Consider the following 57,671-nt stretch of genomic DNA (forward strand, 5'->3'; position numbering starts at 1 on the left):
CCGGTCGTTGGTATAAGTTCCTCCGGATGCATTTTGAACACCTACCGAAACAGCGGCAACGGTTTCGCCTGTAACCGCATTTCTGACAACACCCCGGATCGTTTGTTGCGCCCGGGATGCGCCGGCCAGACAAAGCTGGAACACCATACTCATCAATAAGACTTTTCTCATAGCCATTATAATTATTGATCAATTAAAATACAGCACTTATTTTTTCAATCCCCTGAAAATGAGGGATACCAGTAATTTCATATCCTGCAAACTCCGCGCATAGTCGACATCAGCATCTCTTTTCAATATAGCCATTTGCTCAGCGGCATGTTTCAGCGCATCACTGATATTGATTAAGACCGAAGCAATCTGTACGGGGCTGGCCTGTGCCAGCTCTCCCTTACCAATGGCATGCCGGATCAGCTCCGAAAGGAACCGTTTTTCACGGTTCATAAGCGCATCATACAGCTCAAAAAAGCGGGGAAGGATTTTATGCAGCGTATCCGTAGATACCCGGTTCATGTTCAACACCTTCATATAATACTTAAAACGGGCCTGCATATAATAAGCAACCTGGTTTTCAATGCCTTTTTTTTGCTGTGCCCTTCCCTGCAATGCCAGAATATAATCCTCGCCCTCCCGCAGAGCGGTCTCCACAAAAATATCTTCCTTATTCTTATAATAATAATACAGGGATGCTTTGTTCAATCCAACCGTTTGTGCGATATCCTCAAGCGTAGTTTTGTCAAGACCAAACTTCTCAAAGCACTGCATCGCTCCTTTGCCGATTTGCTTTTTAACAAGATCCCGTTTACTCATTGAGCACATCTTTGCTACTAAGATAATTTAATTTTTCAAACAATTTATTAAAATAGTTGAAAAAATTTCCAGCAAACAAAACCCCTCCCGCAGCAATGATTCCGGCAAATATCCTTCAAGGATACAGGGGCCCACCGTGAAGGCGCGCAACCGTTGGAAAAAAAGGCTGTATTCTTGCTGATAAATTATGATAATCGTATTAGATTGCAGTATCAGTAGTATCCCCAAAAAAACTTAAAACTGGTAACAATATGAACCGCTTGCTCATAATCAGTATGTTCCTTTTTATTTTCCTTCCGGTATACGCACAGGAGCATCCATCCACCAAAAACATCAGCACTTACTTCACGGCGAAGAAAAAATACCTGGTACTGCCGGTAAAGAACGGCGCCCCCAGGCGCAACCTGGAGCTATGGGTAGACGGTATTAATACCCGGTTCTGGGATATGGAACTGGCGGAGGACCGGCCAGACTGGTATGCGTATCTGCGTATTGATGAATGGAAGGGTAAGTCCATTGAGCTTCGCGTTGATAAGGTAGCCGCCTCATCAAAAGTATTTGAACCGGTGCTCCAAAGCGACCAGGACACCAATACAAACCAGTACCACGAAACATTACGGCCTCAGCTCCACTTTTCTCCCAAACGTGGCTGGACGAATGATCCCAACGGAATGGTATACTTCAATGGGGAATACCACCTGTTTTTCCAGCACAATCCTTATGGCCGCAACTGGGGAAATATGACCTGGGGCCATGCTGTAAGCAAAGACCTCCTCCACTGGACGGAGCTGGATGACGCGATACACCCAAACCAGGGAGGTCCGGTATTTAGCGGAGGAGGCGTAGTGGATAAGAACAACACCAGCGGCCTGGGAAAAAACGGCAAACCAGCCATGGTCCTGTTTCATACAGGGGCACGGGGCTGGGGCCAGTATATGAGCTGGAGTACGGATGGCCGCAACTTCCACAACTATGAAAAAGCAGTTGTGCCCCGCATTCATAAAGACAACCGCGACCCCAAAGTGATTTGGCATGCGCCTTCAAAAAAATGGGTAATGGTACTGTGGGTGGAGCGTGGCAATAATGAGCAGCATAGCATGCAGTTCCTCACCTCCCCAGATCTGAAGAACTGGACACCGGCCAGCATTACGTATGGCGGCACCGGCAACGACCGGTATCTTTTTGAATGCCCGGAGTTTTATGAACTGCCGGTACAAGGTATGAAGGGGGTAACAAAATGGGTACTCACCGGCGCCAACACACAGTACGCCATCGGTAGTTTTGATGGCATCCATTTTACCGAAGAAGAAAAAAAATTGCAAAACCAGTACGGACGCGACTTTTACGCACCACAAACCTTTAGCGATGAACCCAACGGACGCAGGATTGAAATGGGCTGGTGGCGCACCAATACAGCAAAAGGAAATATGCCCTTTAACCAGTCGATGAGCCTGCCCATGGAGCACAGGCTGGTGCGTACCCCTGAGGGCATCCGCCTCACACGCATGCCTGTAAAAGAACTGGAACAACTGCGGGTAAAAATGTACACCCCCGGAACCAACGTCATCAGGGAACAGGATATCAACCCATTAAAGAATATCCGGGTAGAACTGGCAGAAATACAGATGGAGCTTATACCAGGCAAAGCGCAGGAGATCCGGCTTGATGTGCGGGGTGTGCCGGTAACGTATCATGTAAGTAACCAGCAATTAGTAGTGGATGGTGTAACAGCGCCAGTGTCGTTACAGAACGGCAGGCTCTCGCTTCGGGTTTACGCCGACAGAACCGGTCTGGAGATCTTTGCCAATAACGGGCTTGTGTTTATGCCCGTTAATATCAATATTGATAGCAATGAGCAATCCCTGTCTTTGAGTGTTAAAGGCGGCCCGGTGAAAGTTGCTGCACTTACGGTCTACGAGTTAAAAAGCATTTGGGAATAAACGGAAACTATGCTTGCAATAAAAACGGCTATTCATTTTATTGTCGTAACTTTAAGGACGCCTGATCATACAAAACCTATGCGCTTTTTGATCTTAAGACAGCCCTCGTGTGCAGGTTATTGGAACAAAAATTTTCCAGGGCCGTCATCAAGAAATAAAATATTTATAGCTGTTGGTCTTGATTCAGCAGCAACAGGCCTTTATTGAACACGATCGCCTCCGATGCTCCTGAAATTTTTAATACGATGAAAGGTTAAAAAATTAGCATCATGGTTATTATGCGCGTTTTCCTTTCCATCAAAATAAGCGGTGCGGCACAACACAAGCATATCATTGCCTTCAAATAGCCAGTCTACATATTGGAATCCATGGTGCAATACATCGCTGTTCTCCAGTACTGTTTTCACATCTTCCCAATGAACCAGGTCGGCCGATCTCCGCAGCATCAGCACATTTCGGAAAGAAGCGGGATTCCTTGTGGGATATTGATCCCGGTACTTTTGAGGGATTGAATTAACCAGTGTATAATAATAACGGGAGGCGCTGTCATACCTGATTACAAATTTTTTGCTTCCTCCGTCAAAAGGAACAAATCCCTTTCCCGGATCAAAACGCAGCTTCTTACCATCGGGCGACAGCGCCACCATGGCGGCTTTTTCATCAAGGCTTGTTTTATCATCTACCCGCAGCATATCCCATAACTGTCCATTCTTATCTACAACGAAATTCCCTTCCAGCCAGCCGCCAAAGTTGCCTTCCAGGTAAGTGCTGTCGTAATACAAAACATTGCTGGTACTCCAGGATTTTGCATTCAGCAGGTCTGCATCCACCGGCGCCGACATCACCATAGCACCGTAGCGTTTTCCCCATTGAAGTACCGGGCCATGCGCCGTCTCCATAGGGCGCCACAACCGGCCATTATATGTTACCACAGGCATCGGCGCACAGTGGTACATTCCCTGAAGTAACAGTCCATTGTTTGTGCCAGCGGGCTTTGTCCATGTTGCACCACCATCTTCCGATCGGCGGATGAGCACTGTGCCATGATGACGATCGGGTCCCAGCAGGTACAGAACACCTTTATGTACAAATAAACTGGACCAGAAAGCACCAGACACTTCACTCACCTGTTTCCATGTATTGCCTTTATCAGCCGAACGAAAAATCCGGGTAACCGCCTGTACAAACTCCGAACTGCCGGGGCCAAAAAAATCATGCGCCGCCACATAATCCCCACCGGGAAGGATGGCCAGACTGGGTGATCCGATATACTGCCTGCTGCCGGCAGGACTATAGGTAACGATGGCGCCCGGAACATGTTCAAACGCATCCTGCTGCGCACAAACAGCTCCGCACAACAACAGGAACAACGGAAGCAAATAAAAACATTTCATGTTACAGATATTTCCTTCTTTTGAAATTTTGTAAATAATAATCCCGCCAGGAAGATCACCAACGTACCCACTACAATGATCATATTGGCATGCAGGGAGCTTTTTACATAGTGATATTTTCCCGGTATCCAGGCGGAGAAAGTCATCCAGAGGATCACAATGATCCCTGTAATAGTAGCCAGCAGGGCCGCCGTATTGCCCGTTTTTTTGCTGATGATTCCCAACAGAAACAGCCCCAGCATTCCCCCGGCAAAAATGCCGGAAAGCTGCCACCAGATGTCCAAAACACTCTTTACTCCTATCATCAGCACCCCCGCAATCATACCCAAAAGGCCAAATACAACGGTTGCTGTATGCAATAGGCGCAACTCCTGCCGATCGTTTACATCGCGCTTAAAATATCTTTTATAAATATCTTCCGCAAACACGGTGGCTGAAGCATTCATGCCCGAGCTGATGGTGCTCATACCCGCTGACAATATCGCGGAAATGATCAGTCCCACCAGCCCCGCCGGAATCATAGTCACCATAAAATGCGGCATTACCTTATCGCCATAATCGCCGGGCGCCAGGGTGGCAGCCAACGACGAAACCTGTCCGGATGTAGCACCCTGCCCCAGCTGCTCTGCAGCTACCTGCAGCTTTACCGCATCCAGCAGCGCGGGGTTCAACTGATAATATGTATAAAGGCAGGTACCTATAATAAAGAAAAGCAGGGATGCCGGGATATAGATCCACACACAAATCCAGATCGATTTTGCCGCCTCTTTTTTTGAAACGGCAGTATGGTAACGCTGCACATAATTCTGATCCATTCCAAAATTATTGAGATTGATAAAGAAGCCATATAACAGCACCACCCAAAAACCGGAGCTGGTAAAATCAAGGGCCATGCCCCCCAGGCTAAACTTATGATCTGCCTTGCCGGTTTCGAGGATGGCAGTAACGCCTCCGTTCACATTTGAAATGACCAGGTATACGATAAGTATCGCTCCCAGTGTTTTTAAAATGCCCTGTACTACTTCCGTCCAGATAACGGCTTCGATACCACCCATTACCGTATATAATATAATACAGACCCCGGTGATGAGCATAATGATCTGCATGTTAAATCCAGTAAGCGCCTGGAGTGTGAGCGATAGGCCAAAGAATATGGATCCCATACGGGCAATTTGCGTCAGCAAAAAACAAACCACCGCATAAGTGCGCGCCCAGGGGCCAAAGCGCTTTTCCAGGTTCGTATAGGCCGATACCTCCCCCGTATTGCGGTAAAAGGGTACAAAATATTTTGCCGCAATCCAGGCCGCCAGGGGCATAGACAGGCTGAAGGCGAAGGCATTCCAGTTGCTCCCAAACGCTTTTCCCGGAACCCCAAGAAATGTATTGCTGCTTAAAAAAGTGGCATAAACAGAAAGCCCGACTGCCCAGCCGGGGATACGACCGGAGGCCGTAGTAAACTGATTTGTATTTTTATTCTTCTTTGAAAAAAGGTACCCCACCAGCACCATGGCCGCCAGGTAAAGCAGGATCACACTCAGGTCTATAAAAGGCAATTTTTTCATCCGTAAAATTTCGCAGCCTTAACGCCATACCGTTTTTATATTCACAAATTCCCGGATGCCAAAGCTGCCCAGCTCCCGTCCGTAACCGGATTGCTTAATACCTCCAAAAGGCACCCGGGGATCCGACTTTACCAGCGTATTTACAAAGCAGGCGCCTGCCTGTAATTGTTCGCGCGCAATGAGTTCGCCTTTCTTAAGATCCCTGGTAAATACAGCGGCCCCCAACCCAAAGCTGGTATCGTTGGCTATTTCTATCGCATGCATCTCATTACGTGCAGTGATAACACAGGCTACCGGGCCAAAAAGCTCTTCCCCGTAGCCCGTCATACCCTTTTTCACCCCGGTTAAAATTGTTGGCGTGTAAAAGGCATGTTTCCCTTTGAATACCGGGATGGTTCCTCCCAGGATACAGGTCGCTCCTTCTTCCATCGTTTTTAAAACCTGCTGGTGCAGCTCATCACGCAGATCGGCCCGCGACATGGGCCCCAGGTCTGTTGTGGCATCTAACGGGTTGCCCAGTTGCTTATGGCTCATCTTTTCCTTAAACAACCGCAGAAATGCTTTTTCTACCTGTTTTACAACAATAAACCGTTTTGCCGCAATACAGCTTTGTCCGTTGTTGATCAACCGGCTTTGCGCGCAAACCGTAGCGGCCAGCTCCAGGTCTGCATCTTCCAGGATCACATAGGGATCGCTGCCGCCCAGCTCCAACACAGTTTTCTTTATCTGGCTACCGGCCAGCGCTGCCACCTGGCGGCCGGCTTCCGTACTGCCGGTTAAGGTTACTGCCTTTACCAATGGATGCTCAATGATCCCTTTTACCGCCTTGCTGCCTGCCAGGAGGGTTTGGAACACGCCCTTTGGAAAGCCGGCTCTTAAAAGTACCTGTTCAATCGAAAGAGCACAGCCCGGCACATTTGAAGCATGTTTCAACAAACCTGCATTGCCGGCCATTAATGCCGGCGCTATAAACCGGAAACATTGCCAGTAAGGGAAATTCCAGGGCATTACGGCCAGTACTACCCCTATGGGCTGGTAAGTAACAAAGCTATTGCGGGCACCGGTCTTAATTTTTTGATCTTTTAAAAAGGCGGCGCCGTTTTCAGCATAATATTCGCATACGCCAGCGCATTTTTCGATCTCAGCCACCCCGTCTTTCAGGGGCTTCCCCATTTCCTGCGCCATCAAAGTTGCCAGTTCATTCTTTTGCCGCCGCAATACCCCGGCGGCATTTCGCAGCAAATTGGCGCGTTTTTCAAAGGAAGTGCCGCGCCATTTCAGCCATGCCCTGTGCCCGGCTTCAATTTTTTCACTTATTGCTCCCGCGGTTTCTTCTTTGTATTTTTTAATGAGTTTTCCATTTACCGGGTTTATTGCCTGTATTGCCATGGGATTTGTATTATCCTTAAAGGTACTCTTTTTCTCCTCCAGCGTAGAGCTTGTTTAAAAGATGCTTCAGCGGAATACGGGTAAAGTAAATATTGGCTTTCCCTTTGTGCGATGCATAATAGCTGGCCCAAAGCTCCTTCCCCTTTATCAGCATCCCAGGGTAGCTGCAATCCCAGCCCCGGCCGCTTTCCAGCAGCACCGTTTTTAATAGTTTGCCATTCAGATCGCAAACCAAAACTCCTGTAGAGGCGCCACCGGGCAAATACAGCCGGGTTCCAATGATCAGTTTTTTTTGATCGGGGCTGAAGATAAAATCCGGACCGCCTAAACGATAGTCCAGCTTTTGATAGTTAAAGGAGGTAAAAGGCGCCCGCCCGGTAGCCAAAACGCCGAGCTTATCGCCCTGCTCCCTGCGGACCAGGATATACATTTTTCCTTTTTTATCAAACCGGATGGTCGATTCATTGGGCATCCCATCTATCTCCAGTTCGGCTATCCGGGTATAGGTTTTTCCATCCGTGGTTTTTACCAGGCTCAAAGCGCTTCCCTGGCCATAATCGATACCATAGCCCGTGCCTTTATACCAGGTGAGCCTCCAGATCCAGTTATTATGGCTGCTGTTTTCGAGTATGGCTTTTTCGGGCTCACTAAATTTCATATCCTTCCCCATAAAAGCCACATGCGGGTACATTCCCAACAGGCGCGATGGCTTCTGTGAGGTATCGTATACCGACCCGCCCATAAGACAAAGCATCCGGCCGTCCGGCATTACCGAAATCTTCTGATCCCGGAGGTCGATGCCTTCTTTGCGGATAAGAGCAAAGGGCTCCCAGCTATGCCCGTCCTTTGTGCGAATGATACGGCCTACGCCATTGGTGCCGGGTACATGGCCGGCCCCTTCCCGAAAGCTGCAATAGATGTACCCCTTGTATTCAATAAGGTCCGTAAAAGCATTGTGGGGTGCCCTGTTCCAGATTTCTGTGCCCGGCCATGCAGTATCAGGAACAGAGCCCGGAAACTGCGCAAGACATGCTTTGCCCAACAGCAATAAAAAAGCAAATACAACCGTTTTTTTCATTCGTTTTGTTTTAATGCCCGACCCTAATCCTTTACGGGTGCCCCATCTATAAGCACTTCAAAATCATCAAACCAGGCCTTGCCGGTTCCGTTCATCTTGCATCCAAACGAAACCGACTGCACACTTCCCGAAATAGGAAGTTCAATGGAATATTTTTTCCAGTCGGAGTTTCCCTGTGCACTTTGATCATCACTATTCTTATCGGCGATGATAGCACCGATACCATTGAGCTGCATCCAGATGCTGGCCGTTCCGTTTGCCAGCCCTTCGGTTTTGATAAAAGCTGTTATCTGAATCGTCTTTTTACCACTCAGCATATTTTGGGTAATCAGGGTATTACAGAGGCCGCTTCCCCGCTCGGCCGGTGCCTCCGGTTTTGGAGTAATCAGGATCGACCCAAGTCCCGAATGGCCCGTCAGACTGGGAAGAATCAAATATCCGCCCTTTGTACTTTGTGGAGACCAGCTGATGAGCCTGCCGGCTACATCAAATAATTCAAAGCCGTAATTGCGGACAATTTTTTGCGCATGGCCATATAAGGCAAGAAAAGCGCAAAAAACAAGGGTCAATAGCTTTTTCTTAATCATAAGAAGTTTTATTATTTAACAAGCAGAAACGTTTCTGTAAGCCAAATGCAGCCATTACCAATGATTTTTTTATGGCAGGCCCTCCGCTAAAATAACGCTTATCTATACAATTATTCATAAATAAACACATTTTTACAACCACACCCGTTTGCAGGCAGGATCATAAGCGCCTCATTCCGAAGCTTATAATTTAGTTTATCTAAAGGTGTATTTTTTTGATGCTGCTTTTGTATCTTCGCCGCTACGCCTTTCCGGATAATATAAAATTTCCGCAGGGCATTGGCTTTTAATGAATTATAGAATCTTTTTCTGAAAAGAAAAATAAAAAATGAAATTGAATGGATCCTTTAATAATTGTGTACATCCTGGGCGGCCTTGTATTGGGCATTATCGCCGGTAAATTAATCTTTGCAAAAAACACACAGCAGAAAATCGAAGAAGCGGAGCTACATTCCAAAAACATCCTGAAAGAAGCCGAACTGAAAGCAGAAACCATCCGGAAAGAGAAGGAGCTGGAAGCCAAAGAGCGTTTTGTTTCATTGAAAGCAACGCATGACAAAGAGGTAAACGAGCGCAACCGGAAGCTGACGGAATCAGAAAACCGCATCAAACAAAAAGAGCAGTCACTCACACAGAAAGAGACCAATGCCGATAAACAGATCAAGGAAAATGATGCCATTAAAGAAAACCTGAACCGCCAGATTGAGGTGGTAAATAAAAAACGCACCGAACTCGAAAAGCACCAGGAGGAACATATCCGCCGGCTCGAAAAAATTGCCGGCCTGTCTGCAGAGGAAGCCAAAAACCAGCTGGTAGAAAGCCTGAAGAACGAAGCTCAAACGCAGGCGATCGGCATTCAGCAGGAAATCATTGACGATGCCCGCCAAAAGGCCAACAAGGAAGCCCGGAAAATCATTATACAAACCATCCAGCGTACCGCAGCCGAACAGGCTATTGAAAACTCGATTACCGTGTTTAACCTGGAAAGCGATGAGGTAAAAGGGCAGATCATCGGCCGCGAAGGAAGGAACATACGGGCATTGGAAGCCGCTACCGGCGTGGATCTTATTGTAGACGACACCCCCGAAGCGATCCTGCTCTCCTGCTTTGACCCCCTCCGCCGTGAAATTGCACGCCTGAGTTTACAGCGCCTGGTTACGGACGGACGCATTCACCCGGCCCGTATTGAGGAGGTTGTGGAAAAAACCCGCAAGCAGATCGAAGAACAGGTAATGGAGATTGGGGAGCGTACCGTTATCGACCTGGGTATCCACGGGCTGCATAAAGAGCTGGTACGGATGGTAGGCCGAATGCGCTACCGCTCTTCTTACGGACAAAACCTTTTAATGCACAGCCGCGAAACCGCCAACCTTTGTGCCATTATGGCCTCAGAGCTGGGATTGAACCCTAAACTGGCCAAACGTGCTGGACTGTTGCATGATATTGGCAAGGTACCCGATGAAGAATCAGAACTGAGCCATGCCCTGTTAGGTGCCAAGCTGGCCGAAAAATATGGTGAGAACCCCGCCGTGGTGAACGCTATTGCAGCACACCATGATGAAACAGAAATGCAATACGTGATCGCCCCTATTGTACAGGCCTGTGATGCCATCAGCGGTGCCCGCCCCGGCGCCCGCAGGGAAATCATGCAGCAATACCTGCAACGGATCAAGGATCTGGAGAACCTGGCAACCAGCTATTCCGGCGTGGAAAAAGCTTATGCCATCCAGGCCGGCCGTGAGCTGCGCGTGATCGTTGAATCTGATAAAGTAAGCGACCAGGACAGTGATAAACTATCTTTTGAAATAGCCCAGAAGATCCAGACCGAAATGACCTTCCCCGGCCAGATTAAGGTTACGGTGATCCGGGAAAAAAGAGCCGTGAACGTAGCAAGATAGACCGCACTGATACAGATAAGATACAAATGGTCCCTGGCAACGGGGACTTTTTTTTATATGTGCTGGTATCAAAGGATAGCGTATTTAGGGCTTGCTGTTTAATTCGTTTTCAATTTTAAACTGCCGACATTTCTTATAAATAGAATCTGCTGTTTAAGTAAGACCGGCACCCTGATTTTTTTTCCACTTTTGCCCCGATCAATCGCATGTGCGTCAGGTTAAGAACAGATCATGTTGCCTTGAAATGTAGTACGGGTAAGCCTTTCGCGCCAAAAAGATCGCATCTTTTAATGGCAAACAGGCGCAGCGCGCCGTTGACCCTTATAACGATGAACCTCCAAAACCTCCCGTAGCCGCAGCGCGGCGGTAATTTCCTGTGCACGGCTTGTACAAACCGCAATGATTACCGGTGCGCTGCACCTTTATTACCCGTATGGTCGTTTACTAACAGGATCAGCGCTGCGCTGCAGCTCCCGGGGCAAAAATTAACTTGACGCACATGCGATCAATCGGGGTACAAAAGTGGAGCAAAAGACATAGTCCGCCGTAAGGCAAATTCCTCCCTATTGTGATTGGATATGACTGAATATTTGCGGAGGGGCGGAACCGATAAAATCTGCGTTGCAGGCCTGGTTATGACAGCCTTCCTGCAGCTGCTTTTTGGGCAAACAAAAAGGCTACAAAAAAATTTAGTGTAAGGATTTTGCGGGATTGGCTGCATTTTCCTTGCACCATTCTCGCTCCTCAACAACCAGAACCTATTGTCTTACAGTCTAATTTGCTTGAGTACCGGTTAAACTACAGACTCTATTTACATTTCATTCTGATAATCATACGTTAAACCCATTTTTTATTAATGCACACCCTTTACTTTTGAACAGCTATTTTAAAATTGACATTCACCTTAAAAAACTGAATTACGAAGACAAAACTGCTCTCCGTAGCATTGCTAACATCTGTTTATTTGAGCTATACAACAACCAAATGGAGACATCCTGACTGGGTTGAGAATAAATCAAGCAGCTTTTCCGCCTCATCAGGCATTGGTGGCAAGCCCCTCGAATCCCTTAACATCGGGTTTAGTCTGCTGTTTTAATAGAAATCATACCTTTGCCCCTCATTTATGAAGGAGCAACGATTTATCCGTTTATTAATATTAGGACTGTTATCGGCAATCGGCCCTTTTTCTATCGACATGTATCTTCCGGGCTTCCCGGATATTGCAAAAGACCTGCATACAGACGTAAGTAAAGTATCGCTTACCCTTTCTGGTTTTTTTGTGGGCATTTCTGCGGGGCAATTATTATATGGTCCGCTATTGGATAAGTACGGTCGGAAAAAGCCCCTGTATATCGGGATGGCGCTTTATATCCTGGCCTCTTTTGGTTGCGTATTGGCCCGTTCCATTGAAATACTGATTGGCCTGCGCTTCCTTCAGGCCATCGGCGGCTGCGTAGGCATGGTAGCTTCCCGGGCCATTGTACGCGACCTGTTTGATGTAAAAGAAAACGCGAAGATCTTTTCCCTGCTGATGCTGGTAGTAGGCGTATCCCCCATCATTGCTCCAACTGCCGGGGGCTACCTGGCTGCAGCCTTTGGCTGGCAATCCATCTTTATCGTATTGGGCGCCATCGGCACCATTATTCTTGCGATGGTATTCTTTTTGCTTCCCGAATCTAAAAAACCCGACCCGGAATATTCCCTGTATCCCCGGGCCATCCTTGGCAAGTTTGGAGCTGTTTTTAGCGAGCGGCAATTCGTTACTTATGCTTTTGCAGGCTCCTTTACTGCAGCAGGCCTCTATGCCTATATTGCCGGATCGCCCCATGTGTTTATGGAGATTTTTGGCGTTAGCGAAAAAGTATACGGCTGGATCTTTACCATTATAGCGGCCGGCCTGGTAACAGCCACACAAATCAATGCCCGTATTTTAAAAAAATGCAGCAGTGAGTATATTATACCCAGGGCCGTTAGTTTCCAAACCCTTGCGGGGTTCCTGCTTTTTGTGGGGTTTGCGCTAAATTGGTGGGGATTGTACAGCAGCATCCTGCTTTGCTGTATTTTTCTTGCCTGCCAGGGATTTACCTTTCCCAACGCTTCGGCCCTGGCCATTGCCCCTTTCCGGGAAAATGCCGGCAGCGCTTCAGCCCTGCTGGGAGGCATCCAAATGGCCGTGGGCGCGCTGAGCACGGTAATGGTAAGCCTTTTCCATAATAAAACGGCAGTTCCGATGGGCGGCATGATGGCATTTTGCGCGGCAACCGCTCTCTGCATCCTGATTTCCGGTAAAAGAGGGATAAAGAAAAGAAACGAATCTATTGAAAGTCAGACTGTTGATATGTTGAAACGGTTATAAAAACTCCGATTAACAATATCCATTGTTTTTTTTGGAAAATATCGATTACCTTGCTACCTTTGCATCCCGATAATAAAAAATCGGGACTAAAAATTTAGAGTTATGAGCAGCGCTATAGACTTTGTACACGAACAACTGACTCCCAAAAAGACATTCCCCGCTTTTAAAGCCGGCGATAATATCACCGTTAACTACAAGATCATCGAAGGTAATAAAGAAAGGATCCAGTCTTTTAAAGGAGATGTAATTAAAAAACAAGGAAATGGCAGCACTGCTACTTTTACTGTCCGTAAAATTTCCGATGGTATTGGTGTAGAAAGGCTTTTCCCCTTCACTTCTCCCAATATCGATTCCATTGTGTTAAACAAAGTAGGCCAGGTACGCCGCGCCAAACTGTTCTACCAAAGAGAGCGTTTTGGTAAAAGCGCCCGTATCCGCGAAAAACGCATGGCCGTGGCTACAGAAAAAACAAAAAAAGCAGAAGCATAATCCTGCTGAAATAATAGTTTCAAAAAAGGTCCCGCTATGCGGGATTTTTTTTGTCTGTTCATCGGGGGAACCCCGGATTCTTTATCTATGGTCTGACGTTTAACTCACGATTCAACAAATTTCATCGTAAAACGGGCTCATTAACGCCTTGATCTTAGTTAAACAGCAGACCCTATCTACTGAAGTCTAAACAACTTCGCGGTTTTGCTCCTGTAAAACCAAATTTCGACCGCTGATAAAAAACATCTAAAATCAGCCGTTTTTTTAAAACAATTGTAATTCTCATACGTAATATCTTTAGGAAATCTTCAAACTTTTTTTTAATAGTTCAGATTACGATACAAACCGTATATTTGAACACTAATTTTTACAGATCATGGCAAATTTTCAATTATTGGGTGCGTTGGGTACAAATGAGATCATTATTATAATGGTTATTGTGCTGTTGTTATTCGGAGGTCGCAAAATTCCCGAATTAATGAGAGGCTTGGGTAAAGGGGTGCGCGAATTTAATGACGCAAAAGACAACGTGAAACGAGAAATCGAAGAAAGCGCTAATACGATTTCATCTGAGCCGAAAAGACCCGCCTCTACCCAGGAATAAGTCCCGGTTTTTTTAACATTTACTATCTGACTACAAAAGCAATTTTCTTTTGCAGGATTTTATTTCTATTGCCCGGTACCAAATGCAGCTGCTACATGGTGAAACTACCTGTAAAGCTACCGTTGAAGGTTACCTGAAAAGGATTGATGCCAGCAAACACCTCAATGCCTTTATTGAAGTATATGCTGCGGAGGCCTTGCAGCGCGCCATAACGCTGGATCAGCTGCCGGCGCCGCAGGGAAAATTGCACGGAGTTGTAGTAGCCCTTAAAGATGTTATTTGCCATAAAGATCACGGGCTCACCGCGGCTTCCAGGATACTGGAGGAATTTACTTCGGTATTCTCCGCCACAGCAGTGGACCGGCTTCTGGCAGAAGGGGCTATCATCATCGGGCGGGTCAACTGCGATGAATTTGCAATGGGCTCCACCAACGAAAACTCTGCTTATGGAAAGGTATTGAATGCCGCCGATGAGAGCCGTATTCCCGGCGGATCTTCCGGAGGATCAGCGGTTGCCGTTCAGGCTGGGCTTTGCATGGTATCCCTGGGCAGCGACACCGGGGGATCTGTACGGCAGCCCGCCGATTTCTGCGGCATTATCGGCCTCAAACCAACTTATGGCCGGGTATCCCGCTACGGGCTCATCGCTTATGCCTCCTCCTTTGACCAGATTGGCATTTTTGCCAATACGATACCGGATACCGCACTCGTATTGGAAGTGATCGCCGGCGCTGATGATTACGACAGCACGGTTTCACAAAAACCGGTTCCGGCCTACTCCCGGCAACTCGAAAAAGACCGGAAATATAAAATTGCTTACTTTCCTGAGGCACTCGAACACGAAAGCCTGGACCCGGAAATCGGCAATGCCATAAAAGCCCGGCTAAAAGACTGGGAAGCTGCGGGACATACGGTGGCTCCCGTTTCTTTTGACCTCCTGGATTATGTAGTACCCACTTATTATGTATTAACCACCGCGGAAGCTTCTTCTAATCTCTCCCGCTACGATGGGGTCCGGTACGGCCACCGTGCGAAAGAAACCAACCTTTCCGAGCTGGATGATTTCTACAAAAAGAACCGGTCCGAAGGATTTGGAAAGGAAGTAAAACGAAGAATCCTGCTAGGGAACTTTGTTTTAAGTTCCGGCTACTATGACGCTTACTTTACGCAGGCGCAAAAAGTAAGACGCATTTTAACAAATAATTTACAGTTGATTTTCAAGGAGTTCGATTTTATTTGTTTACCCACTTCCCCTTCTGTCGCCTTTAAAATTGGCGAAAAATCAAAGGATCCAATAGCGATGTACATCGCTGATATTTATACCGTTATGGCTAACCTGACCGGCATCCCGGCCATTTCACTTCCGCTGTTTACCCATACAACCCACCAGATGCCTTTCGGCGTCCAGTTAATGGCAGCTCCATTTAATGAGCTATCTTTGCTCTCTTTTAGCAACAATAATACAACTACAGAATCGTTATTCTAAGGTTTATACTCCAAACTGCGTTGTTTATAAAGTATTAATTATTAAAACACGACAGCAAATAATGACCCGGAATCAATTGACTGTTTTTATCGGCAGCGCAATACTATCACTTTGTGCCATCAACCCGTCCCAGGCGCAGCTAAGCCCTGTAAAAGAAGCCTCAGCAGCACCTGCTGCGCCCACTGAACAATTGGTAAAAGCGGATCTCAAAGCCGGTTTTAAAGACTTGTTTGAAAACGCAGACCTTAAAACCACCAGCTTTAAAGGCATCAAAACCGAGCATCTGAATCCAAAAGCGATCAGTTTTGTAAAAGATTATGTTGATCGTCATGCAGATGATCTTAAGGAATTAAGAACCTGGGCAAGGCCTTATTTTGATATGATGGATGACGTACTTTCCCAGAACAATATTCCCCGGGAGCTGAAGTACCTCGCTGTCATTGAATCCAACCTCAGGTCATCTGCCGTTTCCTGGGCCGGTGCCGTTGGTCCCTGGCAGTTTATGCCTGAAACAGCGCGCGGGTTAGGGCTTTCCGTTTCCAGGGGGAGAGATGAACGAAGAGACTACCTCAAAAGCACAAAAGCTGCCAGCAAATACCTGAATTATCTTTTCAATATTTATAAAGATTGGCTGTTGGTAGTAGCTGCCTATAATTGTGGCCCCGGCCGTGTAAACTCCGCCATTAACAAGGCCGGCAGTAACGATTTCTGGGATCTTCAGTACTACCTCCCTGCAGAAAGCCGCAACCATGTAAAAAAGTTTATTGCCACCCATTATATCATGGAAGGACAGGGTGGTGTAACCACGGTTTCGAGAGACCAGGCCCTGGCAATGATGAAAACCGTAAAAGATGAGGCCACGCAGCAAAATGTAAAAATGCAAACCATCAGCGGGCGCTATAACGCAGCCGCCATTGCCAAATATCTGGAGATGTCCCTTGCTGATTTCAACAAACTGAACCCCAGCCTCGATAAGGTACTTGCATCCAACAGTACTTACCAGCTAAAACTTCCCGAAGATAAAATAGACCTCTTCCTGGAAAAAAAGAACGAAATGCTGAATGAATCCATCCAGATGCTCATCAACCCGGAGTACAGGAACTGATGGCTGGGGAATGCAGTAAATAGCGAATAGGCCACAGGAGATAGCAAGCAAGCATTAAAAAATATTAAATCTAAAGGGAGGACTTGCCCGCTTTATCGCTCCGTTAACAATACCCAAAACTACAATTTGCTATCTTGGCCTCTATTAAACAACCACTGCATGCTGGAGATCACATCCCTTGTAAAACGGTACAACAGCCGGTTGATCCTTGACATCCCGTTTATACAACTGCCCAAAGGCATCTACTGGCTAAAAGGAGAAAACGGTAGCGGCAAAACCACGTTTCTCAAAATGATGGCGGCGCTTATCCCCTTTCGCGGCGATATTGTAGTAAACCATACTTCTCAAAGTGAGGCGCCGCTGGCCTACCGGAAACAAATCAGTTGGGCGGAAGCGGAACCGCTTTACCCCGCTTTTTTGACGGGACAGGAATTGATTGCGCTTTATCAGCAGATCCGCAAGGTGTCCGACAAAGAAGTGGCTTCGCTGATCCGTCTTTTTGGCGCAGGACCCTTTGTTTCCCAAAAAGCAGGCACCTATTCTGCCGGTATGCTTAAAAAGATTTCACTTATACTGGCTTTTATGGGTACCGCATCCCTGATCCTGTTGGATGAGCCTTTTATTACGCTGGATGCGGCAGCCTGTGCCCTGCTGACCCAAACCATAACTGAGCGCCACAAAACACAGCACACTTCTTTTATCCTGAGCTCACACCAGGACCCTGGACCCAACCAGCTTGCCTGCAAAGAGCTCTTTGTAAACAACCAAACAGTGACCCGCTGATGTCGTTAACCCGGACCTTTTATAAGGCCTTCGTCAAACCCTTTTACAAGGAGAACGCCGGAACATTCGTATTTGTATTTACCATATTTTTCTTCATCATCGGAACAGTGGATGGAGCCGGGCTTTTCAAATATCACTACGGGCTGATAAAAGCATTGCTGAACATTCCCGCCTTCCTGGCAGCAGCATTACTGGTGTGGGCTTTGTATGCACGTAAATGTGCCGTATTCATCACGCAGCTGCTGCAACAGCCGCACTATCGGTTTATGTCGCAATTTAGAAATCTGCATCCACGGCGGCAATACTTGCTTTTTGCTGTTGCCGACTTCGTACTGCTGCTTCCGCTAACCTTCTACCTTGTATTGGTAATTACGGAAGGGGTTTACTTGCACTATTTTGCGGTAACATCAGTCGTGGCCATCTTCCTGGTCCTTTGCGGTACCCTGCCTCCCGCCTGGCATGTTTTTGTATTGAATCATCCGGAAAGAAAAAGCCTTTTGAAAATAAGACTCAGAAAACCGCTTGGCGATGCTTTTCTTTATACGGGCATATTAATCCGTGCTGCCCAACATACACAAAAGCTTGCCTGGCTGGGCGTCAAATTGTATACCTGTACCGTTTTATACTTTACCACCGCAAACAACCATCTGGCACCGGATGATCTGCAGCTTGCGTTCTTACTTTTCAGTTTTGGTATCCTGGCCAATGGCGTTTTTATTAACCGCGTTCGCAGATATGAGGATCAATACCTCTCATTTTACAGGGGGCTGCCGGTTACTATCACAAAGCGGTTAATAATCTATGCCGCCTGTTGCGGCGTACTGATATTGCCGGAAATCCTGTTGCTGATCTTCCTTTCTACCCGGCATATCAGCAGCAGCATCGCTGTTTTTTTTGGTGGCTACGCATTTTCAACAGTCCTGCTGATCCTGAGCATCAGTTTTATAAAAAACATAACCTTTAAAAACCAGACAGCTATCTTGCTGCTGCTATTTTTTACAGGATATTTGATCATGATGTGTTCCGGCATTGGCTGGATTAGCCCGGTATATTTTGTTCTTGCCTTAGTGCTTTTTTTGGGCTGCTATTATCGATCAACGCAGTTTGCTTCCTGAGCATACCGCCTCCCGGCTTCCGCTAAAACTTTGCTGCTTAAATACCCTTCCTGCTCAATGAATTAATGTCATTTCGCTTACATAAGTGGTTCCATCATCTACATAGGTTTGCCGCATTTTAAGCCGGTTAGCCGTGAGCTCCGTTATCATATAAGTGGTTGCCTCTTCTCCTGTTCCTATTACAATGCCCGAATGATCGCTGGTCCATTCCCATTTATCGGTTGCGCGCCCCGCAGCAGTGTTTTCCCCGTAAAAGGTTTTGGGATTCATGACTACATCCATAACTACCTCCCCACTGGCTTTAAAAAGGGCCACCTCATCGTTTTCATAACTTTGTCCGGAAACTGCATCACTTTCACTTTCCTCATCAAACGCAGCCATTTCTGCAGGGTTAATGGTCCAGGTCCAGGCATTCAACTTCCATTCACCTGTTGTAAGCAATTCCGTCCGGTTTATCGCCGTTCCGTTATCTTCCACCTGCACATCGCGCTTACTGCAGCCAATAAAAAACAGCATCAAAAATAAAGGAGCAGTCAACAGATTGCCACATATACGCTTGCCCGCGCTAAAAAGCACAGTTAGTCTTAGTTGCCTCATAATAAACCCTTTGGGTACAGTCAATTCAAAAACCAGGTCGCTGATGTAAAAGTAGTATGGCGAAATGCGTAGGTCAATACCCACAAGTAGTATTTTTTAAAATCGCAGTTTAGTGTTAGCTTTGATCTGCACAACTAAATTGCATGCTTACGCGCGTATTTGATCAGAAGCCCAGGCCCCACCTCCGGTCCGCGATTTCAAAACAACACAGGATTCTTCATTTTGAGGAAGACATTTCTGTGGATAGCGGCCATCCATTGCAAAGCCTCAAAAAGTTATTTAAATGCTGCTATTGCGGATTTATACCGCCAGGGGCCGGGCCGGCATTCCCGTGTATTGTCATGCCTGATTATTTAGAACCCCACTTTGACAAAAAATGATTACCGCGCGCGTTTATAGTTATGTGATCATCGAAGATAATCCCGTAATGCAAAAAGGATTAGCTTACATATTGAGACGGTTCGACAACCTGGTCTTAAAAGGGCAATACTACAATATTGAAAGCGCCCGGGAACCCTTAACCAAGATTCAGCCCGACCTTATTTTACTGGATATTATCCTGACCGGTTTGAGCGGGGATAAGGGATGCGCCCAGCTAAAAAAGGATCTGTTCAAACCACCCAAAGTGATTGCCTATACAAACTCCTCCTTCCATAGCAAGGACCTGATCAAATGGGGTTTTGACGGTTACGTGCATAAGAACGAACCGGTGGAAACCCTTATATCGGTAATACAGGACGTTCTTGAAGGCAGTTCCGGCTTTGGAGCCTCCAGGGATATTTCCCCCACAAAGGACAACTATTCTTATAATACCTCAAAGGCTCCGAGGGAGTTCCAGATCATGGCAATGGCCGTTATGGGGAAAACCAATAAAGAAATCGGAGACCTGCTGCATATCAGTATTGAAACCGTTAAAAAAAGCCGCCAGAATTTTAAAACAAAAGCGAACCTTCGTGACAAAAGCATCTATGGCATCCGGGAATATCTTGAAAAGGAGCATGGGTATACCTTCCGGCCTACCGGCTCTATCAAAGCAGATGAAGAGGGCTCATAAACATAAACCTGTTATCAATGCCCTTTCAGCACCGCTTCTATTGCTGTTGCCTTTAAAAGGCATTCTTCCCATTCCTGTTCGGGATCACTGTAAATGGTGATACCCGACCCTACTTTATAAGAAAGATAACCCGTTTGCGCATTGTACATCAAACTGCGGATTATGACATTAAAATCAAAATCTCCATCGGGCTGTATATAACCCAGCGCGCCAGAGAAAATGCCCCGGGCTGTTTTTTCATAATGGTCGATCAGTTGCATTACCCGAACTTTGGGGGCGCCGGTCATGGACCCCATCGGGAAGGTAGCTCTTAAAATTGCTGCCATATCCACATCCTCCCCAACGGTCCCCGAAACCGTGGAGATCATCTGGTGTACCTGCGCAAAGCTGTAAACGCCAAACAACTCATCCACCTGTACCGAACCTGCCTTGCAGATACGTGAAAGATCATTTCTTACCAGGTCCACCACCATCACATTTTCGGCCCTGTCTTTCTTACTGCCGGCCAACTGCTGTTGCTCTGTATACAAACTGGCGGCGTCGGTTCCGCTTCGCGAAAGCGTTCCTTTAATGGGCTGGCTGATCAGCTTACTACCCACTCTTTTTAAGAACCGCTCGGGACTGGCGCAAATCAGCCATTGATCATCAACGCGGTAAAGCCCCGAAAATGGATTGGGAGAACGGGTGGTCAGCTGCTGGTATACCTCAACGGGATCCATTGCTGCCGCGGCCGAAAAAAATTCCACACAATAGTTAATCTCATAACAATCGCCCCGGTGAATGTGCCCCTGCAGCTGCCGGATAGCCTGCAGGTACGCCTCTTTGGTAACCCGGCACCGGACAGCCTGTTGCAATTGCAGGCTCACAGGTGCAGCCACAGCTTCCTCCTGCAGCGCTTTATAAACGGAATCCGGGTCTTCGCCTTCAATATACAGCCGGTTGCCTTTTACATACAGCAACCAATCCGGCTCAAAGAAAAAGCCTTCGGGAAATTCCACCGCAGCGGTCCGCCCCGGACTATAACAGCCCATGCCCGTTTCCAGTTCATAGTTCCAATGCCCAAGCAGCCATGTTTTTTTTTCAGCTAAAAAATCATCAAAAGCGGTAAGTGCGTCCGCACCCGAAAGTAACACCTTACGCTTTACGCCGGCGCCTGCAAGAAATTCAAAATCCTGCTCCGGGAAACCACAGGAGTCTAAAAAACAAAAGGTGTTAAACCGTCTTAACCAGTTTAACACCTTTGCTTTTATAAAAACAGCGTCTTTTAACAGAAAACTCTGGCCTGTTATTGGTTCACTATCCAATGCCATTTATTAAAAATCTGTCCCGATGATCCTTATCTAAAATCATCATCGTCATCAAAATCATCGTTGTTGTTACCAAACAGGTCATCAAATTCCTCATCCGGTTTAAAATCGTCCTCATCTTCATCATACGATTTTTTCCCTTTCCCAACTCCGCCGGATTTTGACTTCGACTTCGGAATATCGAATTCCTCAAAATCCTTATCCCAATCCTCATCTTCTTCTACCTTATCCCAGTCATCATCCTCTTCGTCCAAATCCTCATCCTCATCATCATCGTCCTTTGAGACCTTTCCCTTTTTCGCCCGTACCGGGGATTCATCCTCCTCTTCCTGAAGATCATCATCCTCCAATTCATCCTCTTCTTTCTTTGATTTTGAAGACGCCTTTTCTGCAGGCACATTTCCTGCCCTTGTCTTCTTGTCTGTTCCTGCTGACTTATTTGATTTTGCCATAACCTAATAAAATCTGATAAATGAAAATGTAAATTTTAATCGAAGTTTTTAATTCTCCAAATTTTTTAAACTGATTTTTTATTCGAATTTGTTTAAACGCTTTTCCTGCGGGGATATCCCATTTAGTATTTCTCCTGATTGAAGCAGATCAATCCCAACCACAAATGCCAGCAGATCGATTTTCTGCAAAACTCCGCATCAAAATCGTTGCTCGCCAGCGGGCGGTACTTCTCCTTTAAACAAATTCTTCGTTAAATTTTGATCAATTGTTCTCTTTCCGGGCCATTGGAAATATACTTTACAGGAACACCAAGATAATCATTGATAAAGGTAATATAGTTTTTCATTTTCTCCGGCAGTCCCTCGTAAGATTTAGCCTGGGAAATATCGGTGTGCCAGCCCTCAAATGCCTCAAACCTGGGCTGGTAGGGTGCAAGATCCAGGCGCAGTGGTATTTCGGTAATTGCCGCTCCATCCAGGGAATAGGCGGAGCAAACCTCCAGCTTTTCAAAATGATCCAACACATCAGCCTTGGTCATCACCAGCTGGGTAACCCCGTTGATCATGCAGGCAAAATTCAGGGCTACCAGGTCGATCCAGCCACAACGTCTCGGACGACCGGTTACAGCTCCGTATTCTTTACCAATATCGCGCAGGCGCTGACCGTCTTCATTATCCAGTTCAGAAGGAAACGGGCCGCTTCCCACACGGGTACAATACGCTTTGGTAATGCCTATTACTTCTTTAATATGCTGTGGCGCCACACCCAGTCCGCTGCACACACCTGCAGAAATCGTATTGGAGGAGGTTACAAACGGAAATGTACCAAAATCCACATCCAGCATGCTGCCCTGTGCCCCTTCCGCCAGTACTTTTTTACCCTCCTTCAGCAATTTATTAATAAAATATTCTCCGTTTACAATGTTCAGTGTTTTGAGGAATTCGATGGCCTCAAAGAAATCGGCCTCATCCTGGCTGATATCTTCATCAAAGCCGTAGGAGTTCAGGATCACGTAATGCTTTTCCTTTAAAGCCTCATACATATTTTTGAAATCGGGGTTCAGGATATCGCCCACACGCAAGGCATTGCGCCCTGTTTTGTCCATATAGGCCGGACTGATTCCTTTTAATGTAGAACCGATCTTGCTATTTCCTTTAGCTTGTTCCGATGCTTTATCCAGCGCCCGGTGCGTGGGAATAATGAGGTTGGTCCGTTCGGCAACATAAAGATTCTTCTTCAGATCGCCTCCAAATTTTGTAAGCTGCTCGCATTCTTTTTCGAGGGAAATGGGATCCAGTACCACCCCGTTGCCGATAAGATTGATCTTTCCTTCATTAAAAATTCCTGAAGGAATCTGGCGCAATACCAGTTTTTCTCCGTTCCGGTAAAGCGTATGTCCGGCATTGGGCCCGCCCTGAAAGCGCGCCACTACATCATAGTCCTTTGCAAAAAAATCTACAATCTTGCCTTTGCCTTCATCGCCCCATTGCAGACCCAGAATAACATCTATCATTATGAACTTTTTATTAACGATTCTTAAAGCTGCAAAAATAGAGGTTTCCCCGGAGGGGAATTCAAAATATCCAATGAAAAATTTTAAACGTAAAAGTGAGGCCCGTTCCTGCTCAGAATTTAAAAATGTGGGAATGTGAAAATCTGAAAATGAAGGTGCCGTTCCTATTCGGCGCTACGCATCCTGATGAAATACCGGAATCATAAATGAGAAATAAGAACCTTTAGCCTAAACATAAGTACATCAGGCAGAAAAACGTCCCGATGTATCGCATGCACGTCAGGTTAAGAACAGATCATGTTGCCATGAAATGTAGTACGGGTAAACCTCTCACGCCAAAAAGATCGCATCTTTTAATGGCAAACAGGCGCAGCGCGCCGTTGACCCTTATAACGATGAACGCCCAAAACCTCCCGTAGCCGCAGCGCGGCGGTAATTTCCTGTGCACCGCTTGTACAAACCGCAATGATTACCGGTGCGCTGCACCTTTATTACCTGTATTGTCGTTTACTAACAGGATCAGCGCTGCGCTGCAGCTCCCAGGACAAAAATTAACTTGACGCACATGCGATGTATCGGGAAACCTGAAACATTGAACCCCGTCCGACCGGGTCGTCCGGGGGCGGGCTTAAACCTGGAACCGCCTATTTCCCCGGCAGGTCTTCGGTATCATACCGTTCTACCGATTCAATACCGTTCAGGTCCTTTAACCGGTTCACCAGTTCATCCAGCTCTTCCTTATCATGCACATATACTTTAATGTTGCCTTCAAAAAGGCCCTCCGAAGCTTCAATGGTAAGGGCGGCAATATTGATTTTGAGTTCGGCGGAAATGAGGCTGGTAATCTTGCTTACCACGCCCACATCATCCATCCCGATGATCCTAACACCCGTAAGGAATGAAATTTCCTTGTTCTTGGCCCATTTGGTTTTTACAATCCGGTGCCCGTAATTTGCCAGCAGCTTAGGCGCGTTGGGACAATTAGTCCGGTGAATGGCCAGCCCTTTTCCTGTGGTGATAAAACCAAAAACATCATCTCCCGGGATAGGTTTGCAGCAATTAGCCAGGTGGTACATGATCTTATCACTGCTTTCGCCAAAAATAATCAGCTCCGTATCCTGTTTATTGCTACCGGATGCCGGGGTATGGTTCTCTATTTTATGTTCCTGCACGATCTTAACCGGCCTCGGGTATTCGATGCGGTCGCCGATCGTCTTAAATTCTTTCAGTTCTTTAAGATCGATGTTTTTAATAGCCACCTGGTAAAACAGCTCCAGGTTTGAGTGCAGTTTGTAAAACTGGACCAACTCATCCAGGTTAGACTGCTGCATAGAAGCACCCATGCCTTCCAGTTTGCGCTGGATGGTATACCGTCCTTCATCGGCTACTTTTTTCTTTTCTTCCTTCAGTGCCTCTTTTACTTTGGCCTTGGCCTTTGCTGTTACCACAAACGATAGCCAATCCTCGGATGGGGTTTGTTTGTTGCTGGTAATGATCTCTACCTGATCTCCGCTGCGCAGTTTATAGCTGATGGGTACCAGTTTATGATTCACCTTGGCTCCAATTGTTTTAGCGCCAATGGCCGTATGAATGGCAAAGGCGAAATCGAGCGCGGTACTGCCCACCGGCAACATTTTTATATCTCCCTTGGGCGTATAGATGTAAATTTCCTCCGTTAGGAAACTCATCTTGAAATCCTGCAAAAAATCCACGCTGTCGGCATCCTGGTTGTAGAGCACCTCCCGGATCTGTTGAAACCACTTATCAAACCGGTTCTCATTAGCGCCGCCTTCCTTATACTTCCAGTGTGCGGCCAGTCCCTTTTCGGCAATTTCATTCATGCGTTTGGAGCGGATCTGCACTTCCACCCATTTCCCCCGGGGGCCCATTACCGTGGTATGCAATGCTTCATATCCATTGGATTTGGGGTTACTTACCCAGTCGCGCAGCCGCTCAATAGAAGGCGTGTACTCATCAGTGATCAGCGAGTACACCTTCCAGCAGTCTTCTTTTTCCCGTTCCTGCGGGGAATTCAGAATGATCCGGATGGCAAAAAGATCATAAACCTCCTCAAAGGTTACGCCTTTTTTCTTCATTTTATTCGAGATGGAATGAATATTCTTTGGGCGCCCGTATATTTCAAAATCAAACTTGTTCCGCTCCAGCTTTTCCTTGATGGGTTTTATAAACTCGTTGATATACCGGGTACGGTCGCGCCTGGTCTCTGCCAGTTTTTTGGCAATCTCTTTATAAGCATCCGGCTCCAGGTACTTCATCGCCAGGTCTTCCAGTTCTGTTTTAATGCTGTAGAGCCCCATCCGGTGTGCCAGAGGAGCAAACACATAGACCGTTTCAGATGCGATCTTTAATTGCTTTTCCCGCTTCATACTGTCCAGCGTACGCATGTTGTTCAAACGATCGGCCAGTTTGATGAGGATCACGCGGGGATCATCTGTAAGGGTGAGCAGGATCTTTTTGAAGTTTTCGGCCTGCTGGGAGGCGGAAGAATCGATCACATTGGAGATCTTGGTGAGGCCATCCACGATCTTTGAAATTTCCGAGCCAAATTCGCGCTCAATATCCTGGAAGGTAATATCCGTATCTTCAACAGTATCATGGAGCAGGGCACACACCGTGGACCGAACGCCCAGACCGATCTCTTCCACACATATTTTTGCTACAGCAATCGGGTGCAGGATATAGGGCTCACCGCTCTTGCGCCGCATACTGCTGTGAGCGTCTGCCGCCATTTCAAAAGCTCTTCGTAAAATATCCCTGTCGCCCGGCTTGATCTTATCCTTTAACGCACGCATCAACGACCGGTACTCCCTTAAAATCAGTTTTTTTTCCTGCTCTTCGTTAAGACTATATTTGGGTTTTTGCTCTACTGTTTTCATGCAATATTTGGCACACTCCTCTTCCTTGTTTCTTTGATAACGATTCAATCCTCTGGTTAAAATTACATAAATTCTGCCGCGCAACACAAGACCCTGTCAAGATATTAAATATTCTGAAAAGGGCCAAAGGCGGCACCTCTGCTTTGGCGATCTACTCCCCAATGGAAGTATTGATGGTTCGGTACACTCCGACAATGGCGATATTATAAAAGTGCTTGTCACCGTTATATGTATCCTGAAAGAATTTACCCTGCTCAGGCCGAATATCAAAATAATGTTTGTTGGTAGTACACCCGAACGACAGCGGCTTTATCAGCGGATTTTAAAAATGTACCATTCCGGATTTATCAAAGAATTTGCGATCACCGGCCTTATTGAGACCGATCAGGGGTATAAAGAATTGATTTTCAAACCCGAATCTCATTTTATTTATTTAGCCTTTTTGTGCAAAGAATTTATTAAATTCGAAATATGAACACTGTAAAAAATACTAAAAAAAGCAACCGGAAAAAATTGGTATTAGGCGGTGTAACTGTTTACACTGTTCAATTTGATCCCGCCGTTGAAGGTTCCCTGTTTAGCGACAAACTAAGAAAGGCGAACGCGCTGTTGGAAAAAACCATTTTCCTGAAACAGCCGTAATATGTTCAGTCCGTAGGCAACCAAACCAGGTTTATACCTGGCATGTCCAGACTGCTGATCTATAAAACCAGGCACACGATCCTGTTTAAACACCGCAAACCTGCTGAAAACACCTCCCGGTAGTTTATTTTGGATTGTTTTTTGAAACCGGGATCCATTTGCCCCTACTTTGAAAGGCGACCACACTGAGCCTGTGTTCGCCTGTATTTTTTCACAGAACTGTGCTTTTTTATTTCAGAATACACTACATTTGCAGCCCGAAATGGAGTTCTTATCCGGATGTGGTGGAATTGGTAGACACGTCAGACTTAGGATCTGATGCCGCAAGGTGTGGGGGTTCGAGTCCCTTCATCCGGACTGAGGTTTAATGTTTAATGTTGCTCATCAATAACCTTAAACATTGAACCTTTAAACATTAAACAATACAAATGGCGACAATTACACAAGAAAAAATTGGCCCTCTTCACGAAAAGATCAGCATAAAGCTGGACAAAACGGATTACTTACCCGGATTTGAAAAATCCTTAAAAGAATATAGCAAGAAGGCCAATATTCCTGGCTTCCGCCCTGGAAAAGTACCTGCAGGTCTGATAAAGAAAATGTACGGTCCTTCCCTTTTCATTGATGAAGTATTGCGCTCTGTTGATAAAGAAGTGGTAAACTACCTGGATACCAATAAAGTAGATATTTTTGCCCAGCCTCTTCCTCTGGAAAATGACATAACGAAACTGGACGTGAGCAATCCTTCGGACTATGATTTTCATTTCGAGATCGGCCTGAAACCCGACTTCAAAATGCAGGACCTGGCCAAACTGGATATTACCGGCTATAATATCGACATCACCGATGAAATGGTGGGCGAAGAAGTTGAACGTTTACAAAACCGTTATGGCAACATGACGGATAAAGAAACAGTGGAAGCCGATGACAATGTGCTGAATGTGACATTTACAGAAACGGATGCCGAAGGCAACGATGTTGAAGAGGGTATCAAAAAAGATAACTCGCTCCTGCTGAAGTACTTTGCACCGGCTGTAAGAACAGCGCTCAATGGCAAAAAAGCAGGCGACAGCATCAGCATTAAGCTGGGTGAAGCTTTTGAAGAAAAAGAACTGGATTTTATTGCCCAGGACCTGGGCCTCGATAAGACGGATGCGGCAACAAAGGATAAAAGCTTCCGGCTGGAGATTACCAAAGTAGGATTACTGGAAAAAAAGGAGTTGAATGAAGAATTCTTTACCCAGTTGTATCCCACAGGTGATGTAAAAACCGAAGAAGATTTTAAAGCAAAAGTGAAAGACGAAATTTATCAATACTGGGCTGCCCAGAGCCGTAACCAGATCCACGACCAGTTGTTTCACAAACTGGTTGATGATACGAAGATCGAGTTTCCTGAAACCTTCCTGAAGAACTGGCTCACCACTCAAAATAACCAGCCGCAGGAAGGTGAAAATCAACAACCCGCTAAAAGTTCCGAGCAGATTGAAGCAGAAATGCCTTCATTCCTGAACCAGTTGAAATGGAACCTCATCACTGAAAAAATCGTTGCAGACAACGCCATTCAGGTAGCACCGGATGAGATCCGGAACTTTGCCAAACAGCAATTATTCCAGTACATGGGCGGCGCCATGGGTATGACCGATGATCAGCCCTGGATAAACGATTATATTGATCGTATGATGAAGGACCGCAAATATGTTGAAGATGCGTATAACCGTCTGCAGTCACAAAAAGTATTTGAGTGGGCAGAAACCAGGGTAAAACCCAACGCAACATCCATCAGCGCTGAAGACTTTTCCAAAATGGTAAGTGAGCATCAGCATCACCACCATTAATCGATAAAAACTGTTTAAAAAGCCGTTCTCAAAAAGAGCGGCTTTTTTTGTATTTTTATTAGACGGAGGCCTTAATCTCTTCATGCTTTCCAGGTATTATATCGCCGATAAAAACACGGTAATAACGCTCTCCAAAGGGTTGCCGGATTTCTATTTCGGCACGGAAGATCATTTGGTTCAATATTACAAACGGGATATATCAAAAATCGAAATAAAAAGGCGGACAAGCCTGCGCAGTCCGATCCGTGATTTTGCGGTATATAAAATCTGCATGGCAGACGGTACCGCACTTCCGTTTACCAGCATTCTGATTTCCCCCGATCAACTCTTTGAAAAAATACCTGGAGTACCGATTAGTGAAGTGCTGCGGTTTGCATGGCCCGCTTTTAAGGCTTCATAAACTATGCCGCTGTGTTTGCACGCTGTAGCCAATGTTGATGCCACTCCGGTTCAGTTAAAGCCTTGCTTCATTCAACCGCTCATTGGGATTCATTACGTATGTAAATACGCCGCCATCTTCCAGCAGCTCCACCACCCGGAAACCCTGATACGATGTGCCCCAGTTACCGCCCACATGCGCATCAAAAACAAAGGGGATATCCAGCTTCTTCTTAATCCCATCCTCATCATGATCATGTCCGTTAAAAACCGCCCTTACATTTTTATAGCGTTTCAACAATGCCAGAAACTCCGGGCAATCGATCCCGTGTGTGGTTAATTTGGCTGGGTTGATATGTATGATCACGAAAAGATTCCGGGCCTTCTTATGTTGTTCCAGTTTCTGCTCCATCCATTTCAGGTCCGGACAGATATACTCCCCTTTTTCATTGGAGGTGGTTCCTGCCAGGAATACCGTACCATTTACTACAAAATCATAGTTCACCGGCTGATTCCAGATACGCTTCCAGTGTTCGGGGGTAACCATATCGTGGTTTCCCGGCGTTACATAATACTTCATTTTCAGCCGCTCGATATGTTCCTTTGCCGCCGGATAATGGGCAGGATCATTATGCACGATATCTCCATTGAGCATACAGAAATCAAAAGGAACTTTGGTGTGTTCCTCGTTGATCCGTGCTACGGCCTCTTTCAAAAAACGGTCATAGTCGGTGCCCGGTTGCCCGTAATGCAGATCGGATGCAATGGCAAAACGCACCCGCTTTTTCTTTTTCAGCAGTGTATTCACCTGTTCGTCTGCCCGCACAATATTTCCATTTGCCAGCAGTAAGAACGCCGGTGCAGCTATTTTAAAAAAGTCTTTCCGTTTCATTTTCCAGGATTTGGCTAAAGTTATTTCAATTTTAAGAATTAACCGGCAGTCTTTTCATCAAGAAATTATTATCAAAACAACCGGACGCCCTGAGGCAGCATGCATATATGACGAATTTACCGGAGCAAAACCGGTCAACTTGGCATTTAAAACCACTATTTTGTAAATGGAGAAATATTTGATTACTTTTAAAAGCCGTTTGTACAGCACCCGGTAAAAACATCGGGGCAGAGACAACAGCAGCAATTAAATTTAACCTGTAACTTAAGATTATTATGACATATAACTCGGAATTTGAAAAATATGCGGTAAAGCACCGGGGTATTTCAAGCAATACCCTGCACGGTTATGGTAACCACCTGGTAACCGCATTAACGCCCAATATTATTGAGGAACGTCCCATGAATGTAGCTGTGATGGATGTTTACAGCCGGCTGATGATGGACCGCATCATCTTCCTGGGCTACCCCATCAACGATGAGGTGGCAAACATTGTGACGGCGCAGCTCCTGTTCCTGGACAGCACGGACCGCGTACGGGATATTAATATGTATATCAACAGCCCGGGCGGAAGTGTTTATGCCGGGCTGGGCGTATATGACACCATGCAATATGTAACACCCGATGTAGCCACGATATGCATCGGCATGGCCGCATCTATGGGATGTGTACTCCTGGGCGCAGGCACACACGGTAAAAGAGCAGCGCTCAAACATGCCCGTATCATGATGCACCAACCCAGCGGCGGCATCGGGGGGCAAGCCAGCGACATTGAGATCACAGTAAACGAGATCCGCAAATTAAAGACGGAACTGTATGAGATCGTGAACCACCATACCGACAAGCCCATCGACCAGATTGAGAAGGATTTTGAGCGGGATAAATGGATGACCGCCACCGAGGCAAAAGAATATGGCTTTGTGGATGAAGTACTACTGGTAAATAAGAAAAAGAAGTAAGATCGTTTACAAGTTGAACGGTTTACAGGGCAGTGTCCCGATTGCCTTTTGAGCCGGCCAACTTATTAACTTATCAACAAAAAACATACAAGATGATATCTAATTTAAATGAAGATAAATGGCTTAAGCCTTTTCGTTTTGATGGCGAAGGAGAAGAGGAAGAGCCCAAGGAAGCCGCAGACAAAAGGGACGAGCTGATGATGTTGAACAAACGGCTGGAAAAACTGTTTTTTGATCAGCGGGCCGTTTACCTGTGGGGCGTTGTGGATGACAAAAGCGCCCGCGAAGTAACGACCAAGCTATTGCTGCTGGATGCCGATAAACCTGGAGAAGAAATTAAATTTTACATCAACAGCCCCGGTGGCGTGGTTACCAGCGGAATGGTCATTTATGATACCATGAAGATGATCAAAAGCCCCGTAAGTACCATTTGTATGGGCCTTGCGGCCTCTATGGGCAGCATTTTACTGAGTGGTGGCGAAAAAGGAAGACGGTATATTTATCCCCATGGGGAAGTCATGATTCACCAGCCCTCCCTTGGCGGCTTTATCCGGGGTGTAAGCAGCGACCTTGAAATACAAGCCAAACAAACACAGCGGGTTAAAATGATTGGCGCCCAGATCCTGGCAGACAATTGCGGGAAGACGGTTGAAGAAATTCTGCGGGATTTTGACCGCGATTACTGGATGGACGCGCCGGAAGCAATCGCCTATGGCATTGCTGATAAAATTGTGGATCAGTTGTAAACAGGTTCTGAAAATCAGAAAGAGGCAGCTTAATATTATTATGAAGTTGTTTAAACTTTTGAACGCACGCATAATTCCCGCAGATTTACGCCAATTTTTGCGCCGATTTTCGCAGAAAATCAATCCGCGGTAGATTGAAACTCTTTTGTTAAAAACCACCGGCACTGGTGGTTTTTTTTTAACTTTGCAACTCAATTTTTAATAACTGTACTATGCCGGATAATGTGTTAAAATGTTCGTTTTGCGGAAGAAACCGCGATGAAGTAGAAATACTGATTGCAGGGCAGGATGGACATATTTGCGAAAACTGTGTAGAACACGCACAGGAAATTATTAACCAGGAGCTTCATTTCAGGGAGGATACGAAAACCGTTAGCGGGTTCAACCAGTCCATCCGGAAGCCCATGGAAATAAAAACCTTCCTGGACGACTACGTAATTGGCCAGAATGATGCCAAAAAGGTATTGGCCGTGGCGGTGTACAATCACTACAAACGGCTGAAGCAAAAAAGCCGCGAGCTGGATGATGTTGAAATTGAAAAAAGCAATATCATTATGGTAGGCGAAACCGGAACGGGCAAAACTCTACTGGCAAAAAGCATTGCCAAAATGCTGAATGTGCCGTTTGCCATTGTAGATGCCACGGTATTTACGGAAGCCGGTTATGTTGGCGAAGATGTGGAAAGTATTTTAACCCGCCTGCTGCAGGTTTGTAATTATGATGTAGAAGCAGCCGAGCGCGGTATCGTTTATATTGACGAGCTGGACAAGGTGGCCCGTAAAAGCGACAACCCCAGCATTACAAGAGATGTAAGCGGCGAGGGTGTGCAGCAGGGGCTGCTGAAACTGCTGGAGGGAACGGATGTGCTGGTTCCGCCACAGGGAGGACGCAAGCACCCCGATCAGAAACTGATCAAAGTAAACACCCAAAATATCCTCTTTATTTGCGGAGGTGCTTTTGATGGAGTAGATAAGATCATTGCCCGCCGGGTGCAAACCAACACCATCGGGTTCAATGTAGATAAGGATGAACAGGAAGACATGAAGAAGAACCTGCTGCGTTTTGTAAATGCCCAGGATCTTAAAACCTTTGGCCTGATACCCGAGCTGTTGGGGCGCCTACCGGTGGTAACACACCTGGATCCGCTGGATGCAGTTACGCTGAGAGCCATCCTCACAGAACCAAAGAACGCATTGATGAAACAATACAGGAAGCTGTTTGAACTGGAGGGGATTGAATTGGATGTAGAACCTCAGGTGCTGGACTTTATGGTAGAAAAGGCCGTGGAATACAAATTGGGCGCCCGCGGGTTACGCAGCATTTGCGAAAGCATCCTGAACGATGCCATGTACGAGCTACCCTCGGCAGCGGAAACCCATTTTACCCTCACAAAGGAATATGCAAGACGCAAATTTGACAAAAGCAAAATGGGCCTTGTAAAGGCCGCATAAATCAGGATTGACCAAACAGGTTGGCCACCGCGCCCTCCAGCATTGGAAATTTTTCAATGATATAATTCTTAACGGCTTCAATGGCTTTTTGCGCCTGTGCGTCATCCAGATTTACTTCTGCCTTTAATTTTTCGATCAGCTCCTGCATAAAAACTTTTTTTTAATGAAGCAGCAAGATAAGAAAAATCTCTTTTAAAAGATATCAAGTAATTTTGCCGCATGAAGCAGTTTGATGTACCTGTTTTTTACCGGAGTCCGTTGATATCCGCAATAAAAAGAAAACGCAAAGAAAAGGACAAGCTTAAAAAGGATTTCACGCCTACTCTCCTGGATTTTGGGCCGGTAAAGATTTACCTGGCCCGGCACTTCGGCTTCTGCTATGGTGTTGAAAATGCCATTGAAATTGCCTTCAGAACGATTGACGAAAATCCCGGCAAGCGGATCTATTTATTGAGCGAAATGATCCACAATCCACAGGTAAACAAAGACCTTCTTTCCCGTGGGATTCGTTTTTTGCAGGATACCCACGGCCGGCAGATCATTCCATTTGAAGAACTTACGCCTGATGATATTGTGCTCATCCCGGCCTTTGGCACCACACTGGAAATTGAAAAAAAACTCAATGCGATCGGTATCCACACCGAAAAATACAATACCACCTGCCCATTTGTGGAAAAGGTTTGGAACCGGAGCGAAGTTATTGCCCGAAAGGATTATTCCATTGTTATACACGGTAAACCAACGCACGAGGAAACCCGCGCTACATTCTCGCATGCAGCTTTTAACGCCCCTTCGGTGGTGGTCAAGAACATGACCCAGACTATTGAGCTAGCCAAATACATTACGGGCGAAAAAGCGGCTGAAGGCTTTTATGAGGAATTTAAAGGGCAGTACAGTGCCAACTTTGATATTGTCCGCGACCTGGAACGCCTGGGGGTGGTTAACCAAACCACCATGCTGGCCAGCGATACACAGGCGATTGCCGATTATCTTAAACAAGTAATGATCGACAAGTACGGGCTTACCCGGGATACGTTGGCCGAACGGTTTGCAGATACCCGGGATACGCTCTGCTATGCCACTAACGACAACCAGACTTCCGTAAGCGAAATGTTGCGTACCCCCGCCGATTTTGCGGTGGTTGTAGGCGGTTATAATTCTTCCAACACCTCGCACCTGGTAGAGCTTTGCGAGGAAACCCTGCCTACCTATTTTATCAATAGTGCCGAAAAGATCCTGAGCCGCAACGAGATTTTGCATTATAATTTTCATACCAAACAGGAGTTATTGACAACGGGCTTTCTTCCGGCTGCAGTTCCGGTAAAAATCCTGATGACCAGTGGCGCTTCCTGTCCGGATGCATTAGTGGAACAAGTGATCGAAAAGATTGCCGGCTTTTTCGGGGAAACAACTCCAATAGAAGAAGTGGCAGCAAATTTTCTCCCCAGGTAAAATCGTTTTTCTATCCCCCCGGATACTTTGAATAAATTATACTTTACTTTCCTTTGCTGCATTTTTGGCCTGCTGGTACGGGCCCAGGGAAAGATTCATTTTAGCCATATTACCATTGAGGAAGGACTATCCAACCGGTCGGTATTATCCGTGTCGCAGGACGCTGCAGGATTTCTTTGGGCGGGCACGATGGACGGGCTCAATCGTTATGATGGGAAGACGGTACGCGTTTACCGGTCTTTCTATGAAAAAAACCCGATGAGTTCCGGTATCAAAATCACAGCGCTGGTTCCGGGCGCACAGTATTTGTGGATTGGTACCAATAACGGGTTGTACGCACACCGGCCCGGTACGGATCTCTTTCGTCCGTTCCTTACCGCTCCAACAAAAAGCCCGGCGGGCAATGCCATAAAAGCCATTTTTGCGTACAACACCAAAACCGTACTGGTGGCCACTTCGGGGCAACTATATGCCATTACACCTTCGGAACGGTTTAAAATGGAACCGGTACCCTGCGCAACAGGGAGTAATCTGCAGTCTTTTAAAAACATACAGAGCATCGGCTGCGATTCATCGGGCAATATTTTAGTTGGGACGGCGGCCGGCCTCTACCTGTTTTCACGGAAAGAGCTGGACGCCGGAGGAACAATCCGGCCACAGCTGATACAGGCACACATCAATGTAAGTTCCATTGCCTGCGACCCAAATCATCAGGTATGGGCAGGCACGCAAAACGAAGGCGTTTATGTTTTTACGGCGCAGAAAAAACCGGCCCTTCATTTTACCACTAAAACCGGCCCGCAGGGGCGCCTGGTCAGCAATACCGTACGCAGGATCCTTTGTGCCAAAGACGGCCGGGTATGGATTGGCACCCTGAAGGGCCTGAATATCTATAACCCACGCAGTGCATCCCTCTATGCCAGCACCAATGACCCGGATGATCCGCAAAGCCTTAATAACAACTCCGTTCACGACATTTTTCAGGATCAGCAGGAAAATATCTGGATCAGTACTTTTTTTGGCGGGCTCAATATGACCACCCGCTATCAAACCCCCTTTACCATTTACCAAAACAACCATAATGGAAACAGTATCAGCAGCAACATCATCAGCTCCATCCTCGATGATGCCGCCGGCAACCTGTGGATTGGAACCGAAGCCGAAGGCATTAATTATTTTAACCGGTCCACAAACCGTTTTACGCATCTCAAAAATGGCGCCCGCGGATTCTCCGTCAGCTCCAATCTGATCAAAGCCATGCTGCTGGATAAAAACAACCAGATCTGGGCCGGCTTTTTCAACGGAGAGCTCAATGTGATTGACCCCGTACACCACACCGTTGCGCTGATCCGGCAATCCAATATTCTTATTTCGCCGGATGCGGACGACATTACCTCACTTACCCAGGACAAGGAGGGAAAGATATGGATCGGCAATGAGGAGGCCGGCGTAAACATTTACGACCCCGTGCATCGCAGCTTTCAAACCTTTGAGGAAGCCTACCCGGGCCGCAGGCTCAGCAGCAACGCCATTACCCACCTGTACACCGATTCTAAGGGCGATGTTTGGATCGGCACCAAAAAGGGACTGAACGTCCTCTACGCTGCATCGGGGAAATTTGTGCAATACACAAAAGAGAATACCCGGCCACAACTGCATTCGGACCACATCTACTACATTACCGAAGACCGCAACCATATCATTTGGTTTGGAAGCTATTCCGGTCTGTCATTTATAAACCCGGCTAATGGACAGCCGCAAACATTTACCACACAAAACGGGCTATCCGGGAGTAAGGTGGTTGGCATTGTTACAGACCAGCAAAACAATTTGTGGATCAGTACCAACAATGGCATTTCCAGACTGGACACCACCCGGAAACAATTTAAGGTATACAGTACACAGGACGGGCTTCCGGGGCAGGCATTCAATTACAACTCATCCTATGTTGACAAAAAAGGTATCATTTTTTTTGGAGGATACAATGGCCTGGTATGCTTTGACCCCATGCAGATTGAGGAAAACCCGCTACCCCCTCCCATGGAACTTGAAGATATTACAGTAAATGGCAGTTCTTTAAAATCGCCTGATTCATCGGAACGGGTAAGCTTCCCTCTTGAGCTTCCTTACCACAAAAACAACCTGGCCTTTCACTATGCCGTGCTCAACTTTATTAAGCCGGACAAAAACCGCTCCGCCTATAAACTGGAAGGGTTTGATCAGCACTGGAACTACACCCACAATCATATAGCTACCTATGCCAACCTTCCCCCCGGCACTTATACCCTGCTGGCCAGGGCTGCAAACAACGATGGGGTCTGGAACAAAGTCCGGCAAATGGCGCAGTTCACCATTCACCCTCCCCTATGGAAAACATGGTGGGCTTATGCCTCATATATTCTTGTATTTTTTGTGACAACAGGGGCCATTTTCTGGTTTCTGCAATCCCGAACCTCGTTGAAAAGAAAACTGGAATATGAACATACCCTTAACATAAAGCAAAGAGAGCTGCAACAGATGAAGACCGATTTTTTTGCCCATGTTTCGCATGAGATCAGGACTCCGCTTACGATGATCATGGGGCCTGCCGAAATGCTGCTGGAACATGATCTGGACCATGCGTCCTCAAAAAAATTATTATCGTCTATTAAATCCAATGCTGACCGGATGCTGAAATTGTCCAACGATCTTTTGGATTTTATGAAAGCGGATTCCGGTTACACCCGGCTGCACCCGGTAAAAAACGATCTTGTTGCTTTTTGCAAAGATGTTTTCGAAAAATTTTCTGTTTTGGCTGCGGAAAAAAATATCCGGTATCAGTTTTATCCGCCGGAGCGCTCCCTGGACCTTTATTTTGACCCACATTATATGGAAATCATCTTTTACAATTTACTATCCAACGCCCTCAAATTCACGCCGCCGGGAGGACGGGTTTCCATGCAGCTTGCGAAACAGGAAAACGGCGATGCAGAAATCAGTATCTGCGACAACGGCATCGGCATTCCGCCCGAAAGCAGCGAGAAGATCTTTACCCAATTCTTCCAGGTGGACGCAGCGGGAAATAAAAAAACCGGAACCGGTATTGGGCTGGCATTGTCAAAAATCCTGGTAACGCTGCACGGCGGCGCCATCCGTTTTTCAAGTGTGCAGGGCAGCGATGGCAGGGAAAACAAAACCTGTTTTTTTGTATCTTTGAAAGAGGGCCAGGACCATTTTTTACAACCGGGAAGCCATTGACGACAACCATCCTTATTATAGAAGACAATGCGGAACTGCGGGATTTTCTGCAGATCTGCCTGCAGGCGGAGCATACCGTTTTAGAAGCATCCAATGGTAAAGCGGGATGGAATACTGCCGTGAATGAACTGCCCGACCTCATTATTACCGACCTGATGATGCCCGAGATGGACGGCAACGAATTTTGCCGGCAGCTCAAAAATGACGTACGCACCAGTCACATACCGGTAATCATGCTCACCGCCCAAACCAGCATTGACCAGCAGCTGGAAGGCCTTGAAAGCGGCGCCGATGTGTATCTTACAAAACCCTTCAGCGTTAAAGTGCTTCAGTCTTACGTCAAAAACCTGCTGCGTCTGAAAGAATCGCAGCGGCAGCATTTCAGCCAGAAAATATTCCTGGAGCCCACCCAAACCGAGGTTGGAACCGTGGATAAGAAATTTATGGAACGGCTGATGGAAGTTATTGAGGCCAATATGAATAACCCCGAGTTTCATGTATCGGCCCTGGCCCGCGAAGTGGGTATGAGCACCGCTGTTTTGTATAAGAAATTTAACGCCCTTGCGCAAACGCCCATCGGGGAATTTATCAAATCGCTCCGGCTCAAAAAAGCAGCCCTGCTGCTACGTAACGACAAATTCAACATTGCGGAAGTGGCCTGGGAAGTGGGGTTTAACGACCGTAAATACTTTAGCAAGGAATTTAAAAAATTCTTTGGACAAACACCTTCCGAGTACATTGCGGGGTAGCATGTTATCCCTCTGCCATTTACAGGGCTTTGTAATATTTTACATAATCCACCTTCATCATGGTATGGCTATGTTCCTTGCTTCCGTAACCGCCCTGAGGTATTGGCCCGGCCCATGAGCCAGCCGCTGCATTCCTTACTTCCGAACTTAAAATGATAAATTCACTCCGTTGGGATATATAAGTGCTATAGGCCCAGGTCTGCTGCCCATCTACATAAAATTTATAGAATTCAGGCGACCATTCAAGCGTGTATACATGGTAGCTGCCGCTGTTAGCTCCCAGATCTGCTGTTTTTATGCCGGCCGTTTTATGATCCGATGTGTAGCCATCCCAGTGAAGATTCTGATATACCCTGCCATCATTGGGCAGGGTTTCTACAACATCAATCTCCATTCCTGCCTGCTGCGGATTTCCAACCGGGTTACCCATAGTAGCACTCTGCAACCAAAATGCCGACCAGGATCCGGATTGATTTACGAAGGCCGCTTTTACTTCAAATTTCCCGTACAGGAATTCCTTTTTGGTGGCGATCATACCGGTATGATGCTTTACAATGCCACCAATGGTGTCCGAATATACTTTTATAAACAGGTTGCCGTTGCTTACAGATATGGCATTGCTGTCATTAAAGCCATCGTGCCGCACACCCGGATACCGGTGGTACCATTTTGCTGCATCAAGGCCTGATCCGGAAAAATCATCCGACCATTGCAGCTGGTAGCCCCGGTTTTCCGGAACAGTTGTTAAATATGCCTCCTGCGTTTTTTTCTTACAGGCAATCAACAAGAGCACCGGAAGCAAACACCAATAATATCGCACAACAGATTTCACTGATCGTATTTTAATCACCAAGCAATTTCAGGGAAGCAGGCAACCCATCTTTTAACGTAAAATTGACCGTTACCGCAGCCCTGTCATTAGTAATTGCAGCGCCGGAAGGATTATCCACTACTTTCCATTTCCCCGCTAGCTGCAAACTTACATGATAGGGCGCCGAATGCCATTTTGTTATAGGATCATCAACCGCATTCAGGTCCGGATTGTTGATCGTTATTGAAATGATCCTTCCCTGCTTCTTTATTGCCACCAGGGCCTGCCCGGAAATACGCTTAACAAGGCCGGTATTTACCCGGTCGTTGGCCTCAAAGAAAACATAAGAGGTAATACTATCGGGCAAATACTCCACGGCATGGAGTGAGTCCGTCTGACACAATATGCGATAGACCTTATCGCTGGCAAAACGGGCTGCAAGCCTTTCCATTTTTTGGGGCGTGGTACCCGGCACCACCACAAACCGGTATTGCGCATTAGCAGGAGCTTGCCCGTGGCTGATATAGGCTTTACTGAAATAAGCGGTAGCCCTGGGGCTACCCGTCAGGCTCGTTTCCACCGGCGTATCCTGTTTCCCCCTTTCTACCACTATAGTACCGCCACCCCGGGGCACAAAAAAGCCGGTGCTTTGGCCGTTCACCAACCAGGACTCTTTGTTTGCTGTAGCCATGGTGTTACTGTAGCTGCCATCCCTTATGGCACGCCCTGCGTTTATATATACAGGTGGATTAACAGATGCAGACACTGCCTGAAATAAATTCGTTGCGGTTATACAATCCGTATTGGAAGATTGAATGCCGCTGCCCAGGCATACAAGAATATCGTTAAATGAGAATACCGATTTATGAAACTGCAGGTGGTTGGGACTGTATTTATTTCCCGCCTTCTCGACAAAATCGATGGCAAAAATGCCGTTTTTTCCGAGCGCCAAAGCGCCTGCAAAGCTTTTTTCATTGTATTCATCCGCCCGTACCAGTTTCGCCTGCAATTCAGAAAAAGGCAGGTGAACCGTGGTTGTACCCGGCGGCATATTCCAATCCCAGCCCCGGCCCTTGCCCCCCGGGTACCCTGTTGCCGCCGTATCGCCGTTATATAACACTTCTAATGAACCATAACTCTGGTAACGCCCATAACGGTTCTGGGTAGCGTAGATTTCCGCCCCCCAAAGCCGGTTGGTAAACCCATGCATAGCGGCCACCCAATTGTCCTTGCGCTGCACGCCCAATTGCCCGTAGTTAAACTGATAATATCCGTCTGCTGCGGCTTTGTTTACCGGGTATTCCCGGTTGTCAAAAATATAACTATAAAAAGCTGCCAGTTCCGGATCATAGGGTTTGCCCATTATATCGCCCCCTACTTCTATCAGTTTCCGCAATTTATCGGCACCAACCGGGAAACCTGAAAAAGGGTTTCTTCCCGAAATCGAATTTGCATATATGGCCCCCTTAGAGGATTGCAGGAACGATGCTTTGTAAAACAAGGCCACCCGTTTATAGGCAGCCGCATTCAGCCGGTATACCGTTCCTTTTAAGGAATAAATCCTGTCTGCATAGGTTCCCATTGCGTACATATATCCCAGGTAGTGCACGTTGTGGTGAAACGCGGTGCCATCGGCTTTCAGCCCGTTTTCACTCCCTTGTGTAAAATTTACAAACAACCCCAGGTAACGGGAAATACATTTTAAATCTCTTACCCATTCATCCTGCGAAGGAGCCAGTGCCGCCAGCTTAAATAAAAAGTCGGATCGCAGGTGCATAAAATCGGTATTGGGGTCCGTTTTTTGGGAATCGTAAATCCTGTTATAACCGATATGCCATTTCAGCATCTTTAATACCCGGGCTTTCATTTCGTTGGGATAAAGCGGCATGGCCGTTAGAAACCCAAGAGGAAAATTGAGACTTTGTTTGTAATGCCCCAGGTTTAAAAACAAACGTCCTCCTTCGGCCAATCCCTGGTCCAGCATATATTCCGTAAAATCGAGCAACTTCTTTTTTGCATCGTTATCTGCATTGTGAATAACGGCCCCGGCCAGGTACCCACAATAGGTCGAAACCTGCAAAAGCGTGTCTTCATTATCTAAGTACAATTGCCCCCTGCCGGTAATGGACGAATCCGGATTGCGCCGGATATGGCAGGCTGTTACAAACCTTTTTGCCGCCGCAAGGTTTTCGGGAGTTACCGCAGGAACAGGCTGCAAATAAAATGCATTTACTTTGTAAGCGTCTTTTCGCTCCTGTGCCGTAGCAGGCATTACAGGCAGATCCGGCTTTGTAAGATAATCCACCAGCATTCCGACCCTGTCATAATTTGTTCCAAAATCCTGCCGGTCGGGCGCCAGCTGCGGCCCGGGATAGCGATCCTTTGTATCGCCAATAAACCGGAATGCATCCAGGTACAGGACTACTGTTGCTGCAGGGTTCTGCGGCCTGTAAATAAGCTCCATTTTATCCAATGCAAAAGCCGGCAGTTCCTTGCCTTTATTATAGTCGAGCCGGTAGTTACGGTGGTAATCCCGCCATCCGTTGAAATTTAACAGCAGGTGCCCCTCCCGCTTCCTGATGCCTGCCTTATCATAAAAACGGAACACCAGGGTATCATTGGTAATACGGGAGCTGTAGATAAAAAACTGTGCGGAACCGGAATTCCGGCTTGCGATATCGGTTACAGGGATGCCGAGATCTCCCGCAGTTAACACGGCGCCGGCATCTGCGGCCCATTTCAGGCTGTTTGCCCCATCCTTTACATGCTCGCCACTTAACGTCAGTGCAATGCCGGAAGATAAAAAATTGGCCGGCAAACCCGAATCAAAACCATAATACGGCTGCTGTTGGCCAAGCCCGGTCAGCGGCCATAACACTGTCCATATAATCCATAAAACCGACCTCATAAGAAATCAACTATTTTAATTCAACATCAATTACCAATGGCAGCGTTGCGCTTCTACCTGCGGGCAGATCCACAATCAGTTTGCCCGCATCCAGGCGATATGCAAGTGGTGTCTTATGCCCCAGCATGGTCACTTTCTTTACCGCTGCACTGGTATGCAATTCAACGGTTGGTGCTGCGTTATTTTCCCCACCTGCCGGGGCCAGCAAAAACAGGTACCGGTGTTTCTTTGCTGCTGTTGCCGGCACCGTTGCAAACTCCGGAGCGTCAAGCGCCCGTGTATTTTTAATGGAGGCGGCATTTACTTTCATCCACGCAGCAATTTCCGCCAGGCTCTTATACATTTCAGGGGTAAACACCCCCTCTTTTGTGGGACCATAGTTCAGGAGCATATTGGTATTATAAGCCCTGGCCCGCACCAGGTAGTTGAGGATATGGGCCGTTGATTTCATGGGCGCTTTGGTATAACCCCATCCGCTTACAGCTGAAGTGGTGCAAAACTCTGACCAGCCGTCCTGCACGGCCGTGGGAAAGTTCTTATCACTTTCAAAGGATGTATAATCGCCATATCCAAAAAGCCGGGGGCTTACAATAATTCCCGGTTGCAGCTGGCGTACCCGTGCCATAGAGATGCACGCATCCCAGGCTGCATTGCCCGCAGGAATAACCGGAACGCCGTCTTTATCAAACCAGATCATATCTATTTTACCATAATTGGTCAGCAGTTCCTCTACCTGCCCTTTAATAAAAGCCGCCATTTCCCGATGGTGAGCCTGCCGCTCCGCCTCGGTCTTTATAGCAGTTCGAGGACGCAGGTCCCGGTCCAATACCGGTATACCCTGGTAATCCCGCCCCACACCGTAATACATAAAATTGCGGTATTCACCGTCAAAATACCAGTCTGGCGGGGAAAAATACAATCCTACCTTTAATCCATATTTTCTGCAGGCAGTCACAAACTCCTTTACAAAGTCTCTGCCGTTCAAATAATTTTTTGTATTAAAATTTCCATAAGCGCTGGGCCACATCGCAAACCCATCATGGTGTTTGGCGGTAAAAACAGCATAGGTCATACCGGCATCCTTTGCGGCTTTAATCCATTTTTCGGGGTCGCAATCTTTGGGATCAAAATCTTTTGCCATGGCCCAATATGCATTTGGCGTAATGCAGCTATTATCTTTTTCGCATGCATGACCGGCAAAATAGTTACCCGCATCCATGATCTTTTTTACAGAGTCGGCGCTCAGCCGGTTGTTGGCCGGTCTCCATCCGATCTGGGTGCCGGCCATCATCGGCCAGGAAAGTTCCAGTTCCTTTACGGAAGAAATACCCCAATGGATAAACATGCCGAAACCGGCACTGGGATACCATTGTGCATCCGGGTGGGTAGTCCGTTTATAGGAAACCACCGGATGTTCTGTGTTTGCGATCTCCGCCTGCGGTATTGTTATAATTGTTCCCTGATGCCCGTTTTTTTGCTGTGCTACCATGTAAGCCGGCCAACAGGCTGCAACCAGCGGCAGTATAACCCAACCAAACGCCTCTCTTTTCATATTATTAAATATTCGGAAAACCGTTTATTTTATTTTAAACGGATCTTTATTTTGAGTTAACCAATCAAGCAATTGTTGACGCATTGATGATACTAAGGAAGACTGTTCATCATAAATATTTTTCAACTCAAACGGATCCTTTTTCAAGTCAAAAAGATAGGGAACAATTTTGCCCTGCGCCTTTACATAAGCCAGTTTATAGTCAGCCGTTCTTACGCCTCTGAAACCGGAATTAGGGTTACGCCCGTTGATAGTGCCCAGGATATATTGCACCGAAGGCATTTTACCCTTTCCTGTAAGCCAGTAGGATGCGTAGCTTTTACCATCAACTGCAGACGGAATATCCTTTTGGAGACCGATCAGCGTGAGCAGGGACGGATAAAGATCCGGCATACTACCCAGGAAAACGGAATCATAACGGGGTTTAATGTGCCCCGCCCAGCGTATCATAAATGGAATGCGCAGCGATTCTTCGTAAATATTATTCTTCGATTCCGCATCATGCTTACCTAAGCAATTGCCATGATCCGCTACAAACACAACAATAGTATTATCTGATAATTTTAATTTTTCAAGCCCTTTCAGCAATCTTCCAACCTGGTCATCGATACCCGTTATAGCAGCATAGTAGTACCGGATATACTTTCGGTAAAAATCGCCCATCTCCGTTCCTGCCGGCGGAATATCCGGATCGTTTAGCAGCGATTCCAAAGGAATATTTTTGTACAGCTCATAATATTCCCGGGGCACTTGTGTATAATTTGAATGTGGCGGGTTAATAGACACTACCAGGGAAAAGGGCTTTTTCCCATCTCTTTCTCCATTCCGGTTTTCAAGAAATTCCAATGCCTTTCCCACCTCATGGGATGGGCCCCATTCTTTTACATAATGAAAACTATCCCTCGGTGCATCTGTTGTCCAGTACATCGGCTCCAAATGCTCATCATAGGTACCGTAAGCGTACCAGTAATCAAATCCATGCCGTCTGTCCGGAGGCGTCCACTCGTTCCAGGCTACTTTTCCGATATTATTACTGGTAGGTATATAAGGCGGGTGCGGGGAATCAAGATGCCACTTACCAATATATCCGTTATTATAGCCATTCGCTTTTAGAACATCCGACCAGCAGACAGCATCTGTCTTAAGCTGTATGTTGTCCGGCGCCGTGGAGGAGTTCACATTGCTATAAACATGGTTTTTGAGAGGATACTGTCCCGTAAATAGCATTGCCCGCGATGGTGAACAAACAGGGTAATTGGCCACCATTTGTGTTGCTACAAAACTTTGCCTGGAAAAAGCATCCAGGTTGGGCGTTTTAACCGGTTCTTTGTGTTCAAATCCCAGCGCCTGTCCGCGCCATTGATCTGTTATAACAATTAAAATATTGGGCGGCTTTTGCTTTTGAGCAGCTGCATTTGAAAAAAAGCAACAGCCAATAAAAGCCGTGATCACACAACGATGTGTAAAAACGAACCTTGTTAATTTCATAAAATATCTATTAATTACCCTTTTTCAATTGTACCAGCCAGCCGGGAAGCCTTTTCAGTCGCAGCTGTAACTGCGCTTCATATAATGATGCCGGTGTTACTATTTCGTTCAGTCCTTCCAGATATCCCAGTTGCTCCTTTTTAAAAGTGGTCCCCTTGCTTTTATACCCGGCAATAAGCGGGTTGGGGATCTTCCACCAGATATCATTCGCCGGCCAAAACTGAAAGTCCTTTTTTGCTTCATTGGTCTGCGTATAGTTCCAGAAAACCAGGCCCTTCAGATGATTGGGCATATTTTCAATGGCGCCGCCGCCCCTGTTGCTCATCAAGCCACCCATTACATTATCCAGCAATGTATTACGCGGCTGGCTGGCGTGCGACTCAAAACAGGTAGTAGATGGATAGCTGCAATGCCATAGCACGGTATTAACCGCGCCATGCGACATGCCGAAGGAATGCCATTGCGAAGCTTCATCTGTGAGGTTGGCCAATAATACATTGGTAGAATGATTGGAACAGATTGCTTCATGCCCTGCATTACCGGTAACAGTACAGTTCATCACCGTAACATTGGCGCTCTGCGTTATAACGGCTGCCACATTGCAATCCGTAAACCGGCAATTCCGGATCCAGGAATTGGTGCTGCGCGAAAGATTCAGCAGGCTGTAGCCGCTATCATCCTTCCAGGAGCGGTGGTGTATAAATTTTTCTTTCCAGCTACCCACAAATGCGATATCCTCTATACCTACTTCTTCCGCATGAGCATGTTTATACACCTCCCATTTATACTTTGCATCGATCGCATAAGCCAGCGGTGCATACAGCGTAACAAATCCCGTATTTGAAATTTCTTTCACCTGGTAGTACATACATATATCCACTCCTTTTTTGATTAAATAGGCCCAGGAGGTATCCGCCTGATGGGGCTCCAGTTCCGCCTCCACCAGTTTAGGTGAATTATCCAACAGCTTCAGAGCAATCCAATCGCCTTCTTCAAGCTTGGCCGTTGTATTTAATCTCAAATCAAAGGTGCCCATTTTCGCATCTTTGGTTACCACTCCTATTTTAACATCGGCGCCTTTGGCCGTAAACAGGAACATTTGCGGTGTAGTCCACATCTGCTCCGGGTTGGCGGGTGGTAAAAAATTTTTCATAAACAGCTCCGTTCCACCCGGCCCCGAGCCACTTCCGCGAAAAACAATATTGCCGCCTTTGGAGATGATGGGTTTCTTTAAATCGCCGTCTTCATTCACCAAAAATCGTCCTTTGGGAAAAAAGACAATGCCGGATCCATTGATATTGGCCGCCGTAATAGCAGCCTGTATGGCATCGCGGTCCGACACCTGATCATCGGCTTTGGCGCCGAAATCAACTACATTAAAAACCTTACTGTCTTTCACCTGCGGGATATCGGTTTCCCCGCAATGATAGCCTACATAAGAAAAATCGGGCAACAAGGATTTTTTTTTATTGCTCCTGTACTGTTCAAATAAAACCGAGGGTGTTAGCTGGGCACTAGCTTGCTGAATGCAACCCAACAACAATACACAAAGATGCAATTTTATCACAGTGCTCATAACATATCTGTTTACTGAACTTTCACCGATACGGTCTTTACCTCGCTTTTTTGTCCGTCTGCATTGGCGTTGCCCGCTATAAACACGGCATCATACATTCCGGCTTTTGTATAAATATAATCAAAAGAAGGCACTGCATTTGCCATTGTTTTTACAATTACTCCTGCATCCGGCGTTACTTTTCTTAAATCAACAGGACCTGTAATGGCCCATGCTTCGGCCGGGTCCGTAGCAGCTCCGGCCGTTGATGCGCCGGCAATTACCAGGCTGGTGGCGTTCAGCGTCCACCGGTAGGTATTGGCAACTGCTTTTGCGGCCCATCCCGGCAAATTACTGGTGTTGCCATAATTGGTAACGGTTGCAAACGTGGGCAGCGTATCAAGGATATAGGCGGTGCCATCGTCTAAAACATTTCTTAGTGAAAAACCTGTAATGGTCCATTTATTCTGTACCGTACCCGATGTTGCCGTATACTTAAATGCAATATAAACCGGCTTCCCCGCCGCTGCGATGTCCGACAGATCAACCGTACCGGAGGCGGTTGCCGTTGCATTGGCCGCCCATGTGGCCCGGCCGCTGATATCCGTCCAGGTGGCTGCTGCAATCGCCGCGGGATCGGATGTGCTGGTAACATTACCTGCAAAGTCGGTAGAAATCATCAGCGACAGGGAGTTGGGCTGCAGCCCGCTGTTCAGTGCTGAAATGAATTTCAGCTGCGCTGCGCCCTCTGCTGCAGTGCGTCCCCGGAATACGTAGTTATGGCCGGTTTCACCCGAAAAGAAGGTGATGTTATCCGGCTTACCCAAAAAATGAAACGTTGTAACATTGCCAACGGTATATGCCGCACTGTCCGTAGTAACATCAAATGCTACAGAAGAAAGCTCCATCTTTTTGTTACAGGAGATCGCAATAATGGCCCCAAAAATCAATATTATAGAATAAATCCGCATCGTTATTATTTTAAATTAAGTAAACAGAATCCGGCCCTGCATTACCATCCCGGGTTTTGCACCATTTTTTTGTTCAACGCCATTTCTCCCGATGGAATGGGATAAAGCAGGTTCCGCTCCGAAACATTACTGCCCCCCAATGCTCCATATTTCACGCCCCCGCCGTTGGCGGCCATGTCCGCGCTTACGGCTTTCATTGCCGGCACAAATTTCCCCCAGCGCACCAGGTCTTGTCTTCTCAATGTTTCAAAACAAAGTTCACGGGAACGCTCGTCTTCAATAAAAAGCTGGAAGAGATCTTTTGATAGTCCCGCAGGCGCATCGGCTATGGCACTGGCTGCGGCTATATCTACTCCATAGGCTCTTCTTCTTACCTGGTTAATGGCTTCGTAGGCTGCATCCGTTGGGCCATTCACCTGGTTTTCGGCTTCCGCCAGCATCAGCAATACATCCGCATAGCGGAGGAGCGGAAAATTGGTGGGACCATAATTTTTATTCTTGGGGCGCAGGAGTTCATAGGATCTTCTCCATTTTCCGGCATCCCTGCTGTACATATTGGAAGCATTGGTTACAATGGGCACGCGGGCCCCGGTTGTACCATTGTAGGTATAGGTTTGGAGGGTCCAATCCCGGCGCTGGTCCCCGTTTCCATATAGTTTAAACAGGCGTCCCGTTCCTTTTATAAACCCATAGCTGTACCCGGTATCCGCCTGAAAAGGAACGCTGGTCATGGTAATTCCGATGGTATTGCCTACCCTGCCGCCTTCGTTTGTACCATCTCCGTTTGACCCTTTAAAATCCACCTCCCACATACTTTCCTTTACATCATAAATATCCTGGGAGTGGTTGATAAAGATCTGGCTATAGGCGCTGTTGGTAAGTGCGCTGTTGAAGGCAGTGTTTAATGCATGTTCACCGGATTCTTTTACCTTCTTTGCCCAACTGAGGGCCTCGGTATATTTGCTTTGATCATTCAGCGGAAATCCGGCCATATGTAAACACACGCGGGCCAGTAATCCTTCTGCCACCGTTTTGGACACGCGGCTGGAGTAGCCCAGCGCAGAAGACGAAGGCAATACCGCCTCGGCATCCTTCATATCTTTAAGGATCTGCGCATACACTTCTGCTGCCGGTGTGCGGGCAATATCCAGATTATTGGGCGAGGTTGTAGGCTGCAGCAGTAGCGGCACTCCGCCAAAACGGGTCACCAATAAAAAATAATAGTAGGCCCTCAAAAACTTGGCCTCCCCTAATATAATGGCTCGCTTACCTTCATCCATCTGGGGAATATTGATATTAGCGATGAGCTGGTTGGCGCGTTCTATGCCGATATAACAGTCCTGCCACAAACCCACTATCCGGGAATTGGTAAAATCAAAATTATAGAGCGCAACGCCGGTTACGGTAGCGCTTCTGGCATAATAAGAATCGTCCGTGCAGGCTTCCCATTCAGAAAACATATAATCGCCGTAGAGGTTATTGGCCCCCAGCTTATCATACACTCCTGCCAGTGCATTGGTTAATTTTAGTTCCGTATTATAATATTCTTCGCCTGTTAATACATCGGTGGGTTTGGTATTCAGAAATTTTTTACAGCCGCCCAGGCCTGCCGCCAGTAGCACAAAAAACGATATATAGATAACTTTCATATACTCTTGTTTTAAATATATTAGAAGGTGATTTTTGCGCCAAAGGTGATGGTGCGGGCGCGGGGATAGGTAGAGTAATCAAAACCGGGGGTCAGTGCGGAGTAATAGGCGCTCACTTCCGGATCCATCCCTGTATAATTGGTCCAGGTAACCAGGTTTTGAGCAGCCGCGTACACACGCAGGCCATTGATCTTTGCATGGTTGAGTATTCTTTTATTAAATGTATACCCCAGCGCTACCGTTTTTAACCGCAGGTAGGACGCATCTTCTACCAGGTTGGAGGAATAACCGCCGCCAAAATATCCTTTGGTGCGGTACAGTTCTGAGCTGGTATTGTCCGGGCTCCACCGATCCGCATAGCTGGCAAACTGGTTAAAGGAAAGGCTCCTGTTTCCTTCAAACATGATTTTATTGATATTATATACATCATTGCCATAAGACCACTGAAAGAATACGTTCAGGTCAAAATTTTTATAGGTAAAATTATTGGAAAATCCTCCGTAATGAATAGGCAGCCCCCGTCCAATTGCGGTGTAATCATTGGCATCAACTTTCAGATCGCCGTTTATGTCCCGGTACTTAATATCGCCCGGCTGAATCTTGTCCCTTGTGTTGCCGTTTGTGGTTACATTACCTTTCAGTATATATCCGCCGGACACAGTACGATCAAAATCATCGTAGCCATACACGCCGTCCCAAACATAGCCGTACATCTGGCCCATCGATCCGCCCAGGCGGGCGATATAGGCCGAAGTTGAGGTCCATCCATAATCCCAGTTTACCGCCCTGATCAGCGACTCCTGGCCCTCCGTAAGTTCCAGCACTTTATTGCGGTTGAACGAAATATTAAAATTACTGGTCCAGGAAAAATCCTTTTCCTTTACATTAATCGTTTCCAGGGAAATTTCAAGCCCCTCATTCTGCACACTGCCAATATTCTTAAAGGCCGCATCAAAGCCCGAGGAGTTGGGCAGGTTGGCATTCAGCAGCAGGTCGGTGGTTTTTTTACGGTATACATCCAGCGTAAGCAGGATGCGCTGTTTTAAAAATCCGAGGTCGAGCCCCAGATCCGTTTGGCCGGTGGTCTCCCATCTCAGGTTGGTATTCCCCAGCGCTGTGGGTACAATGCCGCTTATAACTCCGTTATTAAATGTATAACCGCTGCCAATGGGCAACCCAAACGTAGTGAGATACGCAAAATCGCCTACGCGGTTATTACCGGTAACGCCGTAGCCTACCCGGATCTTGCCTTCTGATAACACAGGGTTATGCTTCAGAAATTTTTCTTCTGAAAACCGCCAGGAGAATGCTCCGGAGGGGAAATAGCTCCAATGATTGGTTTCTGTAAACTTAGAAGACCCATCTGCACGAAACGATGCCGTAAGCAGGTACCGGGAGCGATAGCTATAGTTGACCCTTCCCAGGAAGGAAGCCAGGTTCCACAAAGAGCTGGTGGCTGTGATAGGCTGGGCAATGCCTTCATCCAGGCCACTAACGCCAAGACTTTCATTGGGGAGCTGGATGGCACTCATACCGTAAACAGAACTCTTTCCACCCTGGGCGGTAAAGCCGCCCACCGCATTGATAGAATGCTCTTTGATAGACTTGCTCCAGGTAAGAATGTTTTCATTGGTCCAGGAATTGGTTTGCGCAAAGACCAGGGAGCCATTAACCCCGTTTAACGCGCGGGGATTCCCCGATGTCGTTCTTGAATTATTAAAAGACTCCGAACGTACCAGCCGGTCATTGATGCCACCGGTTATGCGCAGTTTCAAACCGGGTAGTAGGGTATACTCCGCGTATGCGTTGGCTGCCAGGTTTTTGGTCCCGTTTTTTCTTACGATGTTGTTAAGATTAATCACCGGGTTGATCCGGTAATCATTTGCGGGATCAATGCTGGGATCAAAAAGGTCATCCTCCAGGTTGCCGTCTACATTGGGCGATACGGGCCGCATGCCCCATACCGATGCAAAGATTTTATTGGTAGAAGAACCACCGCCTTCGCTGGGACTCATGCCCGACTGCAGCAGGTAGCTATAGTTGGTGTTGATGCCCACCTTGAGTTTGGTACCGATAGTCTGATCCAGTACCACCCGGCCCTGGTAACGGTTATAACCGGAGTTGATTAACACGCCATTCTGATCCAGGACGGACCCCGACACCGCATATTTTGTTTGTTTGGAGCCGCCGCTAAGCGATAAATTATAATTGGCCATGGTGGCACGCTGCATCACCAGATCCTGCCAGTCGGTGCCTGCAATCGTTTTATAACTATCCAGGGTTCTGCCATCTTGCAAATAGATTTGCTTGGGTGTGGCTATGTTTCCGCCAGAAACAGATGAAGTATCCAGTTCCAGCTGATATTTTACAAACTCGTAGGGGCTCATCAATGCCATCTTCTTTGTAGGATCCTGGAAGCCGTAAGAAACATCCAGCTGTAGCGAGGGTGGGCCCTCCTTCCCCTTTTTGGTAGTAATCATAATAACGCCGTTTGCACCCCTGGCTCCATAGATGGCCGTTGCAGAGGCATCTTTCAGCACTTCTATCGATTCAATATCCGCAGGATTGATGGCATTGTTATTTGGATTTTCGATAGGAAAACCATCTACCACATACAATGGGGAATTTTCCTGGGTAATGGAGTTATTACCCCTGATCACAATATTAATACCGGAGCCCGGCTGCCCGTCAACCGATGAAACCTGCACACCGGCCACGCGTCCTGCCAGGGCTTCATCAAATGACCGCACCGGGGCCTTGTTCATATCCGTTACGTTTACCTTTCCTACCGAGCCCGTCAAATCTTTTTTCCGCACCGTTCCATAACCAACAACCACTACTTCATCCAACCCGGTAGGTGCTGCGGGCTGCAAGCGAACATTCAGAACCGGATTGGCGCCAGCCGCCAGCTCCAGCTCCGTATACCCAACAAACGAAAAAATAAGTACCGGTTTTCCGCCCGGCAAGGAAATGGTATAGTTACCACCCGCATCCGTAGTGGTGCCTCCCGGGGCATCTTTAACCTTTACCGATACTCCTGCTAAAGGCAGGCCATCGGAACCGGTAACCATTCCTTTAAGATGCACCTGCTGCGCCCTTGCAGAAACAACACCCATAAGCAACATCAATGCCAGCAAACAACGTGTCATAAGCAACATTTTTTTAATAAAATATATAATTTAAATTGAACAAAAAACAATCTTACCGGGAGCCACACCCCATGCAATCATTCGTCACTCTGGTTCATACAGCCAACAAAAACCGTTATTTCAGCACAAACCTAATCATCCTGTTTTATTTACAAGGGATAAAAATATCTCAAAATAGGGGTAGATTTTTATTGATGGGGATGCCGCAGAGATACTTTGTTATTGCCACTGAAACACAGAATGCTTTAAGTTGCTCCCTCAGATGGCGCCAATTGCTACGCAGATCACTGTTCCCTTTTCTGCGTTTCAGAATCTCAATGGCTCTCTGTGTTTCCTATGTTTGCCGCAGAGGCTCTGAAACACTGAAGGCCTGGGCTTTTACGAATTAAAAACGTGGCCGTTGCTATAGCATTAAAAAATCTGTGTTTCTGCGTTTCAGCGGCGTTGACACGGAATCTCTGTGGTAATTGTCCAGGGGATAAAATATATTTCTGCCCCCTTTTCAATAAGATATCCCCCCTCTTCTACAAAATCATTCCGCAATTTGCAGTTGCTTTTGTTTGCAATTGTTTGCCAAAAATCTCTTACATCTTAATACTGAAATATGATTATCAGAAAATGCAGCGCGCTTTTATTATTGCTCCTTTTTACCCTGCAAAGCACCGCCCAGCAAAAGGCGGGGAAACACGATTTCGACTTCGTATTCCGACTGGCCGAACGACAGTACACCGATATGCTGGCCATTTCCAAAGACCTGCATCGCTACCCCAGAACCAGCAATTCCGATGGCAGCGTACATTATGATACCGTAGACGACTGGACGGGGGGCTTCTGGCCCGGCTGCCTTTGGGATATCTACCAGTTTACCAAAAAAGACAACTGGAAAAAAGCCGCTATCCAATGGACCGAAAGCCTGGAGAACAACCAGTACAATACCCGGCACCATGATATCGGCTTTATGATGTACAGCAGCTACGGCAATGCCATGAAGTTTGTACCACAGGCGGCTTATAAAAAGATCCTGGTTCAATCGGCCCGGTCACTGATCACCCGTTATAACCCCGTGGTAAAATCGATTAAATCATGGAATTACCGTAAATCATGGGATGGCAAAACCGAATGGTTCTTCCCCGTAATCATCGATAATATGATGAACCTCGAACTGCTGTTTTATGCCGGCAAAGTAACCGGCGATCCCCTATTCCGGCAAGTGGCTATCAACCATGCAGAAACCGCTATGAAATACCATATACGTAAAGATTACAGTTCCTATCATGTAGTAGATTATGACACCATCACCGGAAAAATGCTGCACCAGCAAACCTGCCAGGGTTTTGCGGATAACTCTACCTGGGCGCGCGGACAGGCCTGGGGCATTTACGGGTTTACACTGATGTACCGCGAAACAAGGGATATGCGCTACCTGAATACTGCAAAAAAAATGGCGGATTTTTTTATGAACCACCCCAACCTGCCCAAAGACAAGATCCCTTACTGGGATTTCAATGTGGGACAGCCTGGGTACAAGGCCGACTGGAAGTATAATCCTGCTGATTTCAATGAAACACCAAGAGACGCATCTGCCGCCGCCATCACAGCATCGGCCTTGTTGGAAATGCAGGGCTACCTGGGCAAAAAAGGCGCTCCCTATAAAGCATTTGCCATTGCAGTGCTACAATCGCTCAGCAGCCCGGCCTACCTTGCCGCACCTGGTACCAACAGTCATTTCCTGCTCAAACATTCCGTGGGCAGCATCCCCCACGGCAATGAAATTGATGTACCCCTGGTGTATGCCGACTATTATTTCCTTGAGGCATTGCTTCGTTTAAAAAATCTACAGTAAAAAAACAAGAGATGATAAAGCCAATACACGGGATCTGGATCATTTGCTTATTTACATTTCTTCAGGCAGCGGCACAGCCACACCGGAAACCCAATATTATTGTAATTGTAAGCGATGACGGCGGTTATGCTGATTTTGACTGTTATGGCGGCAAACAGATTCCTACGCCTCATATCAACTCCCTCGCAAAAGAAGGCGTAAGGTTTACCAACGCCTATGTATCCGCCTCCGTATGTGCCCCCTCAAGAGCCGGAATTCTTACGGGCCGTTACCAGCAGCGTTTTGGCTTTGAGCACAACATGTCCGGCAAACCTGCTCCCGGGTATACCGAAGCAGATATGGGGCTCGACCCGAACCAGAAGACGATTGCCGATGAGCTCCAAACAAATGGTTACCGTACCATTGCCATCGGCAAATGGCACCAGGGCAATGCCGATGCCTACTTCCCGTTAAACCGGGGGTTTGATGAATTTTACGGATTCCGGGAAGGATCAAGAAACTTCTTCAGTTATAAAACACCCCGGAAAGATGTATATGCCCTATACGACAATAACACCATTGTGCCCGAAGAAAAAATAACCTACCTCACCGATATGTTTACGCATAGAGCCGTCCATTTTATTGACCAGAATAAAGCCCGGCCATTTTTTATGTACCTGGCTTACAATGCCATTCACACGCCCCTCCAGGCCAAACAAAAAGACCTGGACCGGTTCCCCTCGATCGGGGAAAAAGACCGCAAGACCTATGCCGCCATGATGGCTTCTATGGATGATGGCATTGGAGCAGTGCTGCAGACCCTTAAAGACAAGGGGCTTGAAAACAATACCCTTATTTTCTTTATCAACGACAATGGGGGCGCCACCAATAACGCATCGGATAATGGCATTTTGCGCGGCATGAAGGGATCCAAATGGGAAGGCGGTATCCGTGTGGCCACCATCATGAAATGGCCCGGGCATATCCGCTCCAATACCCTCTATAACAAACCGGTTATTGCACTCGACATCCTGCCCACGGCCCTGGCCGCCGCTCATGCAAAAAGAACAGCGTCTTACGCATTGGATGGCGTTAACCTGCTGCCCTACCTCAACTCCACCGGAACTCCGCACAAAGATCTTTTCTGGCGGAGAGGCGTTGCAGCAGCCGTCCGATCCGGCAAGTGGAAGCTGATCCGCGTACAATCGGACCCGGTTCTTCTCTTTAACCTCGAAGCCGATATCGCGGAAACCGTCAACCTCGCCGACCGGTATCCTAAAATTGTAACCACTCTTCTACGGAAACTGGAACATTGGGAAAAAGGCCTGCAACCGCCGCATTGGGGCAGTTCATTTGGCGGGTATAATCAGGTAATGAAACACAAAATGGAAACAAAGGGAAGGGATATGGAACGCAAATACCCCTGAAAAAAACCGCTCCCTTGTTGTGGAAGCGGTTCTATACTTCGTCTCTGCGCAGTATAAATATCAACCCCTTGCAGCGTTAATTATTCGCATTATACATCAATGCATAATACTCGTGCGCCATGCGGTTGCTTTCAAACTGCCAGCGCACGTCCTGCATTCCATTTTTCATGATCTGGCGCCAGGTGCCATAATCCCGGTAGTACAAGGGAATCGCCTGCCCCGTGAGAATTTCATAAAGCTTATCCAGGTCATACTGATCCTGCTCATGGGTATGCATATTGGCGTAGTCGGCTTTGGGAATCACAAACCCGTTATGACCATGATTGATGAATTCCGGAATCCAGCCATCATCGGTTGAAAAGTTCACGGCTCCGTTCATAGCCGCCGTCATGCCGCTGGTACCGGAAGCCTCCCTTGGTACACGCGGATTATTAAGCCAGATATCTGCAGCCTGTTTTAACCGTTTCGACAATCCCAGTTCATAACCTGTAAGTACCGCTACGTTCTTATAGTTCTTGCTCAGGTGCACCAATTCATTAAACTCCGATATGGCAGGAAAATCCATGGGGTAAGGTTTACCGGCCCAGATGATCTGAACGGGGAACTGTGTATTATGCACCAGCTGATTAAAACGCTGCAGATCGGACGCAATCATCCCCGCTCTTTTATAACCGGCAAAGCGCCGCGCCCAAACAATCGTCAGCACCTTCGGATCAAACAATTTACCCGTTTGATCCGCTACTATCTCAAAAGCTCTTTTTTTCAGAAACCATTTACGATCATCAAAACCGTAATCATCTCCCACCTCTTTAAATTTATACATCTGCTTGTCGGCCCAGTAGTTCCAGTTCTGTGCATTGGTAATGGAAACAATGGGACAAACGCCCTCGTATTTGCCCCACATTTCGCGGGACACTTCTCCATGCAACTTGGATACGCCGTTGGCCACATGCGCAAACCGCAGGGCTACCAGTGAGTGGTTAAACTGATCGCCGTAATCGCGGGTCAGCGCTTTTACGTCTTCCACGCTCAATCCGCAGAAATAGCTCATTTTGTGACAAAGATAAATATCATGTTTTTCATTGCCCGCTTCCTCCGGCGTATGTGTTGTAAATACCAGGCGCTTTTTTACTTCCTCCAGGTTACGGTTGAATTTCTGGTACAGATAAAAAGCCGCAGAAAGCCCATGTGCCTCGTTCAGATGGTAAAGCTCCGGGTTAAAGCCCAGCAGGTCCATCAGTTTAGCCCCTCCTACTCCCAATAAAATGAACTGTGCCACCTTGGTTGCCACATTGGCATCATACAGCTTATGGCTGATGGTCTGGGATACATAATCGTTCTCCGGAAGATCGGTACTCAGGAGAAACAAAGGCGCTGTTTTAAACGTTTCGGGATTCAGGTACCAGGCTTTGACCCAAACCGGTGTATCATGAACGTTGATCTGAAATTTAATGCCGGTATCCTCTAAAAAGCTGTAGAGTTTTTCATTCCAGGCCACATCAAGCGTTTGATCCTGGTTGCGCTCCTGGTCATAATAACCATATTTCCACAAAATACCAATACCGATCATATTCTGCCGCA

45 protein-coding genes and 1 tRNA gene (2 of these 46 cut by a window edge) are annotated in these 57,671 nt (G+C 46.9%); 23 read left to right on the top strand and 23 right to left on the bottom strand.

Going from position 1 to position 57,671, the window contains the following annotated elements; genetic code table 11:
• Together GGU45_RS03115 and GGU45_RS03120 are read right to left on the bottom strand one after the other, a co-directional pair.
• Positions 1 to 171, bottom strand: the beginning of a protein-coding gene (locus GGU45_RS03115) for a TonB-dependent receptor (RefSeq protein ID WP_435221907.1). 2,586 nt of this gene lie to the left of the window's left edge; 171 of the gene's 2,757 nt are visible here — the first part of the coding sequence; its start codon is at positions 169 to 171; the stop codon falls past the left edge of the window.
• Positions 172 to 207: 36 nt separating this feature from the next.
• Positions 208 to 810 (bottom strand): TetR/AcrR family transcriptional regulator, encoded by a 603-nt coding sequence (locus GGU45_RS03120; RefSeq protein ID WP_435221909.1) that lies wholly within the window; start codon positions 808 to 810, stop codon positions 208 to 210.
• A 251-nt stretch (positions 811 to 1,061) separates the two neighbouring features.
• Here GGU45_RS03120 and GGU45_RS03125 point away from each other — a divergent pair, with 251 nt between their 5' ends.
• Positions 1,062 to 2,750, top strand: a complete 1,689-nt coding sequence (locus tag GGU45_RS03125) for a glycoside hydrolase family 32 protein (protein ID WP_435221911.1) — start codon at positions 1,062 to 1,064, stop codon at positions 2,748 to 2,750.
• Positions 2,751 to 2,950: 200 nt separating this feature from the next.
• Here the strand turns inward: GGU45_RS03125 and GGU45_RS03130 are convergent, their stop codons facing one another.
• From GGU45_RS03130 to GGU45_RS03150, 5 genes are read right to left on the bottom strand one after another with little or no spacing between them, the layout of a single operon-like run.
• Complete coding sequence (locus tag GGU45_RS03130) at positions 2,951 to 4,144, bottom strand: sialidase family protein (protein WP_435221913.1); 1,194 nt, start codon at positions 4,142 to 4,144, stop codon at positions 2,951 to 2,953.
• A complete protein-coding gene (locus GGU45_RS03135; RefSeq protein WP_435221915.1) occupies positions 4,141 to 5,706 on the bottom strand; it encodes a sodium:solute symporter family protein in 1,566 nt (521 codons plus the stop codon). Before GGU45_RS03135 ends, GGU45_RS03130 begins: the two co-directional genes overlap by 4 nt.
• 18 nt (positions 5,707 to 5,724) lie before the next feature.
• The gene (locus tag GGU45_RS03140) at positions 5,725 to 7,095 is read right to left on the bottom strand and encodes an NAD-dependent succinate-semialdehyde dehydrogenase (protein WP_435221917.1); all 1,371 of its coding nucleotides are present in this window, start codon (positions 7,093 to 7,095) and stop codon (positions 5,725 to 5,727) included.
• A gap of 16 nt (positions 7,096 to 7,111) precedes the next feature.
• Positions 7,112 to 8,173: a hypothetical protein gene (locus GGU45_RS03145; protein WP_435221919.1), complete on the bottom strand. Its 1,062-nt coding sequence runs from the start codon at positions 8,171 to 8,173 to the stop codon at positions 7,112 to 7,114.
• Between the two features lie 23 nt (positions 8,174 to 8,196).
• Positions 8,197 to 8,760 carry a hypothetical protein gene (locus tag GGU45_RS03150; RefSeq protein ID WP_435221921.1) on the bottom strand — a complete coding sequence of 188 codons (564 nt, stop codon included), beginning with the start codon at positions 8,758 to 8,760 and terminating at the stop codon, positions 8,197 to 8,199.
• 338 nt (positions 8,761 to 9,098) lie between these two features.
• Here GGU45_RS03150 and rny point away from each other — a divergent pair, with 338 nt between their 5' ends.
• The 8 genes from rny to GGU45_RS03190 all read left to right on the top strand — a co-directional run bounded on the left by rny (position 9,099) and on the right by GGU45_RS03190 (position 18,596).
• Positions 9,099 to 10,658, top strand: coding sequence for a ribonuclease Y (gene rny, locus GGU45_RS03155; RefSeq protein ID WP_435221923.1), 1,560 nt, complete (start codon positions 9,099 to 9,101; stop codon positions 10,656 to 10,658).
• 1,123 nt (positions 10,659 to 11,781) lie between these two features.
• Complete coding sequence (locus GGU45_RS03160; RefSeq protein ID WP_435221925.1) at positions 11,782 to 13,014, top strand: multidrug effflux MFS transporter; 1,233 nt, start codon at positions 11,782 to 11,784, stop codon at positions 13,012 to 13,014.
• Positions 13,015 to 13,116: 102 nt separating this feature from the next.
• Positions 13,117 to 13,503 (top strand): 50S ribosomal protein L19, encoded by a 387-nt coding sequence (gene rplS / locus GGU45_RS03165; RefSeq protein WP_435221927.1) that lies wholly within the window; start codon positions 13,117 to 13,119, stop codon positions 13,501 to 13,503.
• A 376-nt stretch (positions 13,504 to 13,879) separates the two neighbouring features.
• Entirely contained in the window at positions 13,880 to 14,107 is a 228-nt protein-coding gene (locus tag GGU45_RS03170; RefSeq protein ID WP_223711962.1) for a Sec-independent protein translocase subunit TatA/TatB, read from the top strand.
• A gap of 49 nt (positions 14,108 to 14,156) precedes the next feature.
• Entirely contained in the window at positions 14,157 to 15,593 is a 1,437-nt protein-coding gene (gene gatA / locus GGU45_RS03175; RefSeq protein ID WP_435221929.1) for an Asp-tRNA(Asn)/Glu-tRNA(Gln) amidotransferase subunit GatA, read from the top strand.
• Between the two features lie 61 nt (positions 15,594 to 15,654).
• On the top strand, positions 15,655 to 16,698 hold the full coding sequence (locus tag GGU45_RS03180; protein WP_435221931.1) for a lytic transglycosylase domain-containing protein: 1,044 nt from the start codon (positions 15,655 to 15,657) through the stop codon (positions 16,696 to 16,698).
• Between the two features lie 159 nt (positions 16,699 to 16,857).
• Positions 16,858 to 17,481, top strand: a complete 624-nt coding sequence (locus GGU45_RS03185) for an ABC transporter ATP-binding protein (protein ID WP_435221933.1) — start codon at positions 16,858 to 16,860, stop codon at positions 17,479 to 17,481.
• Positions 17,481 to 18,596 (top strand): hypothetical protein, encoded by a 1,116-nt coding sequence (locus tag GGU45_RS03190; protein ID WP_435221935.1) that lies wholly within the window; start codon positions 17,481 to 17,483, stop codon positions 18,594 to 18,596. The genes GGU45_RS03185 and GGU45_RS03190 overlap by 1 nt, the downstream gene beginning before the upstream one ends.
• 54 nt (positions 18,597 to 18,650) lie before the next feature.
• Here GGU45_RS03190 and GGU45_RS03195 read toward each other — a convergent pair whose 3' ends face one another.
• Complete coding sequence (locus tag GGU45_RS03195) at positions 18,651 to 19,277, bottom strand: hypothetical protein (protein WP_435221937.1); 627 nt, start codon at positions 19,275 to 19,277, stop codon at positions 18,651 to 18,653.
• 292 nt (positions 19,278 to 19,569) lie between these two features.
• Between GGU45_RS03195 and GGU45_RS03200 the strand changes: the two genes are divergently transcribed.
• The gene (locus tag GGU45_RS03200; protein ID WP_435221939.1) at positions 19,570 to 20,247 is read left to right on the top strand and encodes a response regulator transcription factor; all 678 of its coding nucleotides are present in this window, start codon (positions 19,570 to 19,572) and stop codon (positions 20,245 to 20,247) included.
• A gap of 14 nt (positions 20,248 to 20,261) precedes the next feature.
• On the opposite strand, the gene GGU45_RS03205 is transcribed toward GGU45_RS03200, so the two are convergent.
• From GGU45_RS03205 to GGU45_RS03220, 4 genes are all read right to left on the bottom strand, one after another.
• On the bottom strand, positions 20,262 to 21,557 hold the full coding sequence (locus tag GGU45_RS03205) for an anthranilate synthase component I family protein (RefSeq protein ID WP_435221941.1): 1,296 nt from the start codon (positions 21,555 to 21,557) through the stop codon (positions 20,262 to 20,264).
• A 26-nt stretch (positions 21,558 to 21,583) separates the two neighbouring features.
• Positions 21,584 to 22,006 carry a hypothetical protein gene (locus tag GGU45_RS03210; RefSeq protein ID WP_435221943.1) on the bottom strand — a complete coding sequence of 141 codons (423 nt, stop codon included), beginning with the start codon at positions 22,004 to 22,006 and terminating at the stop codon, positions 21,584 to 21,586.
• Positions 22,007 to 22,257: 251 nt separating this feature from the next.
• On the bottom strand, positions 22,258 to 23,520 hold the full coding sequence (locus GGU45_RS03215) for an adenylosuccinate synthase (protein ID WP_435221945.1): 1,263 nt from the start codon (positions 23,518 to 23,520) through the stop codon (positions 22,258 to 22,260).
• Positions 23,521 to 24,164: 644 nt separating this feature from the next.
• Entirely contained in the window at positions 24,165 to 26,417 is a 2,253-nt protein-coding gene (locus GGU45_RS03220) for a RelA/SpoT family protein (RefSeq protein WP_435221947.1), read from the bottom strand.
• Between the two features lie 103 nt (positions 26,418 to 26,520).
• Here GGU45_RS03220 and GGU45_RS03225 point away from each other — a divergent pair, with 103 nt between their 5' ends.
• The 5 genes from GGU45_RS03225 to GGU45_RS03245 all read left to right on the top strand — a co-directional run bounded on the left by GGU45_RS03225 (position 26,521) and on the right by GGU45_RS03245 (position 29,294).
• Complete coding sequence (locus tag GGU45_RS03225) at positions 26,521 to 26,892, top strand: DUF6934 family protein (RefSeq protein WP_435222021.1); 372 nt, start codon at positions 26,521 to 26,523, stop codon at positions 26,890 to 26,892.
• Positions 26,889 to 27,059, top strand: coding sequence for a hypothetical protein (locus GGU45_RS03230; protein ID WP_435221949.1), 171 nt, complete (start codon positions 26,889 to 26,891; stop codon positions 27,057 to 27,059). The genes GGU45_RS03225 and GGU45_RS03230 overlap by 4 nt, the downstream gene beginning before the upstream one ends.
• Positions 27,060 to 27,334: 275 nt before the next feature.
• Positions 27,335 to 27,416 (top strand) — tRNA-Leu (locus GGU45_RS03235).
• 71 nt (positions 27,417 to 27,487) lie between these two features.
• Positions 27,488 to 28,894: a trigger factor gene (gene tig, locus GGU45_RS03240; RefSeq protein ID WP_435221951.1), complete on the top strand. Its 1,407-nt coding sequence runs from the start codon at positions 27,488 to 27,490 to the stop codon at positions 28,892 to 28,894.
• A gap of 10 nt (positions 28,895 to 28,904) precedes the next feature.
• Entirely contained in the window at positions 28,905 to 29,294 is a 390-nt protein-coding gene (locus tag GGU45_RS03245; protein ID WP_492226443.1) for a PH domain-containing protein, read from the top strand.
• Between the two features lie 54 nt (positions 29,295 to 29,348).
• Here GGU45_RS03245 and GGU45_RS03250 read toward each other — a convergent pair whose 3' ends face one another.
• The gene (locus GGU45_RS03250) at positions 29,349 to 30,164 is read right to left on the bottom strand and encodes a metallophosphoesterase family protein (RefSeq protein WP_435221955.1); all 816 of its coding nucleotides are present in this window, start codon (positions 30,162 to 30,164) and stop codon (positions 29,349 to 29,351) included.
• Positions 30,165 to 30,439: 275 nt separating this feature from the next.
• Here GGU45_RS03250 and GGU45_RS03255 point away from each other — a divergent pair, with 275 nt between their 5' ends.
• From GGU45_RS03255 to clpX, 3 genes are all read left to right on the top strand, one after another.
• Positions 30,440 to 31,123 carry a ClpP family protease gene (locus GGU45_RS03255; RefSeq protein WP_435221957.1) on the top strand — a complete coding sequence of 228 codons (684 nt, stop codon included), beginning with the start codon at positions 30,440 to 30,442 and terminating at the stop codon, positions 31,121 to 31,123.
• Positions 31,124 to 31,215: 92 nt separating this feature from the next.
• Positions 31,216 to 31,869 (top strand): ClpP family protease, encoded by a 654-nt coding sequence (locus tag GGU45_RS03260; protein ID WP_435221958.1) that lies wholly within the window; start codon positions 31,216 to 31,218, stop codon positions 31,867 to 31,869.
• A 212-nt stretch (positions 31,870 to 32,081) separates the two neighbouring features.
• Positions 32,082 to 33,320: an ATP-dependent Clp protease ATP-binding subunit ClpX gene (gene clpX, locus GGU45_RS03265; RefSeq protein WP_435221960.1), complete on the top strand. Its 1,239-nt coding sequence runs from the start codon at positions 32,082 to 32,084 to the stop codon at positions 33,318 to 33,320.
• Position 33,321: 1 nt separating this feature from the next.
• Here the strand turns inward: clpX and GGU45_RS03270 are convergent, their stop codons facing one another.
• Entirely contained in the window at positions 33,322 to 33,468 is a 147-nt protein-coding gene (locus tag GGU45_RS03270) for a hypothetical protein (protein ID WP_435221962.1), read from the bottom strand.
• A 71-nt stretch (positions 33,469 to 33,539) separates the two neighbouring features.
• Between GGU45_RS03270 and GGU45_RS03275 the strand changes: the two genes are divergently transcribed.
• Genes GGU45_RS03275 through GGU45_RS03285 form a run of 3 tightly spaced genes read left to right on the top strand, consistent with a single transcriptional unit; the run spans position 33,540 to position 38,758 of the window.
• Entirely contained in the window at positions 33,540 to 34,772 is a 1,233-nt protein-coding gene (locus tag GGU45_RS03275; protein ID WP_435221964.1) for a 4-hydroxy-3-methylbut-2-enyl diphosphate reductase, read from the top strand.
• 27 nt (positions 34,773 to 34,799) lie between these two features.
• The gene (locus tag GGU45_RS03280; RefSeq protein ID WP_435221966.1) at positions 34,800 to 38,009 is read left to right on the top strand and encodes a ligand-binding sensor domain-containing protein; all 3,210 of its coding nucleotides are present in this window, start codon (positions 34,800 to 34,802) and stop codon (positions 38,007 to 38,009) included.
• Positions 38,006 to 38,758, top strand: a complete 753-nt coding sequence (locus GGU45_RS03285; RefSeq protein ID WP_435221968.1) for a response regulator transcription factor — start codon at positions 38,006 to 38,008, stop codon at positions 38,756 to 38,758. Before GGU45_RS03280 ends, GGU45_RS03285 begins: the two co-directional genes overlap by 4 nt.
• Positions 38,759 to 38,777: 19 nt before the next feature.
• Here the strand turns inward: GGU45_RS03285 and GGU45_RS03290 are convergent, their stop codons facing one another.
• The 8 genes from GGU45_RS03290 to GGU45_RS03325 are packed head-to-tail and all read right to left on the bottom strand — an operon-like array spanning position 38,778 to position 52,841.
• Positions 38,778 to 39,590: a glycoside hydrolase family 16 protein gene (locus tag GGU45_RS03290; protein WP_435221970.1), complete on the bottom strand. Its 813-nt coding sequence runs from the start codon at positions 39,588 to 39,590 to the stop codon at positions 38,778 to 38,780.
• Between the two features lie 10 nt (positions 39,591 to 39,600).
• A complete protein-coding gene (locus tag GGU45_RS03295; RefSeq protein WP_435221972.1) occupies positions 39,601 to 42,477 on the bottom strand; it encodes a polysaccharide lyase family 8 super-sandwich domain-containing protein in 2,877 nt (958 codons plus the stop codon).
• Positions 42,478 to 42,487: 10 nt separating this feature from the next.
• Entirely contained in the window at positions 42,488 to 44,029 is a 1,542-nt protein-coding gene (locus GGU45_RS03300; RefSeq protein WP_435221974.1) for an alpha-L-fucosidase, read from the bottom strand.
• 24 nt (positions 44,030 to 44,053) lie between these two features.
• Positions 44,054 to 45,517, bottom strand: a complete 1,464-nt coding sequence (locus tag GGU45_RS03305) for a sulfatase family protein (protein WP_435221976.1) — start codon at positions 45,515 to 45,517, stop codon at positions 44,054 to 44,056.
• 10 nt (positions 45,518 to 45,527) lie between these two features.
• A complete protein-coding gene (locus GGU45_RS03310) occupies positions 45,528 to 47,093 on the bottom strand; it encodes a DUF4955 domain-containing protein (RefSeq protein ID WP_435221978.1) in 1,566 nt (521 codons plus the stop codon).
• Between the two features lie 11 nt (positions 47,094 to 47,104).
• Positions 47,105 to 48,043, bottom strand: coding sequence for a DUF5017 domain-containing protein (locus GGU45_RS03315; RefSeq protein ID WP_435221980.1), 939 nt, complete (start codon positions 48,041 to 48,043; stop codon positions 47,105 to 47,107).
• A 41-nt stretch (positions 48,044 to 48,084) separates the two neighbouring features.
• Complete coding sequence (locus GGU45_RS03320) at positions 48,085 to 49,692, bottom strand: RagB/SusD family nutrient uptake outer membrane protein (protein WP_435221981.1); 1,608 nt, start codon at positions 49,690 to 49,692, stop codon at positions 48,085 to 48,087.
• Between the two features lie 20 nt (positions 49,693 to 49,712).
• A complete protein-coding gene (locus GGU45_RS03325) occupies positions 49,713 to 52,841 on the bottom strand; it encodes a SusC/RagA family TonB-linked outer membrane protein (RefSeq protein WP_435221984.1) in 3,129 nt (1,042 codons plus the stop codon).
• Positions 52,842 to 53,445: 604 nt separating this feature from the next.
• Here GGU45_RS03325 and GGU45_RS03330 point away from each other — a divergent pair.
• Positions 53,446 to 54,684, top strand: coding sequence for a glycoside hydrolase family 88 protein (locus tag GGU45_RS03330; RefSeq protein WP_435221986.1), 1,239 nt, complete (start codon positions 53,446 to 53,448; stop codon positions 54,682 to 54,684).
• Between the two features lie 11 nt (positions 54,685 to 54,695).
• A complete protein-coding gene (locus GGU45_RS03335; protein ID WP_435221988.1) occupies positions 54,696 to 56,090 on the top strand; it encodes a sulfatase-like hydrolase/transferase in 1,395 nt (464 codons plus the stop codon).
• 76 nt (positions 56,091 to 56,166) lie between these two features.
• Here the strand turns inward: GGU45_RS03335 and glgP are convergent, their stop codons facing one another.
• Positions 56,167 to 57,671, bottom strand: the 3' portion of a protein-coding gene (gene glgP, locus GGU45_RS03340; protein WP_435221990.1) for an alpha-glucan family phosphorylase. Its footprint extends 160 nt past the window's final position; 1,505 of the gene's 1,665 nt are visible here — the last part of the coding sequence; its start codon lies off the right edge, out of view; it ends in the stop codon at positions 56,167 to 56,169.

The sequence above is a fragment of the Niabella hirudinis genome (assembly GCF_051201075.1).
Taxonomy (GTDB): Bacteria; Bacteroidota; Bacteroidia; order Chitinophagales; family Chitinophagaceae; genus Niabella; species Niabella hirudinis.

Bases quoted from the DNA above. Each gene is read 5' to 3' on its own strand.
- GGU45_RS03120 (WP_435221909.1), bottom strand. From the start codon at position 810: ATGAGTAAACGGGATCTTGTTAAAAAGCAAATCGGCAAAGGAGCGATG.
- GGU45_RS03125 (WP_435221911.1), top strand. From the start codon at position 1,062: ATGAACCGCTTGCTCATAATCAGTATGTTCCTTTTTATTTTCCTTCCG.
- GGU45_RS03130 (WP_435221913.1), bottom strand. From the start codon at position 4,144: ATGAAATGTTTTTATTTGCTTCCGTTGTTCCTGTTGTTGTGCGGAGCT.
- GGU45_RS03135 (WP_435221915.1), bottom strand. From the start codon at position 5,706: ATGAAAAAATTGCCTTTTATAGACCTGAGTGTGATCCTGCTTTACCTG.
- GGU45_RS03140 (WP_435221917.1), bottom strand. From the start codon at position 7,095: ATGGCAATACAGGCAATAAACCCGGTAAATGGAAAACTCATTAAAAAA.
- GGU45_RS03145 (WP_435221919.1), bottom strand. From the start codon at position 8,173: ATGAAAAAAACGGTTGTATTTGCTTTTTTATTGCTGTTGGGCAAAGCA.
- GGU45_RS03150 (WP_435221921.1), bottom strand. From the start codon at position 8,760: ATGATTAAGAAAAAGCTATTGACCCTTGTTTTTTGCGCTTTTCTTGCC.
- rny (WP_435221923.1), top strand. From the start codon at position 9,099: ATGGATCCTTTAATAATTGTGTACATCCTGGGCGGCCTTGTATTGGGC.
- GGU45_RS03160 (WP_435221925.1), top strand. From the start codon at position 11,782: ATGAAGGAGCAACGATTTATCCGTTTATTAATATTAGGACTGTTATCG.
- rplS (WP_435221927.1), top strand. From the start codon at position 13,117: ATGAGCAGCGCTATAGACTTTGTACACGAACAACTGACTCCCAAAAAG.
- GGU45_RS03170 (WP_223711962.1), top strand. From the start codon at position 13,880: ATGGCAAATTTTCAATTATTGGGTGCGTTGGGTACAAATGAGATCATT.
- GGU45_RS03180 (WP_435221931.1), top strand. From the start codon at position 15,655: ATGACCCGGAATCAATTGACTGTTTTTATCGGCAGCGCAATACTATCA.
- GGU45_RS03185 (WP_435221933.1), top strand. From the start codon at position 16,858: ATGCTGGAGATCACATCCCTTGTAAAACGGTACAACAGCCGGTTGATC.
- GGU45_RS03190 (WP_435221935.1), top strand. From the start codon at position 17,481: ATGTCGTTAACCCGGACCTTTTATAAGGCCTTCGTCAAACCCTTTTAC.
- GGU45_RS03200 (WP_435221939.1), top strand. From the start codon at position 19,570: ATGATTACCGCGCGCGTTTATAGTTATGTGATCATCGAAGATAATCCC.
- GGU45_RS03205 (WP_435221941.1), bottom strand. From the start codon at position 21,557: ATGGCATTGGATAGTGAACCAATAACAGGCCAGAGTTTTCTGTTAAAA.
- GGU45_RS03210 (WP_435221943.1), bottom strand. From the start codon at position 22,006: ATGGCAAAATCAAATAAGTCAGCAGGAACAGACAAGAAGACAAGGGCA.
- GGU45_RS03215 (WP_435221945.1), bottom strand. From the start codon at position 23,520: ATGATAGATGTTATTCTGGGTCTGCAATGGGGCGATGAAGGCAAAGGC.
- GGU45_RS03220 (WP_435221947.1), bottom strand. From the start codon at position 26,417: ATGAAAACAGTAGAGCAAAAACCCAAATATAGTCTTAACGAAGAGCAG.
- GGU45_RS03230 (WP_435221949.1), top strand. From the start codon at position 26,889: ATGAACACTGTAAAAAATACTAAAAAAAGCAACCGGAAAAAATTGGTA.
- tig (WP_435221951.1), top strand. From the start codon at position 27,488: ATGGCGACAATTACACAAGAAAAAATTGGCCCTCTTCACGAAAAGATC.
- GGU45_RS03250 (WP_435221955.1), bottom strand. From the start codon at position 30,164: ATGAAACGGAAAGACTTTTTTAAAATAGCTGCACCGGCGTTCTTACTG.
- GGU45_RS03255 (WP_435221957.1), top strand. From the start codon at position 30,440: ATGACATATAACTCGGAATTTGAAAAATATGCGGTAAAGCACCGGGGT.
- GGU45_RS03260 (WP_435221958.1), top strand. From the start codon at position 31,216: ATGATATCTAATTTAAATGAAGATAAATGGCTTAAGCCTTTTCGTTTT.
- clpX (WP_435221960.1), top strand. From the start codon at position 32,082: ATGCCGGATAATGTGTTAAAATGTTCGTTTTGCGGAAGAAACCGCGAT.
- GGU45_RS03270 (WP_435221962.1), bottom strand. From the start codon at position 33,468: ATGCAGGAGCTGATCGAAAAATTAAAGGCAGAAGTAAATCTGGATGAC.
- GGU45_RS03275 (WP_435221964.1), top strand. From the start codon at position 33,540: ATGAAGCAGTTTGATGTACCTGTTTTTTACCGGAGTCCGTTGATATCC.
- GGU45_RS03295 (WP_435221972.1), bottom strand. From the start codon at position 42,477: ATGAGGTCGGTTTTATGGATTATATGGACAGTGTTATGGCCGCTGACC.
- GGU45_RS03300 (WP_435221974.1), bottom strand. From the start codon at position 44,029: ATGAAAAGAGAGGCGTTTGGTTGGGTTATACTGCCGCTGGTTGCAGCC.
- GGU45_RS03305 (WP_435221976.1), bottom strand. From the start codon at position 45,517: ATGAAATTAACAAGGTTCGTTTTTACACATCGTTGTGTGATCACGGCT.
- GGU45_RS03310 (WP_435221978.1), bottom strand. From the start codon at position 47,093: ATGAGCACTGTGATAAAATTGCATCTTTGTGTATTGTTGTTGGGTTGC.
- GGU45_RS03315 (WP_435221980.1), bottom strand. From the start codon at position 48,043: ATGCGGATTTATTCTATAATATTGATTTTTGGGGCCATTATTGCGATC.
- GGU45_RS03320 (WP_435221981.1), bottom strand. From the start codon at position 49,692: ATGAAAGTTATCTATATATCGTTTTTTGTGCTACTGGCGGCAGGCCTG.
- GGU45_RS03325 (WP_435221984.1), bottom strand. From the start codon at position 52,841: ATGACACGTTGTTTGCTGGCATTGATGTTGCTTATGGGTGTTGTTTCT.
- GGU45_RS03330 (WP_435221986.1), top strand. From the start codon at position 53,446: ATGATTATCAGAAAATGCAGCGCGCTTTTATTATTGCTCCTTTTTACC.
- GGU45_RS03335 (WP_435221988.1), top strand. From the start codon at position 54,696: ATGATAAAGCCAATACACGGGATCTGGATCATTTGCTTATTTACATTT.